Origin of the sequence: Fluviirhizobium alvei, from assembly GCF_030551875.1 — a bacterium.
Taxonomy (GTDB): Bacteria; Pseudomonadota; Alphaproteobacteria; order Rhizobiales; family Rhizobiaceae; genus Rhizobium_E; species Rhizobium_E alvei.
This window is the reverse complement of the sequence record NZ_JAUOZU010000010.1, coordinates 56,452-113,359: the sequence shown is the minus strand read 5'-3', so window position 1 is coordinate 113,359 and position 56,908 is coordinate 56,452. Positions and strand designations below refer to the sequence as shown.

Genomic DNA, 56,908 nt, shown 5'->3' with positions numbered 1-56,908 from the left:
TTTGCCGAGCAGAAAGCCCTGCAACTGGTCACAGCCTGCGGCGGCCAGGAACAAGGCCTCATCGATGTTTTCAACGCCTTCGGCCACGACCTGCATGCCAAGTCCGGCGCCGAGTTCGACGATCGAGCGGATGATGACCGGTGCACTGTCGGATTGGCCGAGATTGCTGACGAAGCTGCGATCGACCTTGATCGTATCGAAGGGAAAGCGGCTGAGATAGGAGAGCGAGGAATAGCCGGTGCCGAAATCATCAAGGGCGATCGAGAAGCCGGCCGCCTTGAGGCGGGCGAGGGTTCTTTCTGCGCCCTGATCGTCGTCGATCAGCACGCTCTCGGTGATTTCGAGCTCGATACGGCTCGGATCGACAGCGTGACGACCCACGATTTCCGCCAGCTTTTCGACGAAACCATCGCGGCGGAATTGCAGAGGCGAGACATTGATGCTGACATGCTTGTCCTCCAGCCCGCGCTGTATGATCCGGCAGGCTTCGGCAATGACCCATTCACCGATCGCGATGATCTTGCCGGATGCTTCGGCGACCGGAATGAAATCGGCGGGACTGACCATGCCGCGCTCCGGGCTGATCCAGCGCAGAAGGGCTTCGTAGCCGAGAATGTTCGCCGTGCGCGAATCGATCCTAGGCTGGAGGTAGAGCTCGAATTCTTCGTTCTCGATCGCATTTCCGAGCGCCGTTTCAAGCTCGCGCCTCTTTTCCACGAGCGCATCCATGCCGGGTCTGTAGATAGCCCAGCGATTGCGGCCGCTGTTCTTGGAGTGGTAGAGCGCGATATCGGCGAGCGCGAACAGCGTTTCACCGTCATCGGCATGGTCAGGACACCGAGCCATGCCGATCGATACGGAGCAGGGGATCTTTTCACCTGAAGGTGTGGTGACCGGTGAACGGAATTCGCTGACAAGACGATGTCCGAAATCCGATAACTGGCTTTCGAAATCGGTGTTGCTGAGGATCACGGCGAATTCGTCGCCACCAAGGCGCGCGACCAGTGCCCTGGGTCCGGCAAGGGCCTTCAGGCGCGCTGCGGTTTCCCGGATGACGGCATCGCCTGCCTGATGGCCATGGATGTCGTTGATATCCTTGAAACGGTCGAGATCGACCAGAACCAGGCTCGAATGGCCGCCGGCGGCAGCAATGGTCGAGCGAATTTCAAGTTCGGCATTGAAGAGCGCCCGGTTTGGCAGGCCGGTGAGCGGATCGTGCTGTGCAAGATGGCGAATGCGTCGCTCGGCTTCCTTGCGCTCCCGGAGATCGATCAGGCAGACAACACGGGCCGCCGCGTTGCGATAGGTGATGTCACGCCCGCGAACCTCGACGGGAATCTGATCGCCATTCGCGCTGACAGCCAGGGTTTCGAGCGCAGTGTCCTCTGTCGAAAGAAGCGCCTCGCGGACTTTCTCGCGCTCCGAAGGCTCGATCAGGTCGAGCACATCGATCCCGATAAGCCTGTCGATGGGTTGGCCGAACAATTGCGCCATCTGAAGGTTGGCATCGATGATGGTGCCTTCGCGATGGATGAAGATCGCTTCGAATGTGGCGTTCGCCAGCGCGGCGACACGCTCCTCTTCCTCGCGGTCGCGCTTGAAATTCTCCATTTCGTGGCGAACGCGTTCCTGCTCCTGGATATCGTCCATCAGCCGGTTAAAGAGCGCTGTCAGCTTTTCGGCGTCGCCACCGGTCTCCACTGGCAGCCGCCGGCTGAGATCGGCCTTGCCGGTCAGGAGGTCGCTGAAAGCATCTTCGACATGGCCGACGCCAAGGCGGGTATCATGTTCGGCAATGTTGAGGCCAATTTCCTCATCGGCGCTGGAAACGCGGATCTTGCCTGTCTTGGCAAGGATCCAGAAGAAGGCATAAGCGAGGGTGAAGGACCAAACGAAGTTGAGGGCCGAACCGCCGAGCTGGACTGCAAACTGAGAGAGACGATCGCCTGTGGGGAGATTTTCCACCGGCGCCAGAACAGCCAGCAAAAGGGTGCCAGCGACGCCGCCGAAAGCATGAACGCCGATTGCACCGACCGCATCGTCGATCTTCCATCGGCGCTCGATCCAGTCGATGGCCCAGAGCGAGATACCGGCGCCGGCAGCGCCGATGATCATCGCGCCCATGGGATTGAGGACCTGGCATCCGGCCGTGACGGCAACAAGACCGCCCAGCATGCCGGTGAAGGGTTTTTCAGGAAGGATCACACCATTCTTGTGCCCGATCAGATAACCGACGCAGGCGCCCACGCCTCCGGCCAAGACGGTATTGAGAATGATGTGGGCGATTTCCGGTGTCGCATGCAGCGTTGAACCACCGTTGAAGCCGATCCAGCCGAAAAAGAGGATCAGCGCACCTGTGGTGGACAGAACAGGCGAGTGGCCGTTGATACGAACCGGTTTGCCCTCGGCATTGAACCGACCCGACCGGGCGCCGATCACAAGGCAGGCGGCAAGCGAAATCCAGCCGCCAGTCGCATGGACGACGGTTGATCCGGCAAAATCGACGAAACCGGCATTGGCGAGAAAGGCGCCGGTATTGGGAGCGAGCGCATTGCCCCAGGCCCAATGAACGAAGATGGGGTAGATGAGCCCGGAGAGAACCAGCGATCCCGCAACATAGGCGGACAGCTTCATCCGCTCGGCAACGGCGCCCGAAACGATTGTCGCGGCCGTACCGCAGAACATGACCTGAAAGACGAAGAAACCCTGCTCCCAATCGGTAAGGTTGGAAAGCAGGAGGAAATTCAGATTGAAGCCGACGGGCAGCCAGGAGGAACTGCCGAAGGCAATCATGAAGCCGATCGATGCAAAGGCGATAATACCAAAAACGAAATCCAGCAGGTTCTTCTGCGCGACATTGATGGAGTTTTTCGACCGCACCATGCCCGCTTCGAGTAGGAGGAAGCCGACCTGCATCATCATAACAAGGCTGGCCGTCATCATCAGCCAGGACAGGTCAAGGTCCTGTTTCAGGGCATAGGTCTTGCCGTCGGTGGCAAAAGCGGTCGATACCGATGCCAGAAAAGCCAGTAAGAAGCCGGAAACCGCGATCGTGCTCAAACGTGCAATGATTGATCTACGCATCAAATGCCCCACAATTTACCCTTTGTGGTACGGCATGAGATTTAATTAAATATTTAACCGACGACACGAAATGTCGTGTATCTAATTGATAATACGAAGTAAATTCGGAAACGCTGGCGCAAAAGCGTGCATTTGATGTTTTTTTGCGCAGATTGCGCCAGCGTTCCTATCAAGCGTTTTCGAAGCCCTGCAACACGCCGACGGCATTGACGCCGATTTCGGCCACGGCATAACCGCCTTCCTGCACGAACAAGGTCGGCAGGCCCAGCTTGCGGATCCGCTCGCCGATTTTGGGGAAATCCTCGGTCTTGAGCTTGAACTTGGAGATCGGGTCCTTTTCGAACGTATCGACGCCGAGCGAAACGATCACAACGTCCGGACCGTAGTCGACAAGCTTGCGGCAGCCATCTTCGAGAGCCGCAGACCAGCTTTCCCACGTGGTTCCCCAGCGCATCGGATAGTTGAGGTTGAAGCCTTCCCCTTCACCCTCGCCCTTTTCGTCGGCATGGCCGAGGAAATAAGGATATTCCTGCATCGGATCGGCGTGGAAATTGATGACCTGGACATCCTTGCGGCGGTAGAAGATTTCCTGGGTGCCGTTGCCATGATGATAGTCGACATCGAGGATTGCAATCCGAGAAGCGCCCTGATCGAGGAACCATTGGGCAGCAACGGCGGCATTGTTGATATAGCAATAGCCGCCCATGAAACCGGCGCCGGCATGATGCCCGGGCGGGCGGCAGAGAGCATAGGCGGTGCGTTCGCCGCCCTTGACCAGATTGGCTGCCGTCAGCGCTACGTCGTGGGACGATTTCACCGCATCCCAAGTGCCCTCGACGAAGCCGATGCCGGCATCGAAGGAATAGTAACCGAGGGCGCCATCAATGAATTCCGGCACCACATCGCCGCGCAATCCGCGGGTGGGCCAGGTGAATGGCAGGGCGGTTCCGTCGCGCCCAGCTTCCTTCCAGCGTGGATAGACGGTTGGCAGGAAATCGAGATAGTCCTGACGGTGGACGCGGCTCGCCGAGGAGAGATCGTATTCGTCCGGACCAATGATCGGGCCGAGCCCGACATCGATGATACGATCGTGGATATATTGCGCCCGCGACGGCTTTTCGAACGCCGGAACGATCGCGCCTGCGACAAGTTCAAGCTGGTTGGAATGGCCGAGATGGCGGGGTGAGAAGACGGTCTTCATGATGGTTTAGGTCCGTGATGGCGTCTGAAACGGGAATGCCCCGCCGCTCGGAAGAGCAGCGGGGCATCAGAATGGTCCGGTTACTTCTGCAGTTCGGTCCAGATCTTGGAGTAGATTTCCTGGATTGCCGGTTCGCACAGACGCATGAACTCGGCTTTCGACTTCATGTCTTCCGGAACGTTGAGTTCGGGAGCACCCTTCATGTCGGCCGGCATGAAGGCGTCAGAGCCGGCAATGCCATTGGCATAACGGGCGAAGGCCGAGATCATCGCAGCGTTTTCAGGATCCATGATGAAGTTCTGGAACAGCTTGGCGTTCTCGACATTCTTGGCTTCCTTCAGGACAACAACGTTGTCCGACCAGTAGGTGAAGCCTTCCTTCGGATAGCCGTAATGGATCGAAGCCTTCTGCAGGCGCTGGCGCAGGGCTGAGCCGTTCCAGTCGGACGTTGCCGAAATATCGCCGGCGACCATCTTGTCGAGCGAGGCATAATCCATCGAGATCCAGTTCGGCTTGGCGGCAACGAGAAGGTCGCGGGCCTTCTTCAAAACGGCCTTGTCATTGGTGCACCAGTCACCGCCGACATATTTGATCGCGGCATAGATGACATCGTTCATTTCCGGAACGACGTTGACCTTGCCCTTCAGCTCGTCAGGGGTTTCGAAAATGATGCCCCAGGTATTGATATCACCCTTGTAGACGTCGGTATTGACCGAAACGCCGACCGTGCCCCACTGCCACGGAACCGAATATTTGCGGCCCGGATCGAAATCGGGATTGGCCCATTCCGGCATCAGGTTCTTGGCATTCTCCATCTGGCCCGGATTGGTTTCTTGGATCAGGCCTTCGGCAATCCAGATCGGCAGGTGGCTCTGGCTCGGCATGGCGATATCGAAGCCCGATCCGCCCTGGCGGACCTTGGCGAGCGCGGTATCGTTGGAGTCATAGTCGGTGATCGTGACCTTGACGTTGTATTTCTGTTCGAACTTCTTGATCAGCTCGGGGTTGGTATAGTTGCCCCAGTTGTAGATATGCAGTTCGCCATCGGCATGTGCGAAGCTGACGGACGCCAGCAGCATACCCGCGACTGCGAGGATTTTCCTGCCCTGTTTCATCGTACGGTTCCCTTTCCTTGTTTTAGGCCTGTTTTCTGTTGATGAAGAAAAAGATTGTGACGGCGGCGATGCTGAGAAGCAGGAACACCGCCGAGATCGCGTTCACTTCCGGCGTGATCGCGCGGCGGATCTGACCCAGCATATAGGTCGGCAGCGTATCCTGTCCGCCGGACTTGACGAATTCGGTGATGACGACGTCATCGAGCGAAATCACGAAGGCCAGCATAAAGCCCGCGATGATGCCCGGCCACAGAAGCGGCAACGTGACATGCCGGAAGGCTTTCCATGGCGTGGCATAAAGATCGGCGGCCGCGCGTTCCAGCGTCAGATCCATGTTCTCGAGTCGGGCCCGGATGGGCAGATAGGCAAAAGGAATACAGAAAGCCGTATGCGCCGTGATGAGATAACCGAGCCCCGTATAACCGGTCCAGATCTTCACCCGCGAGAAAAAGATCAGGAGTGCTACGGCAGTCACGATTTCCGGCACCATCAACGGCAGGTTGATGAAGGCATATTTGGCGGTCAGGCCGCGATAGCCTTCGGTTCTCGTGGTGGCAATAGCCGCAAGTGTTGCGACGATGGTCGCGACCACTGCGGCAACGGCTGCGATCTGCAACGAGCGGATCGAAGCATCGATCACTTCGCCGTTCTGGGCCGCTTTCTGGAACCAGCGCCAAGACAGACCCTGCCAGTTCGAAAGATTGTCGCCGGCATTGAAGGCGAAGACGACGAGAACGACGATCGGCAGATAAAGCGCGAAGAAGGTGAAGATCGCAATTGTGGTAAAACCGGTCTGGCGGCGGATGTCGAATGATCTAGCCATGGGCTTTCCCCGCCGAGCCGGAATTACGGATATAGGCGATGAGGGCTATCATCACGATCGCCATCATGGTGATCGAAAGCGACGCACCGAGCGGCCAGTTGCGGCCCTGGCCGAACTGCAGTTCGATGAGATTTCCGAGCATCATGTTCTTGCCGCCACCCAGCATGTTGGGGGTGACATAGGCGCCGAGCGACGGGATGAAGACCAGGATGGAGCCAGCAATGATGCCCGGCTTGACCAGCGGAATAACGATCTTGGTCAGAACCTTGAACGGCGTCGCATAGAGATCGTAGCCGGCTTCGATGAGGCGGAAATCGATCTTTTCCATGCTGGCATAAAGCGGCAGCACCATTAGCGGTAGATAGACATAGATCATGCCCACAAGAATGGCGCCATCCGTAAACAGCATCTGCATCGGGGATGCGATGAGGCCGAGCTTCATGGCAACCGTGTTGATCAGACCACCCGAGCGGATGACTTCGAGAACGGCGAAAGTGCGGATCAGAAGGTTGGTCCAGAACGGAATCGTGATCAGGAACAGCCAGAGCTCGCGGGTTTTCGCCGGTCTTGTGGCAATGAAATAGGCGGTTGGAAATCCGAAGATCAGCGTCGCCACCGTTGTCACCAACGACAACTTCACCGATCTCAGGAAGATGTTGAGATGGGCTTCGGCGATCGACAGCGTGTCATCGAAGATGTCGCGCTCGAGGATCACGCTGGTCCAGGCGTCGGTGGAAAATTTCCATTCGACATCGCCATAGGGCCCCGGCGTCAGAAAGGAATAGACGACCACGATCAGCAGCGGGCCGGTGGCGGCCAGCAGGATGATCACGAGAGCCGGCATCGAGAGCAGCCAGCGGTTCATGATATCCCGGCGGCGTTCCCGTTCGATCAGATTGTTCTGGGTGCTCATGTCAGCCCCTCAGGATCCGGATCGCAGCCGGCGCGAAGGCGACCGAAGTTTGATCGCCGACGGAATAGCTGCCGACTTCGTCCGGCCTGTTCTGCTGGCGCACGGTAAAGAGCGTGCCGTCCGAAAGGCTGACGTTGAAATAGGTGTCGGTGCCGAAATAGATGATGTCCTTGAGCGTACCCGTGAGGGCGGCTTCGGCACTTCCGACCGGAACCAGACGTGCATGTTCCGGGCGAAGCAGCACCGTTACCTCTTCGCCCACGATGAGGTCCGCCGAGGCCGGTACGGCTAGATTGGCAGCGCAATCCAGGGCAACGGAAGCGGTGTCGCTGCCGAGGCCGCTCACCTTGCCCTTGAGGAAGTTGGTTTCCCCGATGAAATCGGCGACGAAACGGTTGGCCGGTCGGTCATAGATTTCGCGCGGTCCACCGACCTGCAGGATCTTGCCCGCCGACATGACCGCGATCCGGTCCGACATCGTCAGCGCTTCTTCCTGGTCGTGCGTCACGAAGACGAAGGTAATGCCGGTTTCCGCCTGAAGCCGCTTCAATTCGATCTGCATTTCCTTGCGGAGTTTGTAATCGAGCGCCGAGAGCGGCTCATCGAGCAGCAGCACTTTCGGATGTGGCGCCAGTGCGCGAGCGAGGGCCACGCGCTGCTGCTGGCCACCGGAAAGCTGGCTCGTTGCCCGCTTGGCGAATTTTTCCATCCGCACCAGCTTCAGCATTTCAGCGACACGAGCCTCGACTTCGGAGGCCGGGCGCCCGAGCATCTTCAGCCCGAAGCCGATATTGTCGGCCACCGTCATATGCGGGAAAAGCGCATAATTCTGGAAAACGGTGTTCACCGGCCGTTTGAAGGGCGGCATGATGGCAATGTTTTCGCCATGCAAAAGCAAATCGCCGGCCGCGGGAAATTCGAAACCGGCGATCAATCTGAGGAGGGTTGTCTTGCCGCAACCAGATGGGCCCAGCAGAGTGAAAAATTCGTTCTGTCGAATGGCAAGGTTGGCTTCATCGACGGCGGTGACGGCAAATTCGCCATAACCGTAGGTTTTCGTAATTCCGCGAATCTCGATCGCGTTCAATCCAGTCATTTAAACACGCTTGTTTTTGTTTCAGTTCCCTGTGGCCTAAGATGACCACAGGGGATGGAAATTGACAACGGGGATTCCGAATTTCCGTTCAATATTTTTCATCAAGAAGAAAATGTTACAAATCCGCCGCAGATAACGAGGTCAGGCCGGATGCGGTCGATCTCGCCCGGGTCAGTCGCTTCGATGTCCGCGCTCAACATCGTGACATCGGCGAAAAAGCCGGGCTTGAGGCGTCCCTTGCGATCTTCCGCAAACTCCGAATAGGCGCCTTCCGCCGTATAGGCTTCGATCGCTTCATGCAGCGTGTAGCTTTGGTCCGGATCCGTTTCGGCCCATTTCTTGCGCGTCACAGCCGCCTGAATGCCGAGGATCGGATCGATGGGCGAGACAGGCCAGTCCGAGGCGAACGGGATACGGGTGCCGGCATTCTTGAGCGTCCGCCAGGCATAAGCGTAGGGCCAGCGCTCGCGACCGATCATTGACACGGTCGGCTCAAGCGGCATGCCCATGGCGCCGGGCGGGTGCGGGGGCTGCATCGAGGCGATGGCGCCCAGTGTCTTGAAGCGGCCGATATCGTCGGGGTGGATGACTTCCACATGTTCGACGCGATGACGGCTGTCACGCTTTCCGTTGGCTTTCTCAGCCGCCTCATAGCCGTCGAGGACCGCGCGGACGGCGCCGTCACCGATCGCGTGAACGGCGATCTGCAAGCCGCGGCGGTCGATTTCGATGGCGGCCGCCTTCATCGCCTCGGGGGTGAAGAGGCTTTCGCCGCCCGTCGATTCCGGATTGTTGGCATAGGGCTCGACCATGATCGCGGTCCAGCTCTCGAGCACGCCGTCATAGAACATCTTCACCATGCCCGAGGTGAGATAGTCGCTCTTGTAGGTCTCGGCCATCATGGAGGCGCGATCAAGGATCGAGAGCGGCATGAAGTTCTTGAGATGGAAGGGAATCTTGACACGGACCGGCAGGCGGCCGTCGCGCTTCTCGATCTCGGACAGAAGTTGCAGCTGGTAATGATTGCCGTCCATGCAGATGATGGAGGTGAAGCCGTGGCGGGCACAATAGTCCATGCCGCGGCGCATGACGGCTATATCCTTTTCGAACTCTTCCGGCGAGGGGAACGGATCCGGCTCTCCACCCATCAGTCCGAGCCGATAGCGATCGAAACCCGATGCGGATTGAATGGGGCCGAAAGCTTCCATCTCGCGCAGTTCGCCATTGGCAAGTCCATCATCGCCCATGACGATCTCGTTGCCCGGCCCAAGTTCGCGGCCATGCAGAATGCCGGCCAGCTCCAGTGCCTTGGTGTTGGCCCATGCTGTGTGGTGGTCATAGGCGAACATCACGAACGGGCGGTCCGGAAGGATGGCATCGAGATGGTGGCGGGTCATACGCTCATCTTCGCCAAGGATCGTATATTCGGCGCCCTGGGCGTAGAGCAGGATTTCATCGGGATTGGCGGCTGCGTAGTCGATCACGGCTTCCTTCAAAGCCGCAAAGCCCTTGACACCGGTCAGATGCAGATGGTCGAGCTCGGCCGCACCCGAGAAGAGATGCATGTGGTTTTCGGAGAGGCCCGGGATAACGGTCTTTCCTTCCGCATCGATGACACGGGTCTCAGGCCCGGCAAGGCCTGCCAGTTCTTTCGCATTTCCAAGAGCGGCAATGCGACCATCCTTAAGAAGGATGGCTTCGGCGCGCGGCCGGTCGGGATCCATGGTGAGGATGTTTGCGTTGGTGATGAGAATGGGAGCGGGGGTGGCCATGAAATGACTCCGGTAGAAAATCATGAGGGATTGCCGACGCCCGCCGGGAATATAGACGGGCGGGCGCAGGCGGTCTGATTCAAATGCGCGCCAGATAGGTGCGGTAATCGAAATCGGTCACGGTTCGCAGGAAAGTCAGGGCTTCCTTGCGCTTCGTATCGGCAAAGAGTTTCTGGTACTGGCGGCCGAAGATATCGCCGATGAAATCGGAAGCGGCAAAGGCTTCGACCGCGGTCAGGAAATCATGCGTGAGCCTTTCCGGGTTTTCCGGGCCCGACGAAGGGGTGGTTTCCGGGCCGGGATCGAGGGTCTCTTCGAGGCCAAGCAGCATACCGCCCAGAATGGCGATCAGCAGGAAATAGGGGTTGGCATCAGCGCCGGCAACGCGATGTTCGACGCGGGCGCCGGGACCGTCCTTTTCCGGAATGCGGATGGCGGTGCCGCGATTGCCATAGCCCCAATCGACATGAATGGGCGCAAAGGATGCCGGCTGGAAGCGGCGGTAGGAATTGGCGTAGGGAGCAAAGACGAGCTGGGCTTCGCGCATCGTCTTGAGCATGCCGGCCGTGACCGATTTCAACAATGTCGGCTCGCCGCCCTTGGCATCGAGAACGTTGTTGCCGTTCTTGTCGATGAGACTTGCATGAACATGCATGCCGGATCCGGCCTGATCGGAATAGGGCTTCGCCATGCAGGTCGAAATCAGGCCGAAGCGACGGGCAGCCTGCTCGACGGCGCGCTTGAGATAGGTGCAATCATCGGCCGCAGCCAGCGCATCGGCCTTATGGTTGAGGTTAATCTCGAACTGGCCGGCACCGAATTCCGACGTGGTGGCATCGGCGGGCAAATTCATGGCCGCGGCAAAACCGCGCACGGTCTGCAGATAATCTTCCATCCTGTCGGAGGCATCCATCTCGTAGAGCTGGAAGCCATTCGGCCGGCCCATCGAAGTGAGCGGCGCCGGCGGCATCGGAATGCCGGTCTCGCGACTCTTGCCGTCCATGACGTAGAATTCGAGTTCGGTGGCGACGACTGGGGTCAGTCCGAGGCGATCGAAACGTTCGAGAAGTGCTTTCAGCATGCCGCGCGGATCGCAGAAATGCCGGGTACCGTCGAGATTGTGCATGGTGGCGAGCACCTGGCTAGAGCCGGAAGGTGCCCAGGGCATGGCGACGAGCGTATTGCGGTCCGGCATCACCGCGCCATCCGGATCACCTAGCGTCAGCGAGATCCCGGTGAGATCGTCATTGTCATCGCCCCAGATGTCGAGCGACTGGGTGGAGGCCGGCAGACGTACCGCGCCTTTCCAGATCTTGCTTTCCGCATCGGGAGGAATCTGCTTGCCGCGCAGGCGGCCATTCATGTCGACGAGCAGGATTTCGATGCGGGGCGGCAGGGCGAATGCGCTGGTCGCGGCTGCCGTGTTTTGTTCAAGCATGATTGGAAAAACTCTTCAAAATGGAGCCAAAATGGGACTGACACGCAATTTTGCCGCCGGTCCCTTGCCAAAATCGTTCGGCAAGGTCATTTTCGTAGCCGAATTCACGCCGCCTTTCAATCAGGCAGAAAAGGGACGACGACGCGCAAGCCTGTGCGCGAAGGAGGTCTGCGTCCCGCATTTCCAGGAGTGTATATGAAATGACGACCAACACAGCTGCGCTTTCGAACATCGGTGCGCTCGACGCCGCCCATCATCTTCATCCGTTCACGCATATGGACAAGCTGAACGAGGGCGGAACGCGTATCATCCAGCGTGGCGAGGGGTCGCTCATCTTCGATAACCAGGGCAAGAAGTATCTCGATGCTTTTGCCGGCCTCTGGTGCGTCAATGTCGGCTACGGCCGCAAGTCGATTGCCGATGCCGTTTACCAGCAGATGAATGAACTGCCCTACTACAACACCTTCTTCAGTTCGACGACAACGCCGACAACCCTTCTCGCACAGAAGGTGACGGCGCATGCCGGCGCGAAGATGAACCATGTTTTCTTTACTAATTCGGGCTCTGAAGCGACCGATACCTGGTTCCGCATGGCGCGCGTCTATTGGGCCGCCAAGGGCATGCCCTCGAAGAAGCAGGTCATTGCCCGCCGCAACGGCTATCATGGTTCGACGGTCGCAGGCGCGAGCCTGGGCGGCATGAAATACATGCATGAACATGGCGCGCTGCCGATCGAAGGCATCCACCATATCGGCCAGCCCTACTGGTATGTCGAGGGTGGTGATCTCACCCCGGCCGAATTCGGGCTCAAGGTCGCCCAGGAACTCGAAGCCAAGATCGAGGAACTGGGCGAAGACAATGTCGCAGCCTTCGTCGCCGAACCGATCCAGGGTGCCGGTGGTGTCATCGTGCCGCCGGAAAGCTACTGGCCGGAAATCGCCAAGATCTGCAAGGCGCGCAACATCCTTCTGGTTGCCGACGAAGTGATCTGCGGCTTCGGCCGTACCGGCAGCTGGTTCGGGCACCAGCATTTCGGCTTCGAACCGGATCTGGCACCGATCGCCAAAGGTCTGTCGTCCGGCTATCTGCCGATTGGCGGGGTGCTGGTCTCCGATCATGTTGCGGATGTGATCCGCAGCGTCGAATTCGCCCATGGCTACACCTATTCGGGGCACCCGGTTTGTGCTGCTGCAGCGATCGAAAACATCCGCATCATCGAAGAGGAAAAGCTGGTCGAACGGGTGCGAGACGATGTCGGTCCTTATCTCGCCAAGGCGCTTGCAAGCCTGCTCGATCACGACATGGTCGGCGATGTGCAGTCGGTCGGCCTGATGGCCGGTATCCAGATGGCGGCCGACAAGAAGACGCGCCAGCGGTTTGCCAAACCCGATGAAGTCGGCACCTGGGTGCGCAATCATTGCTGGTCGAACGGGCTGATCATGCGCGCCACCGGCGACCGCATGCTCGCTTCGCCGCCGCTCATCATCACCCATGAAGAAATCGACTTCCTGGTTGGCACGCTACGCAATGCGCTCGACGCGGCCTGGAAGGAGCTTCGCTGATCGAAATCCGGCGGCGGGCGCAGGCCCGTCGCCATCCTGCCTTTTCGGATCCTGCCATGAAATTCATCCATTTCACCGATGTGCATCTGGTTCCGGAAGGGGAGACGCTCTGGGGCATTGCGCCTTTGCCGCGGCTTGATGCCTGCCTTGCCGATATCGCGACCCATCATGCGGATGTGGCTTTCGTGGCGATTACCGGCGATCTTGCCGAGCGCGGCGACAAGGCGAGCTATGCTCTACTGGAGACGCGGCTGGCGGAATTTCCGTTCGAGACGCATCTGATCGTCGGCAATCATGACGATCGCGAAAACTTCCGTTCTGCAAGCCCCGAACGGCCCGTCGATGACGCGGGCTTTGTTCAGTTCGGCTTCGAGAGGGACGGCAAGGTGTTTCTGTTCCTCGACACGCTCAAGGGACCGCCGTCCTCGGCCGGCCTTTATGATGCGCCCCGGCGCGAATGGCTGAAAGGCGAACTCGAAAAGGCCGATGGCAAGCCGGTCTATCTCTTCATGCATCACCCGCCGTTTCCGATTGCCCATCCGCTGATGGATCTGATCATGCTCGATGAGCCGGAGGCGTTCGCAGCCCTGATTGCCGGCTATGACATTCGCCACATTTTCTTCGGGCATGGACATCGCGCGGTGTCAGGCGTCTGGCGCGGCATTTCCTATTCGGCCCTGCCGTCGCTCAATCACCAGCTGCCTTTGGTGGGCGGATCGGTTGAAACGGTATACAGTGTCGAGCCGCCAGCCTATGCCGTCGTTCATATCCTCGACGATCAGATCGTCATCCACAACGATTGCTTCCTCGACCGGCATCCGGCAGCGATGGCCAAGGATGCCGAGCGCGGCAACTGGTACTGATCCATTCCATCATGGGCGGTGCAGGAACCGGTTGAGGTCAGCGACCTTGCCGCAGCCGATCTGGGCCATGGTTCCCGAAAGCTCTTCCTTCAGGACGCTGATGAGATGCGATGGTCCGGCATCGCCGATCGATGCGGCATAGATGAAAGGCCGGCCGAGAAAGACGTAATCGGCGCCAAGCGCCAGCATGCGGGCGATATCGAGGCCGGAGCGGATGCCGCCATCGGCCATGATCAGCGCATCCGGGCCGAGCTTGGCACGGATTGCCGGCAGTTGCTGAGCCGCCGTCGGGGCCGCATCGAGCTGGCGGCCGCCATGGTTGGAGACGATGATGCCATCGGCGCCGGCCCCCAGATAGGCAGAAGCCTCTTCCGGATCGAGAACGCCCTTGACGACCAGCTTGCCTGGCCACTGGTCGCGAATGCGTTTCAGCCTTTCGAGCGTGATGTGCCCCGACAGGACCGAGCCCAGGAACTCGCCAAGGCCCGTGATCGACAGGCCCTTCGGCGCATAGGGTTCGAGATTTTCGAAATGCGGGATGCCGAAACGGGCGAGACGCAGGAGCCAGGCCGGTCGCAGCGCTGCGTCACTCACCGTCTTAACGCCGATCTGTGGCGGCACGGACAGACCATTTCGTATGTCACGATCACGCCGGGTCACGGCAGGGATGTCGACTGTGACGACCAGCACCGCATAACCCGCCTTGCGAGCCCGGGAAATCATGTCGGTTTCCATGGCCGGATCGTTGGGCGGATAGAGCTGGAACCAGCCATGCGCGCCGGCCAAGGGCTTCATGGTCTCGATCGACCGCGTGGCATGGGTCGAAAGCGCATAGACGATACCATGGGCTTTTGCCGCCGAAGCGATGATCGGTTCTGCACCCGGCCAGATCAACCCGTTCAATCCCATCGGCGCCACGCCGAAAGGCGCGGAGAGTTCTTGGCCAAACAGTCTGGTCGCGATATCGGGTGTCCCGGTTGCCGACAGATAGCGCGGCATGAGTTGGGTGCGACGAAGATCGGCTTCGTTGCGGGCGACATTGTCTTCCGGCCCGATGCCGCCGATCAGATATTGCCAGGCGAAATCCGGAATACGTTTGCTGGCCTTCGCCTTCATGTCGGCGATGGAGGGATATCGTCTGGCATAGTCTGGCATGTTGGGACCCTGTTGCTGCGCGATCGCGCGTGGTTACGATTAGCTCTCGGTCAATGAATATTGGCAAGTACGCTGGCTTCAAAAATTTGCACTAGCCAAGCTCGAAAATTAAATTATACATCTGTAGAATAAGGTGACAAGCCGACCAAGGGGACATTAATGATCAGCACCGGCATGTATCTCACAAAGCTTCTGGAAGCCTACGGCGTCGACACGGTTTTCGGCATTCCCGGTGTCCATACGGTCGAGCTTTATCGGGGACTTGCCGGAAGCGGCGTGCGTCATGTGACGCCGCGGCACGAGCAGGGCGCCGGGTTCATGGCGGATGGCTATGCGCGGGCCACGGGCAAGCCAGGCGTCTGTTTCATCATCACGGGTCCCGGCATGACCAACATCCTGACAGCCATGGCGCAAGCCTATGGCGATTCGGTGCCGATGCTGGTGATTTCGACCGTCAACAGCCATGGCCGCATGGGGTCCGGCGAGGGCTGGCTGCATGAGTTGCCCGATCAGCAGGCGCTGGTCAGCCAGGTATCGGCCTTCTCGCATACGGTCAACCGGCCGGAAGAACTGGCGGCGGTTGTCGCGCGGGCCTTTGCCATCTTCGAAGGCAGCAGGCCGCGTCCGGTCCATATCGAACTGCCGATCAATGTCATGCTCGCGGCGGCCGATCACCTGCCGGAGCCGGTGCGGGCGCCCAGACTTGCGCGGCCCGCCATCGCCGCCAGCGAAATCGCATCGGCAGCCAACCTCATCGAAACAGCGCGCCGTCCCGTCATTCTTTGTGGCGGTGGCGCCCGACAGGCCAGCATTGCGATCCGTACTCTAGCCGAACGGATCGACAGCCCTGTCGTCATGACCACCAATGCACGCGGCCTGCTGCCGCCGGATCATCCGCTTTCCGTGTCGATTTCGGCCAGCATGCCGGCGACGCGGACTCTGATTGCCGAGGCAGATGTGGTTCTGGCGCTCGGCACGGAACTCGGCCCGACCGACTACGACATGTATGAAGACGGTTTCTTTGGCATTCCCGGCAAGTTCATCCGGGTCGATATCGATCCGGGACAGATCATGCGCGGGGTTCTGCCGACGCTTGGAATAGTCGGCGATGCCGAGACGGCAGCCGTGATGCTGGCTGAGCGCCTGTCAGTGAAAGAGGCCGATGGAGCCGCGCGCGCGCGCGCCGCAAACGAAGCCGGGCTGCGCGAACTTTCAGGCGCCATGCAGGGCGATATCGAAATCCTAAACCGTTTGCGGCAGGCCCTGTCGGATACCGTTTTCGTGGGCGATTCCACCCAGCTCGTCTATGCCGGCAATCTCGGATTTGCTGCGGCTGGCCCCGGCAGCTGGTTCAATGCGGCAACCGGTTACGGAACTCTCGGCTATGGTTTGCCGGCAGCGATCGGCGCCAAGCTGGGTTGTCCGCAACGTCCGGTCATCGCGCTGGTCGGGGATGGCGGTCTGCAGTTTACGATCGCGGAACTCGGCTCGGCCATGGAAGCCCGGACGCCTCTCATCCTGCTGGTGTTCGACAACAAGGGCTACGGTGAGATCAAGTCCTACATGGTGTCGCAGAACATTCCACCGCTCGGCGTCGATCTCTACACGCCGGATCTGGCCTCTGTCGGCCGCGCTTTCGGCTGGAATGTCGAGAGCGTCAATACGCTCGATGGCTTGATCGGCGCGGCGCAGGCGTCGTCGACTGCTGTGCTTCCGACCATGATCGTTTTCGGTCAGGCGGTGCGGGATGAGGCGACCGTGGTCGCCTCGACCGCATGATCATTCTGTTGCCGGCCGGCGCCAGACGACGATGCGCGGGTTGAAGACCTGCACAATCTCGCCATGCTGGTTCAATGTCTGGCATTTGAGCGTCACCATGCCGCGGTCGGGTCTCGATCGCGAAGGCGCAATCTCCACCACCTCGCTCAAGACACGTAAGGTGTCCCCGGGGAAGGTGGCTTTGGGCCAGGAGATTTCGCCGCCGGCGCCGATGAGGCCTCGCGCGAACGGAACGCTTTCCACCATCAGGCGCATGCTGTTGGCCGCCGTGTGCCAGCCGCTGGCCGCCAGCCGGCCGAACAGGCTACCGGCAGCCTCCTCTTCATCCAGATGGAAGAACTGCGGGTCATAACGACCCGCAAATTCCTTGACCTCATCGAGTTCCATCCGCTGTTCGCGACTTTCGAAGCGCTGACCGATGGAAAGGTCCTCTAGATGAAGATGGCCTTTCGGCCAGGGTCTCTCGAACGTCATCGCCCGATCAGCCCGCCATGTCGTCGGGCGAAGTGCGGGCATATTCGTCCAGAACGATCTGTCGGATTGCCGTCTTGAGAAGCTTGCCGGTGGCAGTATGCGGCAGTTCGTCCACGACGATCACGTCATCCGGAATGCTCCACTTGGCAATCTTGCCCGTATAGAGATCGACCATGTCGTGGCGGGTGAAGCTGTGGCCCGGCTTCAGGACGACCACCAGCACCGGACGCTCGCTCCAGCGCGGGTCGGGCTTTGCCACAACGGCCGCTTCCTTGATGGCCGGATGTGCCTGGGCGATGTTTTCGAGTTCGATCGAGGAGATCCACTCGCCACCCGACTTTACGACATCCTTGGTGCGGTCGACGATCTGCACGAAGCCGTCGGTATCCATGGTCACGACGTCGCCGGTGTTGAACCAGCCCGGCTTCTCATGGGCGCTGCTTTCATCCATGTTGTAATAGCCTGCGGCGACCCAGGGGCCGCGCACCATCATGGCGCCGAAGGCCTTGCCATCACGCGGTATGGGATTGCCGTCCGCACCTTCGATGCGGAACTCCATGCCATAGACCGGACGGCCCTGCTTGGCTTCCAGCATCAGCTTTTCTTCCGTCGAAAGCGCCTCATGCTTGGGCAACAGCGTAGCTGCGAGGCCGACCGGGCTCGTTTCGGTCATGCCCCAGGCATGACGAACCTTGACGCCGAGGCGGTTGAAGCGGCTGATCATGATGGGCGGCGAAGCCGAACCGCCGATGGCGACGCGGTTGAGTGTCGTAAACGTCTTGCCATGGGCATCCATCCAGTCCAGCAGGCCGAGCCAGACGGTCGGAACACCGGCGGTAAAGGTCACGCCTTCGGCTTCGAACAGGGCATGCAGACTGGCACCATCGAGGTTGGGGCCGGGCATGACCAGCTTGGCGCCGGTCATCGGCGCGGCGAAGGGAATGCCCCAGGCATTGACGTGGAACATCGGCACGACCGGCACCACAGCATCCGATGCCGAAACGCAGAGGACGTCCGGCATCGCAATCGCCATGCCATGCAGCACGCTCGAACGGTGCGAATAGAGAACACCCTTGGGGTCGCCCGTGGTGCCCGATGTGTAGCACAGGCCGGACGCGGTATTCTCGTCGAATTCCGGCCAGTCGAATACGTCCGATTCACCGTCGATCAGGGTTTCGTAGCAGACGAGGTTGGGCAGGATTTCCGACTTCGGCATGTGGGCTGCGTCGGTCATGACGACGACGGCCTTCATGCCCTTGAGGTGATCGGCGAGCGCTTCCAGGATCGGCACGAAGCTCAGATCGGCGAAGATCGCCTTGTCGGCCGCATGTTCGATGATGAAGGCGATCTGCTCGCGGAAAAGGCGCGGATTGATCGTGTGGCACACGAAGCCCGAACCCGAGACGCCGTAATAGAGCTCCATATGACGATAGCCGTTCCAGGCCAGCGTACCGACGCGATCGCCGAATTCGAGGCCAAGACGGGAAAGCGCGTTGGCGAGCTTGCGGCTGCGGCGCGCCATATCCGCATAGGTGTAGCGGTGGATCGGCCCTTCGACCGTCTTCGACACGACTTCCGTCGTGCCGTGATAGGTTTCGGCATGCCGCAGGATCGAAGAGATCAGAAGCGGCGTATTCATCATCATACCAAGCATGTCATACCTCCCGGGAGACGTTTTCAGAAAAGATCGGCGTCGAGCGCCATGATCGAGCGGCTGCCGTTGGCGATCGAGGCCGCAAGGCCAATCGTCTGCGGCAACATCTTGTCGGCGAAGAATTGCGCGACCGCCTGCTTGCGGCGGGCAAGGGCATTGTCCTTGTCCTGCGTTGCCGCTGCCATGCGCGTCCACATCCAACCGAAGCTGACGAGCGCGAACAGGCGCAGGTAATCGGTCGCTGCCGAACCGGCGGCGGCAAGATCGGCGCGGGAAGCGAGGAGCGCCTTTGATGCGGTTTCGAGGCGCTCAAGCGCTTCGCCGGTCGCATTCGCAATCGTGGGAACTGTCGCCTTCGCCTGGTTGAGATCGGCGCGGACCATCGCGAAGAACCGTTCGGCAAGAGCGCCATCCTCCATCGTCAGCTTGCGACCGACGAGATCCATCGCCTGAACACCGTTGGTGCCTTCGTAGATCTGGGTGATGCGCGCATCGCGGACGAACTGTTCCATGCCCCATTCGCGGATGAAGCCATGACCACCGAACACCTGCTGGGAAATGACCGCAGTCTCGAAACCGAAATCGGTGAAGGCAGCCTTGACGACCGGGGTCATGAGCGCGACCATTCCGTCGGCCTTGCGGCGTTCCTCGGCATCGGGATGCCGGCTCGCCAGATCCATCTGCATGGCCGTCCAGATGGCGAGGGCGCGGGCGCCATCGATGAAGGAACGACCGGTCAGCAGCATCTTGCGCACATCGGGATGTTCGATGATCGGAACCGGACCTCGGCTGCCATCGGCCGAACGACCCTGCAGGCGCTCGCGGGCATAGTGGGCGGCTTTCTGGTTGGCGGCTTCGGCGATGCCAAGGCCCTGGATGCCGACAAAAAGGCGTTCGGCATTCATCATCGTGAACATGGCATTGAGGCCACGGCCGGGTTCGCCGACAATCCAGCCGACGGCGCCGTCATAGTTCATCACACAGGTCGGCTGCGCATGAATGCCCATCTTGTGTTCCAGCGAGCCGACCGACATGCCGTTGCGGGCACCGAGGCTGCCATCCTCGTTGACGAGGAATTTCGGCACCAGGAACAGGCTGATGCCCTTCACGCCCTTCGGGGCATCCGGCAGGCGTGCCAGCACGAGATGGATGATGTTGCCGCCGAAATCCTGATCACCGGAGGAGATGAAGATCTTGTTGCCCTTGATCTTGAAGCTGCCGTCGCCGACCGGTTCGGCGCGGGTGGTCAGAAGACCGAGATCGGTCCCGGCTGACGATTCGGTCAGGGCCATGGCACCGGTCCATTCGCCTGAAATCATCTTGGGCAGATAGGTTGCCTTGAGTTCCTCGCTGGCGTGATGCTCGATCGCCTCGACGGCGCCGCGCGTGAGGCCGGGAAAGAGACCGAAGGACAGGTTTGCCGAGGAGAGCATCTCGTCGAGCAGGATCTGCATGACGCGCGGCAGGCCCTGGCCGCCGAATTCGACATTTCCGGACAGGCCACCCCAACCGGCCTCGACGAAGGCCTTGTAGGCCTCGGCAAAACCCTTGGGCGTCGAGACCACGCCATTTTCGAGCCTCGATCCTTCTTCATCACCGGACCGGTTGATCGGCTCCAGAATACCGGCGCAGAACTTTCCGCCTTCTTCCAGCACGGAAATGGCGAGCTCGGCATTCACCTCTTCGTGGCCGGGCAGCGCCTGCATGAGATCATCGAATCCGAGCACATCGTTGAGCAGAAAGGCGATGTCGTCGATCGGGGGCGTATAGGTTGCCATCTTGTCTTTCCTCGGTTGCGAGCGTCGTCCGGTCCGTAGGAGCGGACCGGCCTGCGATATCAGTTGCGAAGCGGCTTGCCGGTCGCCAGCATGTGCTGCACGCGGGCGATGGTGGCGGGTTCCGCAAAGAGTGAAATGAAGGCCTGCCTTTCGAGCGCGAGAAGATCGTCCTCGGTCAGTGGGCGCAGCGGATCGGCCGATGGCCCACCTGTCAGAAGGGTGGCGAGAACTTTGCCGACCACGAGGTCATGGACCGTTGCACGTCCGGCAAGCGCTTCACTTTCGATAATGTTGATGATTGCAGCGGCGCCAGAGGGACCCGGCAGGGCAACGACCGGTGGCTCCTGCGGAACGTAGCCTTCGACCAGCGACAGTGCCCTGGCCTTCGCATCGGCCAGCAAACGGTCGCGGTTCATGGTGATCCCGTCGGTCGGGCGGAGGAAGCCGAGCTTGCGCGCCTCGAAGGCGCTGCCCGAGACCTTTGCCGGAGCGATGAGGTTGAACGCTGCCATCGCAGGGGCGACCGGTCCACGAACCGGACCTTTGGCGGCGTAGGACCGGACCAGCATCTCCTTACAGCCACCCCAGCCGGGAACGACGCCGATGCGGGTTTCCACAAGGCCGGTCGTCAGTTCGGCATGAGCCTGGATCGCATCGCAATGGAGCAGAATTTCGCACCCGCCGCCGAAAGCAAGGCCGGAAGGTGCGCCCACCACCGGGAAAGGAGCATATTTCAGCGCCTTGAACGTGTTGTGTCCGAGGTCGATGAAGGATCCGAGCGCTTCTGCGCCGCCTTGCTCGACGGTTTCAAGGAAAACGCGCAGATCGGCGCCCGCACTATAGACCGGCGAGTCCGAGCCGATCACCAGAGCCTTGAAGCCGGTTTTGACATCCTCGATCGCCTTGCCGATAGCCTCGAGCAGTTCCTTCGAGAAGGTGTTCATCTTGGTGCGGAACTCGAGGCAGGCAACGCCGTCGCCCAAATCCCAGAGCGCTGCCGGACCGTAATCGGCAACCGGTTGGGTCGCAAGCTTCAGGTCGGCAATGGTGATAACACCTTCGCCGCGGGCAACCGGCCGGAAGCTGCCATCGGGCAGCAGGCAATTCAGGCGACCATCGATCGTCGCATAGAAGCCGCCTTTTTCGGTCGCCAGCGTCAGATAGGCGGGAACAGCCTTACCCTTAGCTGCGAGCCGTTCGGCAAGCCAGGCGGCGCCGAGCCGATCGACCAGTTCGAACGGACCCTGCTTCCAGCCATATCCGGTGCGCATGGCATCATCGATGGCGTCGGGACCATCGGCGATTTCCGGTACCAGCGAGGCTGCGTAGGCAAGCGTGATTTCCATCACGGCGGCTGCGTATTGGCCGCCGCGTCCCGCATGTTCCATCAGCGCCCTGGCATCGCCGCGGCTTTCTATGAGGCTTTCGGACTGGACGGCCTTCATGGGGCGGTAGTCACCAGTCACCAGATCGGTAATCTCGCGGCTCTTGCGGTCCGCCGACAGTTTGACGAAGCCCGCGCCGCTTTTACGGCCGATCCGGTTTTCGGCGATCATGCGGCTGATCAGCGACGGCTCGGCTTCAAAGGCATGGACGGCGTCCGTTTTGGGCAGAGCGTTCTGCAGGCTGCGGATGATGGTCGGCATCAGATCGATGCCGACAAGATCGAGCAGGCCGAAAATGCCGGTCGAAGGAATGCCGAACGGCTTGCCGATCACGGCATCGGCTTCCTCGACGTCGAGACCGAGGCGGATTGCCTCGTTCTGGGCGACAACCATCCAGAAACTGCCGATGCGGTTGGCGATAAAGCCGGGCGTATCCTTGCAGGCGACGACGCATTTGCCGAGCGTACGATCCCCGAAATCGGAGATCGCGGCGGTGATGCCCGGGCGCGTCTTCGGCCCCGAAACGACTTCGAGAAGGCGCATGATGCGGGGCGGGTTGAAGAAATGGGTGATCAGGAAATCAGCCGCAAAGGCATCCGGCAACCCGCCGACGAGGGCAGATAGCGGAATGGTCGAGGTGTTCGACGAGACGACCGAGCCCTCTTTTCGCACGCCATCGATGGCGCGATAGAGCGATTGTTTGATCTCGAGCTTTTCGGCCACCGCCTCGATGATCCAGTCGGCATCGGCGAGAAGGGCAAGATCATCGGCGGTCGAGCCGGTGCGGATGCGCTTGGCGAAACCCGCGTCCATGAAGCCATTGGCCTTGAGCTGGCGCTCGACGCCGGCATCGGCGAATTTTTTCTCCATGTCGAGCAGCACGACGTCAAGTCCGGCATTGGCGAGATGGGCAGCGATGCCCGAGCCCATGACGCCGGCGCCGATGACGCCGGCTTTTCTGATCGCAATCGACATCATGCGGCCTCCACGACCATGGCGATGCCCTGACCGCCGCCAATGCACTGGGTGGCAAGGCCGTAGCGGCCGCCGTCCCGCTTGAGCAGGCTCGACGCCTTGCCGACGAGGCGGGCACCGGTGGCGCCGAGCGGATGGCCGAGCGCAATCGCACCGCCATCGCGGTTGAGGCTTGCCGGATCGATTTCGAGGTCGCGGCAGCAGGCGAGAACCTGGGCGGCGAACGCTTCGTTCATCTCGATGACGTCAAGATCGGCAGCGGAGATCCCGGCACGCTTGAGCGCCTTGCGGGTGGCTTCGACCGGGCCGATGCCCATGATTTCCGGTGCGCAGCCGGCAATGGCATAGCCGGCGATGCGGGCGAGGGGCTTCAGGTCATGCCGCTTCACGAAGGCTTCCGAGCAGACGAGCGTCATCGAGGCGCCGTCGGTCAGCGGTGAGGAATTGCCGGCCGTGACGCTGCCGTCGGCCTTGAAGGCTGTCTTGAGGCCGGCGAGCTTGGCCGGATCGGTTTCGCGCGGGCAGCCATCGGTCGTGACATCGCCGATCGGCGCGATTTCCTGCGCCAGGCGGCCATCGGCTCTGGCGGCAAGGGCTTTTTCCTGGCTCGCCAGCGAAAAGGCGTCCTGTTCCTCGCGGCTCAGCGAATAGCGATCGGCGAGATTTTCCGCCGTCAGGCCCATATTGAGGAAGGCGATGCGCTGGGCGTCGCTCCAGGCCGGATTGGGCATCGGGTTGAAGCCCATCATCGGCACCCGGCTCATGTTTTCAACGCCGCCGGCGATGAAGGCATCACCGGCGCCCATGGCAATTGCGCCTGCGGCCATCTGGATCGCCTGCATCGAGGAGCCGCACCAGCGATTGACGGTAGAGCCGCCGACCGATTGCGGCAGGCCGGCATTGAGACCGACGCAGCGGGCGATATTGAGCCCCTGTTCACCTTCCGGGAAAGCGCAGCCGAGGTTGATATCCTCGATTTCGGATGCATCGAAGCCAGCGCGGGCCATCAGCGCCTTGAGCACGCCGGTGGCAAGATCATCCGGACGGACGCCGGCCAGGGCGCCGCGATAGGCCGGAGCAAAGGGGCTGCGCAGGTAATCGACGATGTAAGCAGCAGACATGGGGCTCTCCTGGTTCGAATTCGGTTACATGTTGGGGTAATTGGGTCCGCCGCCGCCTTCGGGTGGCACCCAGGTTATGTTCTGGGCCGGATCCTTGATGTCACAGGTCTTGCAGTGAACGCAGTTCTGCGCGTTGATCACGAAGCGGGGATTGTTTCCATCCTCGTCGCGGACCACTTCGTAGACGCCGGCCGGACAGAAGAGCCGCGCCGGTTCGCCATAGAGCGGCAGGTTTTTCGCGATCGGAATGCTGGGATCGGCAAGACGAAGGTGAACCGGCTGGTCTTCCTCATGATAGGTGTTCGACAAGAACACCGAGGACAGCCGGTCGAAAGTCAGGATCCCGTCTGGCTTGGGATATCGGATCGGGGTGACTTCCGAAATGGGTTTGAGGCTCTGATAGTCGGGCTTCTTGTGCTTCAGCGTACCGAAGGGCGACAGGCCCGTCAGGGTCTGCAGCCACATGTCGATGCCGCCCAGACCGACGCCGACCATGGTTCCGAACCGCGACCACAGCGGCTTGACGTTGCGCACCGGCTTGAGGTCGCGCCCGATGGGCGAATTCTTCCAACCATCATCGTAGCCTGCAACCGTATCGTTGGCTCGACCATCAATCAGGGCGGCATGAATGGCGTCCGCAGCCTGGATGCCGGAATGAATGGCGTTATGACTGCCCTTGATGCGCGGCACATTCATGAAACCTGCAGCGCAACCGGTTAGAACGCCACCGGGGAAGGCGAGTTTCGGCACCGACTGCCAGCCGCCTTCGGTAAGCGCCCGGGCGCCATAAGCAAGCCGCTTGCCACCTTCGAACGTGTCGCGGATGGCCGGATGGGTCTTAAAGCGCTGGAATTCATCGAAGGGCGACAGTGTCGGATTACGATAATCAAGATGCAGGACGAAGCCGACCGTCACCAGATGATCGTCGAAATGGTAAAGGAACGAGCCGCCGCCCGTCTTGATATCCAGCGGCCAGCCGAACGAATGCTGCACCAGCCCCTTGCGGAACCTGTCGGGCTTGACCTGCCAGAGCTCTTTGATGCCGATGCCGAACTTTTGCGGCGAGCGGCCTTCCGTCAGGTCGAAACGGGCGAGCAGTTGCTTGGTGAGGCTGCCGCGGGCGCCCTCGGAAAAGATCGTGTATTTGGCGCGCAGTTCCATACCCGGGGTGAAATCTGCCTTGGGCTCGCCATCGCGGCCGATACCCATGTCGCCGGTGGCAATGCCGGCGACGGCGCCTGTTTCGTCATAGAGGATCTCGGTAGCAGAAAAGCCGGGATAGATCTCGACGCCGAGCGCTTCGGCGCGGGCGGCCAGATAGCGGACGACGGTGCCAAGCGAGCCGATGAAATTGCCGTGATTGTTCATCAGCGGCGGCATCAGCATGTTCGGCAGGCGGATCGAACCTGCCGGGCCCAGGAAATAGAAACGATCGTCGGAAACTTCCGTCGTCAGAGGGCGATCGGCATCCTCGCGCCAGTCCGGCAACAGGCGGTCGAGGCCAGAAGGATCGATGACGGCGCCAGAGAGAATATGCGCGCCGGCTTCCGAGCCCTTTTCGACGACGACAACAGAAATGTCGGATCCGGCTTCGAGCGCGCATTGCTTGAGGCGGATGGCGCTTGCAAGCCCCGCTGGCCCCGCGCCGACAATAACCACATCGAATTCCATCGATTCACGGTTTTGCTCGCTCATCCTGTCCTCCTCTGACGGACGGGTATGTACCAAACGATTGTTACAATTTGCAAGCCCAATCTTTACCGGTACCGCCAAGCCGGTGTAAGGCATTGGTCGTATGTGGCAGGGCCGAGCGCCCGAACCGACATGCGGGATGACCGGGGGGACCATGACGGACAATCATGACAAGGAAATGGGGCAGTCGCCGAACGGACGTTTCGGGATCGCCCTCGCCGCGAGCGATCTCAGCGAGCGCCATCGCGATATCCTTGAAGCAGCGGCGGCGCTGTTTGCCGAACGTGGCTATGCCGCGACCTCAGTGAGGGATATCGGCGAGAAGGTTGGTCTTCTTGGGGGCTCTCTCTATCACTACATCAAATCCAAGGAAGCTCTGTTCGTTCGCATTCACGATGTTGCGCTGCAGGTGGCGGGCGACAGGATCCAGACAGCGATTTCGGGCCTGACCGATCCTTGGGAACGGCTGGAGGCAGCCTGCGGGACCATGCTGGAAATCCAGCTCGATCCGAACTCGCTGACCATGCCGCTGATGAATGATTTTGCCTCAACACCGGCCGAAATCCGGGATCGGCTGGTTGCCAAGCGCGATACGTTCGAACTGATCTTTCGCGATCTGATCGATGATCTGCCGCTGCCGGCATCGTTTGATCGTGGCGTCTATCGTCTGCTTTTGCTGACGCTGCTCAACAATGTCAGCAGCTGGTACAAGGAAGGGCGCATGGGGCCGCGCGACATTGCCCGGCAGATCGTCGGGATCTTCCGCCACGGGGGCTGAAACGCCGATCCGTTTTCAGGGCGCCGGGAATGGTTCCGCCAGTCGCGTATCATGGCCGTGATCGGCCTGATCGTGGTGGGCGACAAGCATCTCGACAACCCACATCATCGCGTCATCGCCGGAATTGATGGCATTCCACTGGATCACCTCGCGGATTGGCGGGATCTCGGTCGGCACTTCAACCAGCCGCAGGGGAAGATTCTGCGCCGCCAATTGACCATGGCGCGCGTGCAGGGTCGCGATACGACGGGTTCCTGCCACGAAATAGGGCAGCGTCGCATGGTTTGAGGTGGTGATGTCGATGGTCCGGCTCTGGCCGAACCGTCCGACAAACCAGTCTTCGAAGGCCGGTTGGCGGCCATTGGAGAAGCGCACCGTCACATGCGGGAAGCCCAGATACTGATCGAACGTCAGCCGGTCGCCGATCTCCCGGTTTTCCGCCGCTGCGATACAGACATAACTGTCCTCGAACAGTAGTCGGGTCGGATGTTCGGGTGACAGGTAGAAATCCGGCATGATCAGGAGATCGGCCTCGCCGCGGTCCATCGCCTCGAGCGGGGACAGGCTCACCGGCAGGATCTCGAAGCGCATGGAAGGTGCGATCTTGCCGATCGCCCGCAGACCATGGCGCAGTGAGACCATCGAAACATAATCCGATGCCATGATGCGAAATCGTCGTGTCGATGTTTCCGGATCGAAATCCGCATCGCTCAGCACCTTGCCTTCGATCTGCAGCAGGATGGAGCGGATCACGGGAGCAAGTTCGAGCGCGCGCGGCGTAGGAACGAGGTTTCGTCCGACCTGGACGAGAAGATCGTCGCGAAAATGCTCCCTCAGACGAACGAGCGCGCTTGAGGCAGCCGACTGGCTGAGATTGAGGCGCTCCCCGGCTCTGATCGTATTTCTCTCCGCCAAAAGCGCGTCGAGTGCCACCAAAAGGTTCAGGTCCAGTCCGTGAAAGCGCATGCGATCCTCCAATGGAGATAATCTACCCGAAATGCAAATAGGTGCAACCTGAACAATTCGTTTTTCGGGATGGCGGCTCAAGGCTAAACAAAAGTCAATTGTGCAGGAGGGTGCACAAGCCAGGAGGACCATCATGACCATGACCAATACGGCCGGCGCGCCAGCGGTGCGCGCGGGCAATTTCCAGGGAACCTTGCTCGCCCTGCTTTCGCTCGTTTCTGTGGCTGCCGCTCTTTTGCTGGCGCCGGTGCTGCCCTCGATGGTGGCGCATTTCTCCGCCGATCCGGCAGCCGAACAAAAGGGCCTGATGGCGCTCGCCATCCCCGCACTCGCCGTTGCCATTTCGGCTCCTCTCTGGGGTCGCATCGTCGATGCGATCGGCCGCAAGCGCCTGTTGGTCCTTTCGCTCGCCTGTTACGGGTTGATCGGCGTGGCGCCGGCATTTCTCGAAGACCTTGGCATCATCATCGGTTTCCGGATTGCCCTGGGCATCGCCGAAGCCGCCGTCATGACTGCGAGCACCACGCTCATCGGTGATTATTTCCGTGGCGCCGAACGGGAGAAATGGCTGGTCTTCCAGACTGCGGCAGCCTCTGTTGCCGGTATCTTCTTCCTCGCGCTCGGCGGCATTATCGGTGATGGTGACTGGCGCCATGCGTTTTACGTCTATCTTCTGGCGCTTGTGGCCGTGCCGCTCTGCATCATCTTCCTCGATGAGCCTTCCGTTCATGCCCAGGATGAAGAGCCGAGCCGTGGCTTCCCGTGGCGCCGGGTCAGCGGGCTCTATATCGCTGCGCTGATGGCAAGCATCATGTTCTTTCTGTTGCCGATCCAGGTTCCGTTCCTGCTGACTGCGATCGGCTACAGCGCGCCGATGATCATCGGCCTGACCAATGCCGCCGGTGCAATCGCTGTTCCACTTGGCGCCGGATTGTTTCGCATGCGTTCGTCCAAGCCATTCTGGCAGAACATGTTCCTCGCCTTCCTGTTGATGGCGATCGGCTTTGGCATCGTATCGCAGACGACCAATTACGCGCTCCTGCTCGCCGGTATCGTCGTCGGAAGCCTCGGTGCGGGTGTTGCGCTGCCGCTGATGCTGACGGCCATCATGGAACGCCTGCCATTCGACCAGCGCGGTCGCGGCACCGGGGGCTTCCAGACCGCCTTCTTCCTCGGCAATTTCGTGAGCCCGATCATCGTCATCGCTCTGACGGCGGCCGGCGCCGGCCTGTCGGGAAGTATCGGAATCATAGGCATCGTGGCTCTTATTCTGGCTCTTGCAGCCATCGGACTGCGGTTCCAGTCACGCTGAGGAAATGGTTATGACTGTAGTGAAGAATGTATTGGTGGTTGGCGGCGGTATCGGCGGCCTGTCCGCAGCGGTCGCTCTCAAGCAGAAGGGTATCGACGCGGAAATCGTCGAACTGAACGAGCGCTGGCAGGTCTATCATGTCGGGATCATCGTTCAGGGCAACTTCCTCGTCGCCATGGATGCGCTCGGCGTAGCCGACAAGTCGATCGAAGCGGGCTTTCCTTACGAGGGAATCCACCACTGCGATATCGATGGCAACCGCCGCTACAGCCAGCCGCCGATCAAGGTCGGCAGCGCCAAATACGCCGCCAATCTCGGTCTCACCCGGCCGGCGCTGCACAAGATCCTGACGGACGCTGTTCGCACCCAAAACATTCCTGTGCGCCTCGGCGTGACCGTGAAGGACATGGTGGAGGGACCCGATGGCGTTGCCGTGACGTTCACCGATGGTACGAGCGGGCGTTACGATCTCGTCATTGGTGCCGATGGCGTCAAGTCGCAGATGCGCCGGCGCCTGTTCGGCGAGGACTACAAACCCGCGTTCACGGGTCAGGGCGTGTGGCGCTACAACATTCCACGCCCGGCGGATTTCGTTGACATGGAACTCTTCCGCGGCAAGCCGGGTGCGACCGCAGGCCTGGTGCCGCTCGACGAGAACTCGATGTATATCTTCTACGTTGCTGGAGAACCCGGCAATCCGCGCTTTCAGCCTGAGACGCTTGCCGACGAATTGCGCAACCGTCTTGAAGGTTACGGCGGCCTGATGGCGAAAGTTCGCGAACAGATCATCGACCCGGCACTGGTCGTCTATCGTCCGCTCGAAACCCTGCTGATGCCTGATCCCTGGTATCGTGGTCGCGCGATCCTGATTGGCGATGCCGCCCATTCGACCACGCCGCATATGGGGCAGGGTGCTGCATTGGCCGTCGAGGATTCGGTCGTCCTGGCAGACGAGCTCTCAAAGGCGAGTTCGGTTGAAAGCGCGCTTGCAGCCTTCATGCGGCGCCGTTTCGACCGGGTGAAGACCGTTGTCGACAATTCGATCCTTCTCGGCGAGGGCGAAATGAACCCGGAAATGAAAGTCAACGTGCCGGAAGTTTACGGCCGTGCCTTTGCCGTGCTGGCCCAGCCGGCATGAGACCTGCATGACAAGGACAGAAGATGTTTTTCTATTTCCCCAATAACTATGTCTGGAATCTCTCGGTCAACATTGCCATGATCATGGGCGCCGAGATTGGCGAGATCGATGAGATGTGCAAGCCGCTGGTCGAGATTTCGACCCGTGGCGACGACGAGGGGACGCAGGCCTTCCTCGCAGCCTGGAATGCCATGGCTGACAAGCTGGTCGCCCAAGCCGACGAAGACATGCGGCTGAACCGCAGGTTCAGCGCCGCCCGCAAGCACAAGCGCGCCTCAATCTATTACATGATCGCCGAGCGCATGCAGGCCCATGGTTTTGCGCCGCGATTGCAGACCTATCGCAAGATGCTCGACAGTTTCTCGAAATTTGTCGAATTGAATGGCGAGAACTGCCAGAGAGTGGAAATTCCCTACGATGGCGGGGTGATCTCCGGCTATCTCACGCTCGCGCCGGCAACGGCTGATGGGCCGGCGCCAATTCTCGTGCATGTCAACGGTCTCGATAGCTGCAAGGAGATGCTTTACCTTCCGGGTGCGCCCGAAGGTCTTGCACGCCGTGGCGTCTCGTCGCTCTGCATCGACCAACCCGGCACCGGTGAAGCGCTGCGCCTGCACGACATGAAGGCCGTTTACAACAGCGAACGCTGGGCTTCGAAGGTGGTCGACTGGCTTGAGGCGCGCGACGATGTCGATCCGTCGCGGATCGGTCTCTGGGGCATTTCGCTCGGCGGCTATTATTGCCCGCGCGCCGTGGCAATGGAACCGCGCTTCGCGCTCGGCGTCGTGTTCGGCGCCAACCACAACTGGGCCGAGGTCCAGGAAAAGCGGTTGCGTCGCGAAGGGGATCGGCCGGTGCCGCACTATTGGGAGCATGTGCGCTGGGTTTTCGGCGGCGAGACGATCGATGAATTCATGTCGATTGCATCGAACATGCACCTTAACGGCATTCTCGACCGCGTGCGCGTGCCGTTCCTGGTGACGCACGGCATCAATGACCGCCAGATCAGCCTCGACTACGCCCACCAGACCTATGACCAGCTGGTCAACAGCCCGAAAAAGGAACTGAAGATCTTCGATCGCGAAACCGGCTGCATCGAACATGCCGGCGCCGATACCCAGACCTACGGTACCGACTATATCAACGACTGGGTGGCCGAGACCTTTGCCGAAATCAAGGCGGGGAGATATCCGCGATGAATTCGGGCTCCGAAGCGCAGGCCATCCCCTTTTCGATCGGCAGCTTTTCGATCTCCGGCAGCCCCTCCTTTCCGGCTCTCGTCTTCGATGACGGCGCCGCTGTGCCGCTGGCGTCCGTGCTGCCTCTGGCGGGCAAAAAGGGGATCCGGCTGACGGGAACCGACAGCGTGCATGGCCTGCTTGCGGACTGGGACTGGAATTTCGCCTGCCTGTCCGAACTGGTCCGCTGCCTGGCTGAGGATGATGATGCCCGCGGTCATCGCGGCGGCTTCATGCCTGAGGAATTTCTCAAGGCGGGCAAGCTGCTCACCGGTCCGCGTCAGGTTTTCCGCCGCTCTTCGACGGATGGTCGCGTCTCGTCTCTGCCGCATGTGGTGATCGGCCTGCCTGCCGATCCATTCTTCATGCCGGAGGATATGCGCGACAGCCGGCCCGTCTTTTCGCTTGGCCTCGTGATCGGTCGCATGATGCGGAATGTCGACGAGACCGAGGCGATGGGCGGAATCGCCGGCTATTGTCTCGCGACCGAGATCGCCAGCGAGAATGCGGACGAGACGTTCGACCGGCTCGGCATTCCCGGAACGTTGCCGCTCGGACCGCTGCTCGTTCCACGGGCGTTCGTATCCGATGCAGCGTCCCTCGAATACCAGCTCGGCCTCAACGGGCCGCCGCTTGAACGCGGACGGTTGGGCGACCTCGTCCAGGGCATCCCCGCGCTCGTCGCCTCGCTCTCCCGCCGCACGCTGCTTTTGCCGGGCGACGTGCTGGTTCTTGGCGGCAAAAGCGATTTGATGTGTCAGCCGCTTCAGGATGGCGACATTGTCGAGGCTGTTGCGACCGGTCTCGGCCGGCAGATGATCAACATTCAATGCAAGGAAGGATAGGAACATGGCCATCATTGGTATCGAGTCCCTGATCTATGGCGTTCCGGATCTCGCTGAATCGACCCGGTTTTTCGAGGATTTCGGTCTTGTGCTCGCAGAAAGCGACGAGACATACTCGCATTTCCAGCTCGATGAAGGATCACATGTGGTACTGCGCAAGGTCGATGATCCAAGCTTGCCCAAGTCGGTCCTGCGCGATTACGGCGTCAAGGAAGTGATCTGGGGTGTCGACAAGGCGGAGAACCTCGAAAAGCTGGTCGCTTCGCTTGCCGTGGATCGGGAAGTCCGCCGCGATGCTGACGGGACAGCCCATTTCATGACCGATTGCGGTCTGGCCATGGGGCTGCGCCTCTACGAACGCAAGAAGGTGGTCTATGCGCCCGATCCGCTGAATGCGCCGGGTAATGTTCATCGTCTCAACAATTCCCGCAAATGGAAGACGCGGGCGCGCCCGAAGACGATCACCCATGTGGTCTTTGCGGTCGAGGATTTCGTCAAGAGTTTCCGTTTCATGGAGGAACGGCTGAATTTCCGTCTCTCCGAACATCAGCTGGGTTTCGGCATTTACATGCGCTGCGATGGCGCCAATGACCATCACAGCCTGTTCTTCCTCGATCAGAATGCTGCCGGTGCACCGGGCTATCCGGTCTTCCACCATGCCAATTTCGGCGTCGAGGATATCGACGAGATGATGATCGGTGGCAATTACATGACCCGCAAGGGCTGGACCTACGGCTTCCTCGGCACCGGGCGTCACCGTATCGCATCGGCACTCTTCTGCTACATCAAGTGCCCGGCAGGCGGAGAAGCGGAATATGGCGCCGATTCCGATTACCTCGATGATGGTTATGTGCCGCGCGAGTGGAATGCCCTCTTCGGAACCCAGATCTGGATGACCAATCCGCCGGCTTTCATCGCCAATAATCCGCCCGAATGGATTGTGCGGTATATGCCCGAAGGATTCCCGGCCCATATCCGTTCGAAAGCAGATCTGCCGCCACCGCCACCACGCGGCCCGGCACCCGCTGGAAATGCAAACGCATGAGCCGGCGGTTTATCGATATCTCCGTGACACTGAAGGCCGGGATCGCCTCCGATCCGCCCGGCCTGACCCCGAAGATCACCTATCTCGATCATGATTTCGGGGCCAGGGAATTCGAGCAGATGGCCGGCGTGCCGGTTTCGGAGCAGCTCGAGGGCAAGGGCTGTGCCTCCGAACGCTGCGAGATCACGACCCATGTCGGGACCCATCTCGATGCGCCTTGGCACTATCATCCGACGATGAACAATGGCGAACGCGCCTGGACCATCGACGAGGTACCGCTGGAATGGTGCTATGGCCGCGGCGTCAAGCTTGATTTCCGCGACAAGCCGGATGGCTATGTCTGTACGGCCGCAGATGTGGAGGCGGAACTGGCCCGTATCGGTCATGACCTGCAGCCCTTCGATATCGTGCTGGTCAACACGGCGGCCGGCGCCCGTTATGGCGAGCCGGATTTCGTCGGTCGTGGTTGCGGCATGGGGCGCGAGGCCACGCTGTACCTCACCAGCCGGGGCGTCCGCGTGACCGGGATTGATGCCTGGAGCTGGGATGCGCCCTTTGCCTATACGGCCAAGAAGATCCGCGAGACCGGCGACTATTCGCTGTTCTGGGAAGGGCACAAGGCCGGGGCCGAGCAGGCCTATTGCCATATCGAGAAGCTCAGCAATCTCGAGGCGCTTCCTGCAACCGGCTTCATGGTGAGCTGCTTTCCGGTCAAGATCGAGGGGGCTTCTGCAGGTTGGTGCCGGGCGGTCGCAATCATCGAGGATTGAGGCCGTTAGCCATTTGACAAAATTCAGGCTCCGGTCGGCAGGCCGGAGCCTTTTCCTTGGCGCTGAACCGTGGCATGAAACGGAAAATTCACTATGCCTTTGAGCTCAGTGCACAATGTCGACAGATACGAATGACTTGATCGCCGCCATCTATGCGGCGACTTTGTCTCCAAACGATTTTGCCAAGGTTCTGCATGATCTCGACACGATGCTGTTCGATGGCGAAGTCGCGTCCGATGCGGTGTTGAGCGAAGCGACCCTCTCTCATATCGGTGTCGCACGGAGCATTCAGGAGCGGATCGGCCGCACGACCACGGAAGAGCAACGGCTCGCCGCAATCGTTGAATCGGTCCCGAACCCGACCTATATCCTGTCCCGCTCCGAAGTCATGTTGGCCGGTAACAACGTTGCCCGACGCAAGTACGGAGCTTTGCCGGCAGTCCTGAGTGATCTCATCACACACAAGGATGTCCTGCGACAGCTGCGCGACTATTTTCGCCGCGGCGAAGTGGGCCAGCCATTGGCGATCGCGGGCCAGATCGCTTCACTGCAGACCAGCCAGACGAGCGTTCTCGTGAACCGGATCGATCCGTCCATGGCGGGCGGAGATCCAGATCTGTTCCTGCTGTCGATTGTCGATTTTGGATTTGATGGACGTGTGACCGAGCTGTTTAGGATCGCGCACGGGCTTACGCCTGCCGAAACGCAGGTCGCGGTCTTGCTCGCCAGTGGATTGCGACTGGCAGACATTGCCTCTGAACGCGGCGTTTCTGTCGAAACCGTCCGAACCCAGATCAAAACCATCAAGAACAAGACGTCCGTCCGGGATCTGCCCGGCTTGGTGCGACTGTTGTGTGGCTTCACGGCGACCCTTGTCGCACAGGCCGGCCAGAATGGCGGTTCAGGACAGGTTTTTTACAAGGTTCGCCGGCAAGTCACGCTCCCGGACGGGCGCAGGCTCGACTATCTTGAACAGGGCGCACCTGACGGTCGTCCAGTGCTTCTGTTTCACAATCTTCCTTATGGTGCGGAATTGTCAGAAGCCGCGCTCCAGCAGGCACAACTCGATGGTTTCCGCTTCATCGCGCCCTATCGCCCGGGGATGGGCCTGACGGATCCAGCACCGAAATCATCTCCGGAAATGTTGCTTGATCTTGCTGCAGCGGACTGTGCGGAATTGTTGCGGCATCTCGGGATCGCCAATACCATCGTGATGAGCCATGCGGCTGGTTCAGCCTTTGCGCTGCGCTTTGCCAGTCGGGATCCGGACAAGGTCAGCCGCATGATTGCGGTTTCGCATGTGCCGATCTGGCGTCCACACTGGATCGCTGACATGCCGCAGCGGCAACGTTTCGTAACCCGTCTTGCCCGCCATTTTCCGCAGGTGCTTCCCGTCGTCGCCTGGGCCATGATTACCTGCATGGAAAGCCGGCAGGTCAACGAGTTCGTTCGTTACAATTGCCGCGACGGCAAGTCAGACGCGAAGGCCGTCGAAAGCCAGGAAACGATTGACCTGATTGCGAAGGGTTCGATCTATGCGTTGCATAAGAGCGTTGCTTCCTTTTCGCTCGAATGCCTGATCGCCCAGACGGATTTCGTTGCCGAGGCGCGCGCCTGCCGCCACAAGTTCCATATCCTGCATGGCGAGGATGACCAGATCATCAGGCTCTACAAAAGCCAGACCTTCGTGGATGAGGTGCCCGGCACCACGATCGAGACCGTGCCGGATGCGGGCCAGTTGCTTTTCTTCAGCCATTGGCCGCGGCTGTTTTCCGCACTCAAGACGCCGCCGATGTCATCCACGGCGTTCGCGCGTCTCAGCGCCCTGGTCTGAAGGCTGATCTAGGGCTTTCCGTTTCAGCGCGCACTGGTGGCCTTTGCGACATTCAGGAGCCTGAGACGCCCGACATGGCCGGTGCCATCCTGAATATCGGCTGTGATGGCTTCCTTGAGTGCGACCGCATCGCGACGCTTGATCGCCTCGATCGCTTCCCCATGACGGTCGACCTGATAGCTCTGGTCGAGATGAGCGACCGCTTCGCGCATGAAGGGGCCCATTCGCAGCCAGACGGATTCGATCAGCGGCAACAACACGAAGGACGGCCGTACATCATACATGCAGCGGTGGAAGGCGAAATTGCGTTCGATTCCGAGTTCGATATTGCCGTCCTCGTAGGCTTCGTCGATCTTGTTGTCGAGCGTCACCAGTTGCTCGATCCGGATATAGTCGATGAAATGCATCGCCCGCTCGGCGGCCACCGTTTCCAGTGCAATCCGGGTGGCGATCAGTTCATCGAACCGGTCCGGGCCGATGTCGGGGACGCGAACGCGCCGATTGTCGAGATATTCGAGCGCACCATCGGCGATCAGCTGATCGAGGGCTCCCCGTACAGGCATGGTGCTGACGCCGAGGCTTTCGGACAGGCCCGAGATCGTAACGGGCTGACCCGGCGGAAAACGGCCGGACATGATGGCGCGGCTCAATGACCGATAGACCCACTTCTTGGTGGATTCGCCCTTCAGCTTGGCTTCGCTGCTGACCGAAATCTGTTTCGCGTCCATCGGGTTCGTCCGTTTCCTCTGCCCAGCGCATCTTCGAAATTCGCCTTAGCACAGCAAATGTCGATTTGCAGTGATTTCGGTGATTTACAAATTTGATCATATCTATTATGAATATGATCAAATTATGGGTCCGAAGCCAATTCGGGCATTGGGGGTACAAATGCACTGCTTCATGAAGGTCGACGAAGGACCGCTAGCCAAAGGCTGAAGCATGCCCATGCCGCAACACAGTCGGCATATCCCAACCCAATTCTTGAACATTCAGGGAAGCCCCGACGTCCTTGCGTCGGCATGGCTGTCCCAAATGATGGTGACCTATGATTGATGAACAGGAAGCGCGCGATTTTCTGGAGCGGAATCCGGATGTCGAGGTGCTGGAAGCTTTCGTGATTGATGTGAACGGTGTTCCGCGCGGCAAGTGGATCCCGCGCGAACGTGCCGTCGAAGTGCTGGTCAAAGGCATGGCGATGCCGCGTTCGGTCTGCGCGCTCGATATCTGGGGTCGTGACGTCAACGATGCCGGTCTTGCCGAAGGGACGGGCGATCCGGACGGGATCTGCCGGGCGGTTCCCGGCACCCTCGCCCGTGTCGGCTGGCTGAAGCGTCCGACGGCCCAGGTGATGCTCAGCATGCAGAATGCGGCGGGCGAGCCTTTCTATGCCGATCCTCGTCAGGTGCTGGCCAATGTCCTGTCTCGTTTCGAGCGCATGAAGCTCCGGCCTGTCGTGGCAACCGAGCTCGAATTCTACCTCATTGACCCGGTGCGTTCGGCGCTTGATCCAGTCCGCCCGCCCAACACGCGGGAAGGGCGGTGGCATACCGGGCAGACCCAGGTTCTTTCGATTTCCGAACTGCAGGATTTCGAAGATGTGTTCAGCGAAATCGCTGCGGTTTGCCGCGCTCAGGGCGTGCCGGCTGATACGACACTGCGTGAAAACGGACCCGGCCAGTATGAAATCAACCTCAACCATCTGCCCGATGCGATGCGCGCGGCCGACAATGCGGTGCTGCTCAAGCGGATCGTCAAGGGTGTGGCGCGCAAGAATGGGCTCGATGCGACCTTCATGGCAAAGCCTTACGGCACCCAGGCCGGCAGCGGCATGCATGTCCATTTCTCGATGATCGATTCTACTGGGCAGAATATCTATGCCGACGAAAATGGTCCCACCGATGCGTTGATGCATTCCGTCGGCGGTTTGCTGCGATACATGCAGGAAAGCACGGCCATTTTTGCGCCGCATGCCAATTCCTTCCGTCGCCTGACGCCGAGCGAGCATGCGCCGACCTATGCATCCTGGGGCATCGACAACCGTTCGGCCGCTGTCCGGGTGATCAAGGCAGGACGCTCGGCGACCCGTATCGAACATCGCGTGGCCGGTGCCGACACCAACCCCTATCTCGTTCTCGCGATGATCCTGCAGGCGGCCTATATGGGCATGGTCGAGAAGTTGCAGCCGGGCGGGCCGATCACCGGCGATGACCATCCTTCCGATATGGAGCCGCTGGAACGCAGCTGGCACGCAGCGGTGCAGAATTTCGCCGAATCCGGCTTTGCCTTTGCAGCCGTCGGTCCGGAGTTCCGCCAACTCTATACAGCCTGCAAACGCCAGGAACTGCAGGAATTCGCTCTCAGAGTCACCGACGTCGAATATGACGCTTACATCAGGACGGCTTGAACATGAACGTTGCAGCAAATCACGAAAACCCCGGTCATATCGCTTCCTGGTATGCCGCCACTGCCAACGACAAACGGATCCGGCCAGAACTGGAAGGAGCTCTCGAAGCCGATATCTGCATCATCGGTGCCGGGTTCACAGGCATCTCGGCCGCACTCGAACTGGCCGAGAAAGGCTTCAGCGTCGTCGTGCTTGAGAGCGAACGGATCGGCTTCGGCGCGTCCGGGCGCAATGGCGGCCAGATCGTCAATGGCTACAGCCGAGACTTCGAAACGATCGAGCGCCGCTTCGGTCCGGAAACCGCCCGCAAGCTCGCCCTTATGTCTCGCGAAGGCGGTGACATTATCCGGGAACGGGCGCGCAAACATGCGATCGATTGCGATGTGCGCGACGGTGGCTTCTTTGCCGCCTTTACGCCCAAGCAGATGCGCGAGTTCGAAACCGTCAAGGCGAGCTGCGAAAGCTACGGCATTTCCGGCATGGAAATGGTCAGCAAGTCGGATCTCGGTCGCTATGTCAGCAGCCAGCGCTATGTCGGCGGCATGATCGATACGCGCGGCGGCCATATCCATCCGCTCAACCTCGTTCTGGGCGAGGCCCGTGCAGCCGAAGCGCTCGGCGCGCGCATTTTCGAAAAGTCCCGCGCGGTTGCCGTCGATCTCAGCGGCAAGCGCCCGCTGGTGAAGACCGCGCGTGGACGCGTGGAGTCCCGTTATCTGCTGGTATGCGGTAATGCCTATCTCGGCAATCTGCTGCCAAAGATCACCGAGCGGATGATGCCGGTCTCAAGTCAGGTGATGGTCACCGAAAAACTCGATCCGGCGATGCTCGATCGCATGTTGCCGGCCGATTACTGCGTCGAGGATGCTAACTATGTGCTCGACTATTATCGGCGCACGGCTGACAATCGGCTCCTCTATGGCGGCGGGATCGGTTATGGCGGTCAGGATCCGGCCGATCTGACTGGGATTATCCGGCCAAACATGATCAAGACCTTCCCGGAACTGGCCAACACCAAGATCGACTATGCCTGGAGCGGAAATTTCGCCCTGACGCTGACCCGTATTCCGCATGTCGGTCGTCTCACCGATACGGCCTATTTCTCGCATGGCGACAGCGGGCATGGTGTGACGACAACCCATCTGCTCGGCAAGATTCTCGGGGAAGCCGTGGCCGGCCATGCCGAACGGTTTGATGTCTGGGCTTCGTTGCCGAGCCTGCCGTTCCCGGGTGGCAGAGCCTTCCGCGTGCCGCTGACGGCTCTCGGCGCCTGGTGGTACGGTCTGCGCGACCGCCTCGGCGTCTGATATCCGTCAGATCCTGCTCCGCCGCTTCAGAGCGGCGGGGTGCGTGGTGGCGCGGTCCGACGCGAACCAGTGGCCTCGAAGGCTGCGGCAAGGGCGAGAAGCGCGGTGTCGTCATAGGCGCGGCCCGCAAAGGTCAAGCCCACCGGCATGCCGATATCGGCCATTGTCCCCATTGGTACGGTGACCGTCGGAATTCCAAGATGGCGGATGGCGAGATTGCCATTGGCGACCCAGACCCCGTTCCGCCAGCCTTGATCGGCGGAAGCCGGATTGACATCCATGTCGGCTGGCCCGACATCGGCCACGGCCGGGAAAATCACGGCATCAAGTCCGCGCCCTTCCATCCATTGTTCGAGATCGATCCTGCGTGTGTCCTCAAGTCCACGCACGCCTGCTTCCATATGCGGGATCGCGGTAAAGGAAGCGTAGGGATGTTCTCGCACCTGGTCCGGATAGTTCGGCAGAAAGTCATCGAAGCCCGTATAGCGGTCGGGCAAAGCGCCTTGCGGATGCGGAAAGATCAGGCTTCCATCGACCTTGGCAAGCGTTGACAGCGCCGGATCGCCATTGGCGGCCAGAAAGTCGTCCCAGGCCCAGGCGGATAGATCGAGAAGTTCCTTGTGAAGGAATTCCGGGCTGACCAGACCGCGCGTCAGGATCGACGGCGCGCCGGGACGGTCGGATTCGTAATTGCTGACGGCCGGGAAATCGACCTCGACGATGATTGCGCCCGCTGCCTCCAGGTCGGATCGCGCCTGTTGCCAGAGAGTAAGGACGGAGGCGCGGGTTTCGATCGGCTTGCCTGTCGCGCCGCCAATGCCGCCGGTCGGGTTCGTACCGGCTTGTGGATCGGCATTGATATACATGCGCGGCACGCCCAGACGTTTTCCGGCGAGCTTCGCGCGTGCTTCGACCATGTTCTTTGCGGCCAGCGCAGGATAGGTCTCCGGTCTCACTTCGGATGCTTTCGGCAGGCCCACCCATGGCTGGGCGCGCCAGAAGTCGCCGCGCGTGTCCGGGTCATCGGCGACGATGATGTCGAGCACTTCCAGCATGTCCGCCAAGCTGCGCGTATGCGGTACGACAACATCCATGGTGGGCACAAGCGGCCAGTTGCCGCGTACCGAAATGACACCACGCGATGGTGTGTAGGCGCAGAGCGCATTGTAGGAGGCGGGTGCCCGCCCGCTCGACCAGGTTTCCTCGCCAAGCCCGAAAGCGCCGAATGAGGCGGCCGTGGCGGTTCCCGATCCATTGGACGAGCCGGATCCAAAGGCGCTTGTCAGCCACTCGGCATTGTAAGGGCTTTCCGCGCGACCATAGACGCCGCGCTGCATGCCGCCATTAGCCATGGGTGGCATGTTGGTCAGGCCAAGACAGATGGCTCCTGCCAGACGCAGCCGCTCGATGGTGAAGGCGTCGCGCTGGGCGACGAGATGTTCGAAGGCGGGGCTGCCAGCAGCAGCGGTGAGGCCACGCACCAGATAGCTGTCCTTGGCCGTATAGGGTATGCCATCGAGCGGCGAGAGGATCGCGCCGCGCATGCGCCGGTCGTCGGATGCCTTCGCTTCGGCGAGCGCATCCGGATTCATCACCACCATGGCGTTGAGCGCCGTTGCCGTGCCGGGGACATCATAGGCCGCGATGCGTGCCAGATAGGCCTCGACAAGTTCGACGCTTGTCACTGTACCCGCCTCGAGTGCCGCGCGCAGTTCGGCTATCGATTTTTCAACGACATCGAAGCCGGGCATGATCAGCCTGCCTGTCTGACGGAGGGCTGTTGCTGGGTGATGCAGTGAATGCCGCCACCACGGGCAAAGATCGGCCGGGAATCGATCGTCACGACCTTCCGACCCGGATAGGCCGCTTCGAGCACGTTGCGCGCGGCTGCATCGGTCTTCTCATCGCCGAAGCCACAGGCAATCACTCCGCCATTGACGGTGAGATGATTGACATAGGAATAATCGACGAAGCCATCCTCATCGCGTATTTCCGTCGGTGCATCGAGATCCAGGATCGTCCAGCGCCGGCCTGCGGCATCGGTGGTGGTCTCGAGGAGTGCGCGAATGTCGCGCATGACCTGATGGTCCGGATGATCGGGATTGGGCTGGCGATGAAGCAGCAGCACCCCCGGAGAAGCGATCGTCGCAACGATATCGACATGGCCCGATGTGCCGAAATGTTCGTAATCGCGGGTCAGTCCCCGCGGCAGCCAGATCACCTTCGTGGCGCCAAGTGTGCGTTGCAGCTCAGCCTCGACGCGCTGTCGGTCTGCATAGGGGTTTCGACGCGGATCGAGCTGAACCGTTTCGGTAACAAGCACCGTGCCTTCGCCATCGACATGGATGCCGCCGCCCTCGTTGACGAGCACGCTCGACACCAGTTCGGCTCCGCTGTGGGCGGCGATGAAGCGGGCGATTTCGGCCGACTGTTTCCATTCGGCCCAGCCGTGGTCGCCCCAGCCATTGAAGATCCAGTCGACTGCGCCAAGCAAGCCGGGCCGGCTGTCGTCGACGACGAAAGTCGGGCCGAAATCGCGCATCCAGAATTCATCGAGCGGCGCCTCGACCTGCTCGATGTGGCTGCCGAGCATGCGGCGCGCGCGTTCGCGTTCAGATGGATCGACGACCATGGTGACGGGTTCGAATTCCGCGATCGCATGCGCCACATCCGTCCAGGCCTGATAGCCGGTCTGCTGCCAGGCTTCGCCTTCGCCGAGTGTCTCTCCCGCTCTGGGGAATGCCATCCAGGTACGATCATGCGGGGCAGTCTCGGAGGGCATGCGCCAGCTCATTGCGGCTTTCCTTTTAAACGCGGTGGCTACCGGCTGGATATCCAGCCGGTATGGTTTTGCTTCACTTGGTCAATTCTGTCCAGATGCGGGTGTAGATTTGCTGGACATCGGCCGGGCAGGTCACCTGGAAATGGGCCGCTGACTTGAGTTCGGCCGGGATATTCATTTCCGGCGCATTCGGCAGGTCCTTGTCCATGAACTTGTCCGAGCCCTTGATGGCATTGCCATAGCGCGTGTAGTTGGAGATCAATGCCGCATTTTCCGGTTCCATGATGAAGTTCAGGAAAAGCTTGGCATTTTCGACATTCTTGGCATCGGCCAGAATGGCGACATTGTCCTGCCACAGCGAGAAACCTTCCTTCGGATAGCCATAGGCGAAGCCCGGATTCTCACCGCGGATGCGCATGGCGGCGCCCGACCAGAAGACCGAGGCATTCAGGTCTTCCTTGATGAATTTCTCGAAGCTCGCATAGTCGATCGAGGCCCAGGATGGCTTGGCCGCCATCAGTTTGTCGCGCGCGGCCTTCAGAATTGCCTTGTCGGTGGTGCAGGGTTCTCCGCCGACCGAGCCGATCGCCATATCGATGACATCGTTCATCGAGGGAACGACATTGATCTTGCCCTTCAGTTCTTCCGGCGGATCGAGGAAGATGGCGGAGGTATTGAGATCGCCTTTGTAAACCTTGGTGTTGACCATGACGCCGGTCGTGCCCCAGACCCACGGTACAGTATAGTGGCGGCCCGAATCCCAGGCAACATCGACCCATTCGGGATCGACATTCTTGAAGTTCGACATCTGATTGGGCTCGCTCTTCATGAGCAGGCCCTTTTCGATATAGATCGGCACGACGGAGGCCGAAGGCACCACGATATCGAAGCCATGACCGCCGGCCTCGATCTTGGCCATCGCCTGTTCGTTGGAGTCATACTCAGTGAGCGTGACCTTCACGTCATACTTCTGTTCGAACTTCTTGATCATGTCCGGCGGCGTGTAGAGGCCGAAATTGAAGATGTTGAGCTGGCCGGCGGCAAGCGCGGGCAGGGCGGTCGCCATCAGAATGGCGGTGGTTGTGGCAAGTCGGGATGCGTATTTCATGGCTTTCTCCTCTGAAAGTTCAGTTTTTCTTGCGTGTTGCCACCCATGACCCCGCCACGATCAGCACGCTGATCAGAAGAAGAAGCGAAGAAATGGCGTAGATCTCGGAGGTGAGGTTTCGGCGGAGTTCACCCATCAGATAGGTCGGCAGCGTTTCCTGACCTGGCGATTTCAGGAAGTCGCTCATCACGAGGTCATCGAGCGAGACGACGAAGGCCAGCATGAAGCCCGCCATGATGCCGGGTGCCAGAAGCGGCAGCGTCACGCGCCGGAACGTGTAGAAACGGCTGGCATAGAGATCGGCGGCGGCTGTCTCGAGGCTCAGATCCATACCTTCGAGGCGCGCGCGGATCGGCAGGTAGGCAAAGGGAATGCAGAAGGTCGTATGGGCCGCAATCAGAAAGCCGAGCCCGGTATAGCCGGTCGCTTCCTTGATCTGGCCGATGATGATCAGGAGCGCGATGGCCAGCACGATTTCCGGCACCATCAGCGGCTGGTTGAGGATGATGTGGATGATGCCTTCACCCTTGAGCCCTTCGCCGCGCGTCGTTGCCAGCGCCGCCATGGTTGCCAGCAACGTGGCAATCACAGAAGCCGTCGTTGCCAGAATGAAGGAATTGACGGCTGCATCGAGAAAAGCTTCGTTCTGAAACGCTGCGGCATACCATTTCAGCGACAGGCCTTCCCAGTTGCCGATCACCTTGCCCTCATTGAACGAATAGGCGACGAGGATCACCATCGGAATATAGAGAATGATGAAGCAGGTGATGGCGAGCAGTGCCGCGCCCGGCAGCCGTTTGACGTCGAAACCGCGCTCAACCATGGTTGCGCTCCTTCTTGCCCGACGTGATTTTCGTGTACCAGATCAGCGCCACCAGCACGAGCAGGGTGAGCGTTATGGCGAGGGCAGCGCCCAGCGGCCAGTTGCGGCCCTGGCCGAACTGCATTTCAATGAGGTTTCCCAGCATCATCGACTTGCCGCCACCCATGATGCGCGGCGTCACATAGGCGCCGAGGGAGGGGACGAAGACGAGGATGGAGCCCGCAATGATGCCCGGCCGAACCAGCGGCAGGATCACCCGACGGAGGCAATAGAGGCGCGAGGCATAGAGATCGTAGCTCGCTTCAGCGAGCCGGAAATCGAACTTCTCGATGGCTGCATAGACCGGCAGCACCATCAGCGGCAGGAACACATAGGCCATGCCGAGCAACACGGCGAAATTGGTAAACATCATCTGCAGCGGCTCATCGATGATGCCGAGAGCGAGAAGAATGCGGTTGAACACACCTTCCGAGCGGATCATCTCCTGGACGGCGATGGTGCGAACCAGAAGGTTGGTCCAGAAGGGTATGGTGATGAGAAACAGCCAGAAGCCGCGCTGCCCTGCCGGACGGGTCGCGATGAACCAGGCCGTTGGCAGGCCGAAGATCAGGGTCAAAAGCGTGGTCGCCAGTGACAGGCCGATCGAGCGCATCAGGATTGTCAGATGCGCGTCCGAGACTGTGACCGTATCGTCGAAGATATCGCGCTCAAACAGGACCGAGAACCAGCCGTCGGTCGAGAAAATCCACTTCACATTGCCGAAATCGCCCGGCGTCAGAAAGGAATAGGCGAGGACCACACCGAGCGGCAGGATCGAAAACAGCATGATGACGGTAACGGAGGGGAGCGCCAGCAGCCAGCGGCGCCAGGTTTCGGCAGCATTCATGCCTCAATCTCCGTATCCGCAATGATCCGGAGTGCTTCGGTTGGCAGTGCGATGTTAATCGTCGCGCCCTCGGCGAAGGTGCGGTTGCCATGGAGCGCATTCTGAATACGGGCGACCAGTTCGGTCCCGTCAGTCAGCGTCAGGTAGACATGGGTGTCGGTGCCGAAGAAGACGAGCTGCTTGACCTTCGCCGTCACGTTGATCGCTTCAGGCAAATGCGATGACAGCGCTACATGTTCGGGGCGGATCATCAATGTGAGGGCGCCGTCGGTTGCGCCCGGAAGGTGGGTCCGGCTCCCGCCGAGGATAACTGAACCGCCCGAAGACTGAACGGTCAGAAAGTTGGATTCGCCGATGAAGCCCGCAACAAAGCGGTTGGCCGGCCGGTCATAGAGCTCGCGCGGGGTGGCGATCTGCTGCACCCGGCCACCGCTCATCACCGCGATCCGGTCCGACATGGTGAGCGCTTCTTCCTGATCATGGGTAACGAAGATGAAGGTGAGGCCGGTTTCTCGCTGGAGGCGCTTGAGTTCGATCTGCATATCCTTGCGCAGCTTCATGTCGAGCGCTGAAAGCGGCTCGTCGAGCAGCAGGATGCGCGGCTTGGCCACCAGCGCACGGGCCAGTGCCACGCGCTGTTGCTGGCCGCCTGACAGTTCCGAACTTTTGCGATCCTTGAGATGGCCGAGTTGTACCAGCTTCAGCATGGCATCGACGGCGGGCGCGATCTCGGTGCGTGGCCTTCCCTGGGCTTCCAGTGCGAAGGCGACATTCTGGCCGACTGTCATATGCGGGAACAGCGCATAATTCTGGAACACGGTGTTGACCGGGCGCTGGTTCGGCGGCATCCGGGCAATATCTTTGCCGTCGAGAACAAGGGCGCCGCCGCTTGGGCTGGAGAATCCTGCTATAAGCCTGAGCAATGTGGTCTTGCCGCAGCCGGACGGGCCGAGGAGGGTGAAGAACTCGCCTTCCCCGATGGTGAAGTTGACCTCATGCAGCGCGGTCACCGCGCCGTTACCGTAACCGAAACGCTTGGATAGTTCACGAATGTCGAGCATCTGCCTCTTGTCCCCAAAGGTCTGCGATATGAGTATTGACAAAATATCTTTAGTCAATAAAAAATTTAATCGACATAAATATTTTGCAGTGAAAAGCTAATGTCCGAAACTTTGAGCGACGAAAATCAGGCCGAGCAGGGCCTCCGGAGCCGCAAGAAGGCCAAGCGACGTGACGAGATCATCGGCGCGGCACGGACACTTTTCGCACGGCAGGGCATTGATGCCACCACCATGGCCGACATTGCCGCCGCCGCCGGCATCTCGGCGCCGACGGTGTTCAACTATTTCGGTTCCAAGGACGGCATACTGATCGCACTGATCAGCGAGGGGACGACTAAGGCGCGCGAAGATGATCGCGATCTTCTCTGGCAGGATGGGCTCGATCTCGGATCAATGCTTGTTGCCCTGTTCGTCCGGGTTTCGGGCCGCACGCTGGAAATCGCGGGCAAGCGGGTCTGGCGTTACGCGGAATCGGCCGCCATCCGCCATCCAGAGACCGAGCTGGCCGCGGAGTATCACAGCGTATCGCGGGCGTTGGTGGGTGTGCTGGTCGAGTTTCTCGCGACCATCGATCTGCGTCTGAGGGCCGGCGGCGAGGCTTCGACCGAATATCTCGGCCAGTTGCTGCACGATGTGTGGATGCCCTGTTTCATCAATCTCATAACGGACGAGGAGCAGACCCTCTCGGAACACGAGGCGATCTTGAACCAGCGACTTTTGCCGCTGGTCCAGTTGCTGTTCGACGATGGCTGTCTCTCGTCTCCCATCCGCAAAGGACCGAATGCATGACTGCCTCGCTGATCTTCCTCAATGCCCGCGTGCTGACCATGGATGAGGCGGCGCCGCGGGCGCAGGCCGTCGCCATCGGCGACAATCGCATCCTTGCCGTGGGTGACAGGGAGGCGGCGATGGCTCATGCAGATGAGTATACACGGATTGTCGATTGTAACGGCGCCACTCTGATGCCCGGCTTCGTCGAAAGCCATCTGCATCTCTTTTCAGGAGCCTATGGACAGACGCTACTGCAATTGGGCGATATCAAGGGCTATGATGCCATGAAGGCTGCCGTCGAGGCCTTTGCCGCTGCCAAGCCTGACGAAGGACTTCTTTTTGCCCAGGGTGCTGACTACGAGATTCTCGGCAAGGGAACGCGGCTCGACCGCCATGCGCTCGACAGCATGTGCCCCGACAGACCGCTGGCCGTCATGGCCTATGACTTCCACACGCTGTTTGCAAATACGGCCGCGCTGAAGGCTGCGGGCCTTCTCAATGGCCGCGAGCTGCCGGTGGGCAATGAAGTGGTGATGGGCTCCGATGGTCTTGCCACCGGCGAATTGCGTGAAAAGTTCGCGCTGTTGCCGGTGCTGGAACTGCGGACATCCGGCGGCCGCGAAATGTTCGGCATGTCCGGCCTCGAACCACCCGTGACGCCGACGCCTGCCGAATGGCGCGAAGATATGGAAACGTTGAAGTCCGGCATGCGCTTTGCCGCCTCCAAGGGCATTACCGCGATGCACAATATGGATGGCAACCGCCACCTCATGGAACTGCTGCGCGACGTGGAGAAGGAAGGCGGCTTGCTGGCCCGCATTTCCGTGCCCTTCCATCTGACGCGCGAAATGGACCTCTCCGAACTCGACCGTGCTTCGGCAATGACTTCAGATTTCACCGGTGACACGCTCACCTGCGGTCGGGTCAAGATTTTCATCGACGGTGTGATCGAAAGCGGTACCGCTTCCATGCTCGATGACTATTCCGACCGGCCGGGCCTGAAGGGCGATCCGATCTTCGATGCCGAAAGCTTTCGCCGGGCAGCGATTGAAGTGGATCGGCGCGGCCTGCAGATTGCGGTCCATGCGATCGGTGACGCCGCTGTTCGCATTGCGCTCGATGGTTACGAGGCCGCCCAAAAGGCCAACGGCAAGCGTGACAGCCGCCACCGGATCGAGCATATCGAAATGATCGATCCCGCCGACATTCCGCGCCTGGCCGAACTCGGCGTGATCGCCTCCGTGCAGCCGCTGCATGCGCCCGTGGGCGAAACGCCGACCAGCCGCAGCATCGGTGAGGCACGGGCACCCTACGCCTATGCCTGGCGGATGCTGGCCGAGGCCGGCGCCACGGTCGCCTTCTCGTCGGATTGGCCGATCGTGCCGATCGATCCGCTTCTCGGTATCCAGACGGCCCTGACGCGCCAGCCGCATCTGCCAGGCCTGCCCGACCAGCGGCTGCCGCTCGATCAGGTTCTGGCCGCCTTCACCCGCAATGGTGCCTATGCCGGCCACATGGAAGACAGAACCGGCAGCCTGCGCCCCGGCATGTTCGCCGATCTGGTGCTGCTAACGGACGATATTGAAGCCACGCCCGCAGAGCAAATCGCCGGTCTCGGCATCCGCATGACCGTCTGCAACGGAAGGATTACCCATGAAGCGTGACGATCTCGAACTCGACATGACCGCGCTGGGGGCGAGCCAGACGATCGGCACGCCCGGCATCCGCAAGGCCATCGTCATTCGCGCCGATATCGGCCCGGCGCTGGAATTTGCCACCACGCAGGGAACTGTGCGGGCAATGTTCCCGATTGTCGGCGGCGAGGCGAGGGGCATCGGCTGGTCGGCGAAGATATTGCCGGGCGGTGCCGATTTCGCCAACCGCCTGCCTGATGGTTCCTATGCGATCGAAGCGCGCTATTGTCTCGAAATGGACGATGGCACACCGGTTATGGTGACCAATGCCGGCAAAATGGTGCTGCAGGCCGACGACAGCTACTTCGGCCGCACGCGCGCTGTTCTGGAGGTGCCGGACGGACCGCACCGCGCGCTCGGCGATGCCGTTTTCTTCGGTACGGCGCTAGCCGAGGCCAACGATCCCGATCATGTCTATATCGAGCTCTGGGAAGCGCCGGTCTGATCCGGCTCCGACCATCTGGATGCAAAAAACAGGCGGTCGGGTATCAACCCGGGTAACGAGCCCATGGTGACCTCTTTTCGGATGGTCGCTGGTTGGACAATGAGAAACGGATGAGTCGGCGCTGAACGCGTTCCGGCTCTCTCCGCATGTTTCCATGTTGCCACGCTGGATCCGCCCGCCAGTATCCGAAGCCGAAATCTCTCAGCCGATGCCAGAAAAAGGAAAAATCCCCGTTAGGGGATTTCTCAACATATTCAAGAAGAAGGATGGTGGGCGTGACAAGGATCGAACTTGTGACCCCTACGATGTCAACGTAGTGCTCTCCCGCTGAGCTACACGCCCATCCGATGGCGGCGCATAGACCAAAAAACCGTGCGCCGGTCAATAGACATTTTTGCGCTTCGGCTTCTTTTTTGTCCGCGCCGCCGCGCAGGCACTGGAAATCCAGGCTCAGGCCGCCAGCATTTTGTTTACTTCATCCACGAGATCGCGGAGATGGAACGGCTTGGAAAGCACCTTGGCATCCTTCGGCGCGTTCGAATCGGGGTTCAGGGCAACAGCCGCAAAGCCGGTGATGAACATGACCTTTAGATCCGGGTCGAGTTCGGTGGCGCGACGGGCCAGTTCGATGCCGTCCATTTCCGGCATGACGATATCGGTCAGCAGAAGCGAGAAGGGTTCCTCGCGCAGCCGGTCGTAGGCGCTGGCGCCATTGTCGTAGGAAATGACACGGTAGCCGGCCTTTTCAAGGGCCTTCACCAGGAAGCGGCGCATGTCGTTATCGTCTTCTGCGAGAAGAATCTTCTGGCTCATTGTCTGTCTTCACCCATTTCGTGTCCGTAGCAAACGGAATTCGGCTTGGAGCCTAGCGGCTGCGGGGTAAAAATCCGGTGAACAGGCGCGAGGATCAACTGAAAAAGTGACCGCGGAACCGGATTTCCCATGGGCGCCAGTATGGACTTGGTCCGCCCCTGCTGGCAACATGCCAAATCAGAACAGAATGTTTGGAATTCAGAAAGGGCAGAATGATCTGGGATTTCCGGGAGGGGGAACTATTCGAAATCTGGGAGCCGGCTGAACAGCGCCTGCCTTTCGTTTTCAATTCCCCGCACAGCGGCCGGACCTATCCCCGGTGTTTCGTCGAGAATTCGCGGCTGGACCAGTTCGCGATCCGGCGATCGGAAGATCACTTTGTCGATGAATTGTTCGGCTGCGGTGTCGATCTTGGCGCGCCGATGCTGACGGCGCGGTTTCCGCGGGCCTATGTCGATGTCAATCGCGAACCCTATGAACTCGATCCCAAGATGTTCGATGGCCGGTTGCCGCCCTACGCCAATACCGGCTCCGTGCGGGTTGCCGGTGGGCTTGGAACGATTCCCCGTATTGTTGCCGAGAACATGGAAATTTACAGGCATCGGCTGCCGGTCGATGAGGCACTGTCGCGGATCGAGATGATCTACAAGCCCTATCACAATGCGCTCCGCAAACTGATTGCGCGCACCCATACGCGGTTTGAACGTGCCATCCTGATTGATTGCCATTCGATGCCGGGCAATATTCGCCTGTCGGGAAGCGGCATCCGCCCCGATTTCATCATTGGCGATCGCTATGGAACATCCGCATCCGGCGAACTGTCGCGTCTGGCGCTGCGTTTGCTTGAGGATCAGGGTTTTTCGGTGGTCCGCAACAAGCCTTACGCCGGCGGCTTCATCACCGAACATTATGGCCGCCCGGCCCGTGGCCTTCATGCCCTGCAGATCGAGATCAATCGCGCCCTCTATATCGATGAGGCGACACTGAAGAAGAAGCCCGAATTTGCGCTGATCGCCAAGATGTTGCGCCGGTTTTTCGAGGATTTTACGTCGGAAGCGACATCCTCGGCCTGCGATCTGTCGCTTGCGGCAGAGTGAAATCCCAGACCTTGCTCCAAAAAAGAACCGCGCCTTCAAGCGCGGTCAAGTCTAGGGAGGAAACACCCAAGGAGGGCATTTACAGCCGGTGAAGACTGTAGATAAACGCTACTGCTGCACTGCAAAAAAGTCAACATGATTGACATAATCAGCGGAACTTTTTTTGCCTCTCCGGAAAATTCCCCGCCCCTTCCGCCAAAGGCTTGATTTTTTGTCCATTCCGGGTCTTTGGAATGGCTTTAGGACCAACGAGGACCATGATGCTCCCTGACCGCGCTTTCTTCGATCGTCTCGCTGATGCCGCAAAGGCCGAGACCCTGCCGCGTTTCCGTTCCGGACTGGATGTGACGGACAAGGGTGGCCAGTACTATGATCCTGTCACAGAGGGCGATCAGGCTGCCGAGGCGGCCATCTGCGCGCTGATCGAGGCGCATTTCCCCGATCACGGTATTCTCGGTGAAGAACATGGCTCGAAGGGGCTTGATCGCGATTATGTCTGGGTCATCGATCCGATCGACGGAACCCGCGCCTTCATTTCCGGCGTTCCCGTCTGGGGCACGCTGATCGGCCTCTATCACAAGGGGCGCGCCATCATGGGCCTGATCGACCAGCCCTTTACCGGCGAACGCTATTTCGCAGACGGAACGAAATCGACCTATCGCGGTCCCGGCGGCGAGCGCATCCTCAAGACCAGCGGCTGCAAGGAACTCGCCAAGGCGAAGATGTTCACGACATCGCCGCATCTGTTCGAAGGTCAGGATGAAGTGCGCTATCGCACCGTTGAAAAGGCTTCGCGGCTGTTTCGCTACGGAACCGATTGCTATGCCTATGCGCTGCTCGCGGCAGGCCATGTCGATCTCGTGGTCGAATGCGCCCTGAAGCCCTATGATGTCGGCGGCATCATTCCGGTAATCGAGCAGGCCGGCGGTGTGATGACCAGCTGGGACGGCGGTCGACCCGAGATGGGCGGTTATATCATTGCGGCCGCTACGCCGGAACTGCATGCGGAAGTGTCTGCGATCCTCAGATCCTGATCGCGACCGCCCTGTCAGTCACCCGAAAAGATCATCGGGTCTGAATCCGAACCCGGCAGGAAGGCGGCGATGGCCGCAAGCGCCTGGTTGCGGAAGAGATCACGCTCCTGAAGGAGTTCGTGCTCGGCACCCTGGATGGTGACGAGCTTTCCGGCCCGGAACTTCTGTGACAGTTCCTCGAAATGGCGATAGGGCACGATCCGGTCGCCACTGGGCGCTAGGATCAGGCATGGGATGCGGATCTTCTTGAGATGGTCGAGCGTCTGCACCTCTTCGATCGTGCGCAGCATTGTGCGGATCCAGCGGGCCGTCGGCGGGCCGAGTGCCAGTGAGGGCCAGGTCCGGGCAAGTGTCTCGTTGCGGGCGAACCGCTGCGGATCGCTGGTCAAAACGTTGTTCTCGAAGGTGCGATAGGGCCTGTCTTTGCTGAATTGAACCCAGCCGAAGCCGGTCCAGGTTGCCAGGCCGGAGAGGAACTTCATCAGGCCGACCGACGCGCCGAGGCCGGTTGCTCCGACAAAGGGTGCGCAAAGCACCATCCGTTCGATGCGGTTTTCGAGGTGCGGTGCCGATTTGAGCGCGATCAGCGAGCCCATCGAATGGGCCAGCACAAAGAACGGCAGCTTGGCATCCGGCAGCACGATCTTCTCCAGGAATGCGTCGAGATCGCGCTCGAAATCCCGAATGTTGCGCGCATGTCCGCGCCGGTGGTTCTTCAGGTGCCGGTGCGATCGACCCTGTCCTCGCCAGTCGAATGTGGCGACCCAGAGCCCCTGCCGGGTCAGATCGCGAATGGTTTCGAAATATTTCTCGATCGATTCATTGCGTCCGTGCAGGAGTACGATTGTTCCGCGCGGCACGGATGCATCGCACCGGAACACGGCATAGCGGAGCTTTGCGCCGTCATGGGACTCGAAAAAACCGGAAAAATGATTGTCCGGAATCGGATTGTCTGGCGTGGCATGCAGTATGTCGGTCATGCTTGCAATCATCGGGCCCGGTTGGTGGAGGCGGGATCTTTCAGGTTCTGATCGACACGACTTAGCACGATTCGAAGGCGGTTCGGAATTTCGGAAAGATGGCAGGAATGACTGTCGAGGGGCATGACCGTCATTCCTGCCAAAAAATAGCCGGTGCGGAAGGGACATGCGCGCCGGCTCGGGAGGGGACCTCCCAATGGTGCCAATATGCGACAGGGTGCCTGAACCATTGCCGAATTCGACGTTCATCCTGCATTCATCTGATTTCGCAGGGCGATCCCTTGAAAAAGACTTTCGACCTTACCAACTGAATTGCACGAGGCGCCGAGATCGGGCCTCGCCAGGGAAGCCGGGCCTGATGGTCAGGACGGCGCATCCCGCCAAACCGCAAACGTTGCTCTGAAGGAGGACACCATGCGTCACGTCGATTTTTCTCCCCTTTACCGTTCCACTGTTGGTTTCGACCGTCTTTTCACGATGCTCGACACGCTCGGCCAGCCCGAACAGCCCGCCTATCCGCCCTACAACATCGAGCGGACCGGCGAGAACAGCTATCGGATTTCCATGGCCGTGGCTGGCTTTGATGAAGCCGAGCTCGCGATCGAACTCAACCAGCATGTGCTGACGGTCAAGGGTGCCAAGGGCGAAGAGCCCAATGCCGGTGAAGTGCTCTATCGCGGCATCGCCAAGCGCGCCTTCGAACGTCGCTTCCAGCTTGCCGACCATGTGGAAGTGCGCGCCGCCCATCTTAAGAACGGCCTCCTGCATATCGATCTCGTGCGCGAGATTCCCGAAGCGATGAAACCGCGCCGTATCGAGATCGTCGCCGCCCAGAAGGCGGAAGCGCCCAAAGCGATCGAAGCCCAGCTGATCAACTGATCGCGGCCCCTCGGAATGTTCCTGTCATGCCCTCCCGTACCTCCGGGAGGGCTTTTTCATGAAAGGCGCATCAACCGGTCGAGGGAAAGTGCGCCACCGCCTTTTGCCACGAGCGGCAGAAGCACGCCGATCCACAACAGGCGCTGATCAAGGATGACGGCATCCGGAAACCGGTCGAATAGGTTCCCGATCGTTGCGGCATCCACCTGATGGAAAAGCACGTCGACCAGGCTCTGGACCAGGATGAAGCCGATCATGCCGACGCTGGCCAGACGGGTGAAGAGGCCGAGAACGATCAGGATTGGCAGAACCGCCTCCGCATAGGTTCCGAGATAGACGATCAGGCCATAGGGGAAGATGGAAATGGCCGTGACATCACCGCCGGCTGCCTCCACCGCCTGCGGCACGATCTGGTAGTAGGCGCCGGGTTGGATGCTGAACAGGCCGCCGAGCCCCGGCCCGACCTTGGTCATGAACGAGTTCAGGTAATAGGGCAGCAGCACAGCCAGGAAAATCAACCGCAGTGCGATGCCGAGCGCCCAGCGGTCGGCCTGATGTTCGAGGGTGCCAAAGACAACGTCATGCAGCGACCGAACAGTTTTCATCATCTGTCTTGCTCCTCATGGAGGATGAAGGATTGGAAGCAACCGGCCTCGAATGCCATTTGCAACAGCCCAGCCAGAGGTAGGGCCGGGTCGATTGCCATCGCACGGCTGCTGGCTTCGCCAAGGGGCGCTCCGTCTGCAAGCGCGCCGAATAGGCAAGCTGCCGCTCGATCGAGATGCCGGATCTCGACGTCGCAGTCCGGTCGCGTAATGAGCACCCATTCGGGGACAGAAGGGTCAAACCCATCAAGAGGGCTGCGGCTGCGATCGCGGGAAACGATGCTGACCGCGCTGAAGCGGAATTCGGCAATGCGCAAGGCCGGGTGCGGCGCAAATCGCAGCCTGGGCAGAAGATCGGCCGGAATCCCGCCGAGGGCAGCAGGATCAAGGGGGGCCGCATCCGCTTCATGATAACAGTCGAGCCAGAGCCTTTCGAGACGCGCGACATCGGCAAGATAGGGCAGGTCTGATGCCGGGGCGAAGTCTGCAATGAAGTCGGCAAACGTCGCGCCATAGGTGAAGAGCAACGGTGAGGTGGGCGGGTGCGCTCGCAGATAGAGCGCCGCCATGCCGCCAAAGAAGGTCTCGCCAACGAGGTTACGCACGGTGGGAAAGATGGCGCCCAGGGCCTCAATCAGGCTCGCCGTCACATTGTTGCGATAGACGGCGTAACGTCGGTGCATCGGGCCGCCAGACGGGCTGCGAAGCCCGACCGGGAGCGTGGCTTCCGGATCGACAAGCCCGGTGGCAAATGCAGCCTGACCGGTTTTACAGGATAAAGGATCAGCCATGGCGCATCCCGATCTGGCTTTGTGCTGCGAGGTGATCAAGCCAGGCATCGGCGCGTTGGGCCTCCTTGCGCAGGATCGACCAGTCGGGAACATCATTGTCCCATTCGATCAGCGTTGGCAGAGGGCCGGTTCGCCGGATGACGAACGCGAACATCTCCCAGACCGGGTCGGCGACGGGTCGATCATGGCTGTCGATCAACAGGGGCGCGCCGTCATCATCCAGATCTTCGGCATGACCGGCCAGATGGATCTCCTCGACCAGATGCAGCGGGAATTCGGTGAGATAGCGATAGGGATCGTAACCGTTATTGGTAGCGGAGGCCTGGACATTGTTGACATCAAGCAGCAGCCCGCAGCCGGTGCGCGCTGAAATCTCGGTAATGAAGGTGGTTTCGCTCAGGTCCGAGGCTTCGAAAGCGACATAGGTCGAAGGGTTTTCGATTAGGATGCGGCGGCCAAGCCGTTCCTGGACCTGGTCGACATGCCGAACGACCTGCGCAAGCGTGCGCTGGTTGTAAGGCACGGGCAGGAGATCATTGTAGAAAACGGTCTCATGCGTCGACCAGGCAAGATGTTCGGACACAAGCGCCGGTTCATAGAGGTCGACGACCTGGGCGAGGCGGTTCAGATGTTCGGGATCGAACCCCTGTTCGGAACCGATCGAGAGGCCGACGCCGTGGACGGATAGCGGAAACTCGCGCCGCATCGCGGAGAGAAGGCGGTGCGGGTGCCCACCGGCGCCCATATAGTTTTCCGCATGCACTTCCAGAAAACCGATTCGGAATTCATCGGCAAGGATGGCTTCCGCATGTTGCGGCTTGAAGCCGGCGCCGGCACGTGGGCCAGGCGCAAGATCGGGAAAACGGCCCGCGCTGAAACCGGGGCCTTTGGTGACAGGGGAACTCATGGCGCACCTCCTTGAAAAAAGGCGCCCCGGCCGGGGCACCCTCTATCCGTACCTTTGGTCGGATCAGGCCGGGACGTCGCGGGTCAGGGCGTCAAGCGAGCCCTGTCGATCGCCGGGCAGCATCATGGTCGTGCAGGTGCCCTTGGGAACAAATTTCCAGGAATTGCCCTGGTAATCGACCTTGGAGGTGCCGGCGCAGGTGGTGCCCGGACCAGCCGCGCAATCGTTCTTGCCAGCCATGGCGACGCCGAAGCACTTTTCGGTTTCGGCGGCGGCGGCCTGTCCGGGGGCGAGAAGGGCGGTTCCCGACAGGGCAAGGGCAAGCGCGCCAAACAGGGCGGATGAAGCTGTGTTTTTGGTTTCCATGATCGTTCTCCTCAGAGGTAAAGCCGCCGTCGGGCGGACCGGTTGTTTCCGGTGAGGAGAAGGTGACCGATAGGCCATTCAATAGGAAATCAAGTTGCCGCCATAAATCTTGCGGGATCGGTGATGCGCCGTGACAATGAGTCACGCTCGCGTGAGATGCCGTGAATTTTCGCGCAAAACTAGAGTGCCATCGAAAAGTTCACGATATCCTCGGGGCGGGTCGCATAACTGGTGATGAAGCGGCGGATCTTCTCACCGGGTTGGACGAGATGCTCCATGCCGATAGGCGTATCCCAATCGTAGAAGCGGGCGCCGGCTGCGCGGAGCCGTTCAGCCAGATCATCCGGCA

The 56,908-nt window shown here is 60.3% G+C and carries 49 protein-coding genes and 1 tRNA gene (2 of these 50 running past the window's edge); 19 read left to right on the top strand and 31 right to left on the bottom strand.

All coding sequences use genetic code 11. The annotated features are described in order from the left end of the window. The 8 genes from amt to Q4481_RS15345 all read right to left on the bottom strand — a co-directional run. Window positions 1-3,084, bottom strand: the 5' portion of a protein-coding gene (gene amt, locus Q4481_RS15380; RefSeq protein WP_304377273.1) for an ammonium transporter. Its footprint begins 171 nt before the window's first position; only the first 3,084 of its 3,255 coding nucleotides appear in the window; it begins with the start codon at window positions 3,082-3,084; its stop codon lies beyond the left edge, outside the window. 169 nt (window positions 3,085-3,253) lie between these two features. Continuing rightward, window positions 3,254-4,285: a histone deacetylase family protein gene (locus Q4481_RS15375; protein WP_304377272.1), complete on the bottom strand. Its 1,032-nt coding sequence runs from the start codon at window positions 4,283-4,285 to the stop codon at window positions 3,254-3,256. A gap of 80 nt (window positions 4,286-4,365) precedes the next feature. Next, window positions 4,366-5,400, bottom strand: coding sequence for an ABC transporter substrate-binding protein (locus Q4481_RS15370; protein WP_377353149.1), 1,035 nt, complete (start codon window positions 5,398-5,400; stop codon window positions 4,366-4,368). A 22-nt stretch (window positions 5,401-5,422) separates the two neighbouring features. Next, window positions 5,423-6,223 (bottom strand): ABC transporter permease, encoded by an 801-nt coding sequence (locus Q4481_RS15365; RefSeq protein ID WP_304377271.1) that lies wholly within the window; start codon window positions 6,221-6,223, stop codon window positions 5,423-5,425. Next, the gene (locus Q4481_RS15360) at window positions 6,216-7,136 is read right to left on the bottom strand and encodes an ABC transporter permease (RefSeq protein ID WP_304377270.1); all 921 of its coding nucleotides are present in this window, start codon (window positions 7,134-7,136) and stop codon (window positions 6,216-6,218) included. The genes Q4481_RS15365 and Q4481_RS15360 overlap by 8 nt, the downstream gene beginning before the upstream one ends. A gap of 1 nt (window position 7,137) precedes the next feature. Continuing rightward, entirely contained in the window at window positions 7,138-8,232 is a 1,095-nt protein-coding gene (locus Q4481_RS15355) for an ABC transporter ATP-binding protein (protein ID WP_304377269.1), read from the bottom strand. Window positions 8,233-8,333: 101 nt separating this feature from the next. Then, complete coding sequence (locus Q4481_RS15350; protein ID WP_304377268.1) at window positions 8,334-10,004, bottom strand: amidohydrolase; 1,671 nt, start codon at window positions 10,002-10,004, stop codon at window positions 8,334-8,336. Window positions 10,005-10,083: 79 nt separating this feature from the next. Next, window positions 10,084-11,442, bottom strand: a complete 1,359-nt coding sequence (locus Q4481_RS15345; protein WP_304377267.1) for a glutamine synthetase family protein — start codon at window positions 11,440-11,442, stop codon at window positions 10,084-10,086. A gap of 200 nt (window positions 11,443-11,642) precedes the next feature. Between Q4481_RS15345 and Q4481_RS15340 the strand changes: the two genes are divergently transcribed. Both Q4481_RS15340 and Q4481_RS15335 read left to right on the top strand, forming a co-directional pair. Continuing rightward, window positions 11,643-13,004 carry an aspartate aminotransferase family protein gene (locus Q4481_RS15340; RefSeq protein WP_304377266.1) on the top strand — a complete coding sequence of 454 codons (1,362 nt, stop codon included), beginning with the start codon at window positions 11,643-11,645 and terminating at the stop codon, window positions 13,002-13,004. 56 nt (window positions 13,005-13,060) lie between these two features. Further along, on the top strand, window positions 13,061-13,867 hold the full coding sequence (locus Q4481_RS15335) for a phosphodiesterase (protein ID WP_304377265.1): 807 nt from the start codon (window positions 13,061-13,063) through the stop codon (window positions 13,865-13,867). Between the two features lie 9 nt (window positions 13,868-13,876). Here Q4481_RS15335 and Q4481_RS15330 read toward each other — a convergent pair whose 3' ends face one another. Beyond that, the gene (locus Q4481_RS15330; protein ID WP_304377264.1) at window positions 13,877-15,022 is read right to left on the bottom strand and encodes an alpha-hydroxy acid oxidase; all 1,146 of its coding nucleotides are present in this window, start codon (window positions 15,020-15,022) and stop codon (window positions 13,877-13,879) included. Between the two features lie 159 nt (window positions 15,023-15,181). Here Q4481_RS15330 and Q4481_RS15325 point away from each other — a divergent pair, with 159 nt between their 5' ends. Then, the gene (locus Q4481_RS15325) at window positions 15,182-16,801 is read left to right on the top strand and encodes a 5-guanidino-2-oxopentanoate decarboxylase (RefSeq protein WP_304377263.1); all 1,620 of its coding nucleotides are present in this window, start codon (window positions 15,182-15,184) and stop codon (window positions 16,799-16,801) included. On the opposite strand, the gene Q4481_RS15320 is transcribed toward Q4481_RS15325, so the two are convergent. From Q4481_RS15320 to Q4481_RS15295, 6 genes are read right to left on the bottom strand one after another with little or no spacing between them, the layout of a single operon-like run. After that, window positions 16,802-17,275, bottom strand: coding sequence for a MaoC family dehydratase (locus Q4481_RS15320; RefSeq protein ID WP_304377262.1), 474 nt, complete (start codon window positions 17,273-17,275; stop codon window positions 16,802-16,804). It lies immediately after the preceding gene. Between the two features lie 7 nt (window positions 17,276-17,282). Beyond that, window positions 17,283-18,929, bottom strand: a complete 1,647-nt coding sequence (locus tag Q4481_RS15315) for a 3-(methylthio)propionyl-CoA ligase (protein WP_304377261.1) — start codon at window positions 18,927-18,929, stop codon at window positions 17,283-17,285. Window positions 18,930-18,952: 23 nt separating this feature from the next. Continuing rightward, the gene (locus Q4481_RS15310; protein WP_304377260.1) at window positions 18,953-20,707 is read right to left on the bottom strand and encodes an acyl-CoA dehydrogenase C-terminal domain-containing protein; all 1,755 of its coding nucleotides are present in this window, start codon (window positions 20,705-20,707) and stop codon (window positions 18,953-18,955) included. Between the two features lie 59 nt (window positions 20,708-20,766). Beyond that, on the bottom strand, window positions 20,767-23,067 hold the full coding sequence (locus tag Q4481_RS15305) for a 3-hydroxyacyl-CoA dehydrogenase/enoyl-CoA hydratase family protein (RefSeq protein ID WP_304377369.1): 2,301 nt from the start codon (window positions 23,065-23,067) through the stop codon (window positions 20,767-20,769). Next, entirely contained in the window at window positions 23,067-24,188 is a 1,122-nt protein-coding gene (locus Q4481_RS15300) for a thiolase family protein (protein ID WP_304377259.1), read from the bottom strand. Before Q4481_RS15300 ends, Q4481_RS15305 begins: the two co-directional genes overlap by 1 nt. A 24-nt stretch (window positions 24,189-24,212) precedes the next feature. After that, the gene (locus Q4481_RS15295) at window positions 24,213-25,883 is read right to left on the bottom strand and encodes an electron transfer flavoprotein-ubiquinone oxidoreductase (protein ID WP_304377258.1); all 1,671 of its coding nucleotides are present in this window, start codon (window positions 25,881-25,883) and stop codon (window positions 24,213-24,215) included. A gap of 151 nt (window positions 25,884-26,034) precedes the next feature. Between Q4481_RS15295 and Q4481_RS15290 the strand changes: the two genes are divergently transcribed. Then, window positions 26,035-26,658 (top strand): TetR/AcrR family transcriptional regulator, encoded by a 624-nt coding sequence (locus tag Q4481_RS15290; RefSeq protein ID WP_304377257.1) that lies wholly within the window; start codon window positions 26,035-26,037, stop codon window positions 26,656-26,658. A 15-nt stretch (window positions 26,659-26,673) separates the two neighbouring features. On the opposite strand, the gene Q4481_RS15285 is transcribed toward Q4481_RS15290, so the two are convergent. Beyond that, window positions 26,674-27,624: a LysR family transcriptional regulator gene (locus Q4481_RS15285; RefSeq protein WP_304377256.1), complete on the bottom strand. Its 951-nt coding sequence runs from the start codon at window positions 27,622-27,624 to the stop codon at window positions 26,674-26,676. A 133-nt stretch (window positions 27,625-27,757) separates the two neighbouring features. Here Q4481_RS15285 and Q4481_RS15280 point away from each other — a divergent pair, with 133 nt between their 5' ends. The 7 genes from Q4481_RS15280 to Q4481_RS15250 all read left to right on the top strand — a co-directional run bounded on the left by Q4481_RS15280 (window position 27,758) and on the right by Q4481_RS15250 (window position 35,806). Next, window positions 27,758-28,936: an MFS transporter gene (locus tag Q4481_RS15280; RefSeq protein WP_304377255.1), complete on the top strand. Its 1,179-nt coding sequence runs from the start codon at window positions 27,758-27,760 to the stop codon at window positions 28,934-28,936. A 10-nt stretch (window positions 28,937-28,946) separates the two neighbouring features. Further along, window positions 28,947-30,074 (top strand): FAD-dependent oxidoreductase, encoded by a 1,128-nt coding sequence (locus tag Q4481_RS15275; protein WP_304377254.1) that lies wholly within the window; start codon window positions 28,947-28,949, stop codon window positions 30,072-30,074. Window positions 30,075-30,097: 23 nt separating this feature from the next. After that, a complete protein-coding gene (locus tag Q4481_RS15270) occupies window positions 30,098-31,273 on the top strand; it encodes an alpha/beta hydrolase family protein (RefSeq protein WP_304377253.1) in 1,176 nt (391 codons plus the stop codon). Then, window positions 31,270-32,157 carry a fumarylacetoacetate hydrolase family protein gene (locus Q4481_RS15265; protein WP_304377252.1) on the top strand — a complete coding sequence of 296 codons (888 nt, stop codon included), beginning with the start codon at window positions 31,270-31,272 and terminating at the stop codon, window positions 32,155-32,157. The genes Q4481_RS15270 and Q4481_RS15265 overlap by 4 nt, the downstream gene beginning before the upstream one ends. Window positions 32,158-32,161: 4 nt before the next feature. Beyond that, a complete protein-coding gene (locus Q4481_RS15260; RefSeq protein WP_304377251.1) occupies window positions 32,162-33,202 on the top strand; it encodes a VOC family protein in 1,041 nt (346 codons plus the stop codon). After that, window positions 33,199-33,972 carry a cyclase family protein gene (locus Q4481_RS15255; RefSeq protein ID WP_304377250.1) on the top strand — a complete coding sequence of 258 codons (774 nt, stop codon included), beginning with the start codon at window positions 33,199-33,201 and terminating at the stop codon, window positions 33,970-33,972. The genes Q4481_RS15260 and Q4481_RS15255 overlap by 4 nt, the downstream gene beginning before the upstream one ends. Window positions 33,973-34,087: 115 nt before the next feature. Next, window positions 34,088-35,806 (top strand): bifunctional helix-turn-helix transcriptional regulator/alpha/beta hydrolase, encoded by a 1,719-nt coding sequence (locus Q4481_RS15250; RefSeq protein ID WP_304377249.1) that lies wholly within the window; start codon window positions 34,088-34,090, stop codon window positions 35,804-35,806. A 23-nt stretch (window positions 35,807-35,829) separates the two neighbouring features. On the opposite strand, the gene Q4481_RS15245 is transcribed toward Q4481_RS15250, so the two are convergent. Further along, window positions 35,830-36,534, bottom strand: coding sequence for a GntR family transcriptional regulator (locus Q4481_RS15245; RefSeq protein ID WP_304377248.1), 705 nt, complete (start codon window positions 36,532-36,534; stop codon window positions 35,830-35,832). Window positions 36,535-36,851: 317 nt separating this feature from the next. Here Q4481_RS15245 and Q4481_RS15240 point away from each other — a divergent pair, with 317 nt between their 5' ends. After that, complete coding sequence (locus Q4481_RS15240; protein WP_304377247.1) at window positions 36,852-38,210, top strand: glutamine synthetase family protein; 1,359 nt, start codon at window positions 36,852-36,854, stop codon at window positions 38,208-38,210. Between the two features lie 2 nt (window positions 38,211-38,212). Next, window positions 38,213-39,517 (top strand): NAD(P)/FAD-dependent oxidoreductase, encoded by a 1,305-nt coding sequence (locus Q4481_RS15235; protein ID WP_304377246.1) that lies wholly within the window; start codon window positions 38,213-38,215, stop codon window positions 39,515-39,517. Window positions 39,518-39,543: 26 nt separating this feature from the next. Here Q4481_RS15235 and Q4481_RS15230 read toward each other — a convergent pair whose 3' ends face one another. From Q4481_RS15230 to Q4481_RS15205, 6 genes are all read right to left on the bottom strand, one after another. Continuing rightward, window positions 39,544-41,268: an amidase gene (locus Q4481_RS15230; RefSeq protein ID WP_304377245.1), complete on the bottom strand. Its 1,725-nt coding sequence runs from the start codon at window positions 41,266-41,268 to the stop codon at window positions 39,544-39,546. Window positions 41,269-41,270: 2 nt separating this feature from the next. Further along, window positions 41,271-42,311, bottom strand: a complete 1,041-nt coding sequence (locus tag Q4481_RS15225) for an agmatine deiminase family protein (RefSeq protein WP_304377244.1) — start codon at window positions 42,309-42,311, stop codon at window positions 41,271-41,273. Window positions 42,312-42,372: 61 nt separating this feature from the next. Further along, window positions 42,373-43,407 (bottom strand): extracellular solute-binding protein, encoded by a 1,035-nt coding sequence (locus Q4481_RS15220; protein WP_304377243.1) that lies wholly within the window; start codon window positions 43,405-43,407, stop codon window positions 42,373-42,375. A gap of 19 nt (window positions 43,408-43,426) precedes the next feature. Next, on the bottom strand, window positions 43,427-44,230 hold the full coding sequence (locus tag Q4481_RS15215) for an ABC transporter permease (RefSeq protein ID WP_304377242.1): 804 nt from the start codon (window positions 44,228-44,230) through the stop codon (window positions 43,427-43,429). Further along, window positions 44,223-45,116: an ABC transporter permease gene (locus Q4481_RS15210; RefSeq protein WP_304377241.1), complete on the bottom strand. Its 894-nt coding sequence runs from the start codon at window positions 45,114-45,116 to the stop codon at window positions 44,223-44,225. Before Q4481_RS15210 ends, Q4481_RS15215 begins: the two co-directional genes overlap by 8 nt. Further along, window positions 45,113-46,177, bottom strand: a complete 1,065-nt coding sequence (locus Q4481_RS15205) for an ABC transporter ATP-binding protein (RefSeq protein WP_304377240.1) — start codon at window positions 46,175-46,177, stop codon at window positions 45,113-45,115. The genes Q4481_RS15210 and Q4481_RS15205 overlap by 4 nt, the downstream gene beginning before the upstream one ends. A 99-nt stretch (window positions 46,178-46,276) precedes the next feature. On the opposite strand from Q4481_RS15205, the gene Q4481_RS15200 reads away from it, so the two are divergent. From Q4481_RS15200 to Q4481_RS15190, 3 genes are read left to right on the top strand one after another with little or no spacing between them, the layout of a single operon-like run. After that, on the top strand, window positions 46,277-46,966 hold the full coding sequence (locus tag Q4481_RS15200; protein ID WP_304377239.1) for a TetR/AcrR family transcriptional regulator: 690 nt from the start codon (window positions 46,277-46,279) through the stop codon (window positions 46,964-46,966). Beyond that, complete coding sequence (locus Q4481_RS15195; RefSeq protein WP_304377238.1) at window positions 46,963-48,612, top strand: amidohydrolase; 1,650 nt, start codon at window positions 46,963-46,965, stop codon at window positions 48,610-48,612. The genes Q4481_RS15200 and Q4481_RS15195 overlap by 4 nt, the downstream gene beginning before the upstream one ends. Next, window positions 48,602-49,087, top strand: a complete 486-nt coding sequence (locus Q4481_RS15190) for a DUF3237 family protein (RefSeq protein ID WP_304377237.1) — start codon at window positions 48,602-48,604, stop codon at window positions 49,085-49,087. Before Q4481_RS15195 ends, Q4481_RS15190 begins: the two co-directional genes overlap by 11 nt. Window positions 49,088-49,354: 267 nt before the next feature. Here Q4481_RS15190 and Q4481_RS15185 read toward each other — a convergent pair. Continuing rightward, window positions 49,355-49,429 (bottom strand) — tRNA-Val (locus Q4481_RS15185). 108 nt (window positions 49,430-49,537) lie between these two features. After that, entirely contained in the window at window positions 49,538-49,900 is a 363-nt protein-coding gene (gene cpdR1 / locus Q4481_RS15180; protein ID WP_201657372.1) for a response regulator CpdR1, read from the bottom strand. 212 nt (window positions 49,901-50,112) lie between these two features. Here cpdR1 and Q4481_RS15175 point away from each other — a divergent pair, with 212 nt between their 5' ends. Continuing rightward, on the top strand, window positions 50,113-50,997 hold the full coding sequence (locus Q4481_RS15175; protein WP_377353136.1) for an N-formylglutamate amidohydrolase: 885 nt from the start codon (window positions 50,113-50,115) through the stop codon (window positions 50,995-50,997). Window positions 50,998-51,257: 260 nt separating this feature from the next. Then, entirely contained in the window at window positions 51,258-52,031 is a 774-nt protein-coding gene (gene hisN, locus Q4481_RS15170; RefSeq protein ID WP_304377367.1) for a histidinol-phosphatase, read from the top strand. Window positions 52,032-52,045: 14 nt separating this feature from the next. Here the strand turns inward: hisN and Q4481_RS15165 are convergent, their stop codons facing one another. Next, window positions 52,046-53,011 carry an alpha/beta fold hydrolase gene (locus Q4481_RS15165; protein WP_304377236.1) on the bottom strand — a complete coding sequence of 322 codons (966 nt, stop codon included), beginning with the start codon at window positions 53,009-53,011 and terminating at the stop codon, window positions 52,046-52,048. Window positions 53,012-53,425: 414 nt separating this feature from the next. On the opposite strand from Q4481_RS15165, the gene Q4481_RS15160 reads away from it, so the two are divergent. Then, window positions 53,426-53,890 carry an Hsp20 family protein gene (locus Q4481_RS15160; RefSeq protein ID WP_304377235.1) on the top strand — a complete coding sequence of 155 codons (465 nt, stop codon included), beginning with the start codon at window positions 53,426-53,428 and terminating at the stop codon, window positions 53,888-53,890. Window positions 53,891-53,946: 56 nt separating this feature from the next. On the opposite strand, the gene Q4481_RS15155 is transcribed toward Q4481_RS15160, so the two are convergent. From Q4481_RS15155 to Q4481_RS15135, 5 genes are all read right to left on the bottom strand, one after another. Further along, complete coding sequence (locus Q4481_RS15155) at window positions 53,947-54,498, bottom strand: DoxX family protein (protein ID WP_304377234.1); 552 nt, start codon at window positions 54,496-54,498, stop codon at window positions 53,947-53,949. Beyond that, window positions 54,495-55,325: an HvfC/BufC N-terminal domain-containing protein gene (locus tag Q4481_RS15150; protein ID WP_304377233.1), complete on the bottom strand. Its 831-nt coding sequence runs from the start codon at window positions 55,323-55,325 to the stop codon at window positions 54,495-54,497. Before Q4481_RS15150 ends, Q4481_RS15155 begins: the two co-directional genes overlap by 4 nt. After that, window positions 55,279-56,193, bottom strand: coding sequence for an MNIO family bufferin maturase (gene bufB / locus Q4481_RS15145; protein WP_304377232.1), 915 nt, complete (start codon window positions 56,191-56,193; stop codon window positions 55,279-55,281). Before bufB ends, Q4481_RS15150 begins: the two co-directional genes overlap by 47 nt. Before the next feature lie 63 nt (window positions 56,194-56,256). After that, on the bottom strand, window positions 56,257-56,559 hold the full coding sequence (locus tag Q4481_RS15140) for a BufA1 family periplasmic bufferin-type metallophore (protein ID WP_304377231.1): 303 nt from the start codon (window positions 56,557-56,559) through the stop codon (window positions 56,257-56,259). 179 nt (window positions 56,560-56,738) lie between these two features. Further along, window positions 56,739-56,908 carry the 3' end of a threonine aldolase family protein gene (locus tag Q4481_RS15135; RefSeq protein WP_304377230.1) on the bottom strand. 886 nt of this gene lie beyond the right edge of the window, so only the last 170 of its 1,056 coding nucleotides appear in the window; the start codon falls outside the window, past its right edge; its stop codon occupies window positions 56,739-56,741.

Excerpts from the sequence above, each read along its gene's own strand:
- Q4481_RS15375 (WP_304377272.1), bottom strand. The coding sequence starts at position 4,285 with ATGAAGACCGTCTTCTCACCCCGCCATCTCGGCCATTCCAACCAGCTT.
- Q4481_RS15370 (WP_377353149.1), bottom strand. The coding sequence starts at position 5,400 with ATGAAACAGGGCAGGAAAATCCTCGCAGTCGCGGGTATGCTGCTGGCG.
- Q4481_RS15365 (WP_304377271.1), bottom strand. The coding sequence starts at position 6,223 with ATGGCTAGATCATTCGACATCCGCCGCCAGACCGGTTTTACCACAATT.
- Q4481_RS15360 (WP_304377270.1), bottom strand. The coding sequence starts at position 7,136 with ATGAGCACCCAGAACAATCTGATCGAACGGGAACGCCGCCGGGATATC.
- Q4481_RS15355 (WP_304377269.1), bottom strand. The coding sequence starts at position 8,232 with ATGACTGGATTGAACGCGATCGAGATTCGCGGAATTACGAAAACCTAC.
- Q4481_RS15350 (WP_304377268.1), bottom strand. The coding sequence starts at position 10,004 with ATGGCCACCCCCGCTCCCATTCTCATCACCAACGCAAACATCCTCACC.
- Q4481_RS15345 (WP_304377267.1), bottom strand. The coding sequence starts at position 11,442 with ATGCTTGAACAAAACACGGCAGCCGCGACCAGCGCATTCGCCCTGCCG.
- Q4481_RS15340 (WP_304377266.1), top strand. The coding sequence starts at position 11,643 with ATGACGACCAACACAGCTGCGCTTTCGAACATCGGTGCGCTCGACGCC.
- Q4481_RS15335 (WP_304377265.1), top strand. The coding sequence starts at position 13,061 with ATGAAATTCATCCATTTCACCGATGTGCATCTGGTTCCGGAAGGGGAG.
- Q4481_RS15330 (WP_304377264.1), bottom strand. The coding sequence starts at position 15,022 with ATGCCAGACTATGCCAGACGATATCCCTCCATCGCCGACATGAAGGCG.
- Q4481_RS15325 (WP_304377263.1), top strand. The coding sequence starts at position 15,182 with ATGATCAGCACCGGCATGTATCTCACAAAGCTTCTGGAAGCCTACGGC.
- Q4481_RS15320 (WP_304377262.1), bottom strand. The coding sequence starts at position 17,275 with ATGACGTTCGAGAGACCCTGGCCGAAAGGCCATCTTCATCTAGAGGAC.
- Q4481_RS15315 (WP_304377261.1), bottom strand. The coding sequence starts at position 18,929 with ATGCTTGGTATGATGATGAATACGCCGCTTCTGATCTCTTCGATCCTG.
- Q4481_RS15310 (WP_304377260.1), bottom strand. The coding sequence starts at position 20,707 with ATGGCAACCTATACGCCCCCGATCGACGACATCGCCTTTCTGCTCAAC.
- Q4481_RS15305 (WP_304377369.1), bottom strand. The coding sequence starts at position 23,067 with ATGTCGATTGCGATCAGAAAAGCCGGCGTCATCGGCGCCGGCGTCATG.
- Q4481_RS15300 (WP_304377259.1), bottom strand. The coding sequence starts at position 24,188 with ATGTCTGCTGCTTACATCGTCGATTACCTGCGCAGCCCCTTTGCTCCG.
- Q4481_RS15295 (WP_304377258.1), bottom strand. The coding sequence starts at position 25,883 with ATGAGCGAGCAAAACCGTGAATCGATGGAATTCGATGTGGTTATTGTC.
- Q4481_RS15290 (WP_304377257.1), top strand. The coding sequence starts at position 26,035 with ATGACGGACAATCATGACAAGGAAATGGGGCAGTCGCCGAACGGACGT.
- Q4481_RS15285 (WP_304377256.1), bottom strand. The coding sequence starts at position 27,624 with ATGCGCTTTCACGGACTGGACCTGAACCTTTTGGTGGCACTCGACGCG.
- Q4481_RS15280 (WP_304377255.1), top strand. The coding sequence starts at position 27,758 with ATGACCATGACCAATACGGCCGGCGCGCCAGCGGTGCGCGCGGGCAAT.
- Q4481_RS15275 (WP_304377254.1), top strand. The coding sequence starts at position 28,947 with ATGACTGTAGTGAAGAATGTATTGGTGGTTGGCGGCGGTATCGGCGGC.
- Q4481_RS15270 (WP_304377253.1), top strand. The coding sequence starts at position 30,098 with ATGTTTTTCTATTTCCCCAATAACTATGTCTGGAATCTCTCGGTCAAC.
- Q4481_RS15265 (WP_304377252.1), top strand. The coding sequence starts at position 31,270 with ATGAATTCGGGCTCCGAAGCGCAGGCCATCCCCTTTTCGATCGGCAGC.
- Q4481_RS15260 (WP_304377251.1), top strand. The coding sequence starts at position 32,162 with ATGGCCATCATTGGTATCGAGTCCCTGATCTATGGCGTTCCGGATCTC.
- Q4481_RS15255 (WP_304377250.1), top strand. The coding sequence starts at position 33,199 with ATGAGCCGGCGGTTTATCGATATCTCCGTGACACTGAAGGCCGGGATC.
- Q4481_RS15250 (WP_304377249.1), top strand. The coding sequence starts at position 34,088 with ATGTCGACAGATACGAATGACTTGATCGCCGCCATCTATGCGGCGACT.
- Q4481_RS15245 (WP_304377248.1), bottom strand. The coding sequence starts at position 36,534 with ATGGACGCGAAACAGATTTCGGTCAGCAGCGAAGCCAAGCTGAAGGGC.
- Q4481_RS15240 (WP_304377247.1), top strand. The coding sequence starts at position 36,852 with ATGATTGATGAACAGGAAGCGCGCGATTTTCTGGAGCGGAATCCGGAT.
- Q4481_RS15235 (WP_304377246.1), top strand. The coding sequence starts at position 38,213 with ATGAACGTTGCAGCAAATCACGAAAACCCCGGTCATATCGCTTCCTGG.
- Q4481_RS15230 (WP_304377245.1), bottom strand. The coding sequence starts at position 41,268 with ATGCCCGGCTTCGATGTCGTTGAAAAATCGATAGCCGAACTGCGCGCG.
- Q4481_RS15225 (WP_304377244.1), bottom strand. The coding sequence starts at position 42,311 with ATGAGCTGGCGCATGCCCTCCGAGACTGCCCCGCATGATCGTACCTGG.
- Q4481_RS15220 (WP_304377243.1), bottom strand. The coding sequence starts at position 43,407 with ATGAAATACGCATCCCGACTTGCCACAACCACCGCCATTCTGATGGCG.
- Q4481_RS15215 (WP_304377242.1), bottom strand. The coding sequence starts at position 44,230 with ATGGTTGAGCGCGGTTTCGACGTCAAACGGCTGCCGGGCGCGGCACTG.
- Q4481_RS15210 (WP_304377241.1), bottom strand. The coding sequence starts at position 45,116 with ATGAATGCTGCCGAAACCTGGCGCCGCTGGCTGCTGGCGCTCCCCTCC.
- Q4481_RS15205 (WP_304377240.1), bottom strand. The coding sequence starts at position 46,177 with ATGCTCGACATTCGTGAACTATCCAAGCGTTTCGGTTACGGTAACGGC.
- Q4481_RS15200 (WP_304377239.1), top strand. The coding sequence starts at position 46,277 with ATGTCCGAAACTTTGAGCGACGAAAATCAGGCCGAGCAGGGCCTCCGG.
- Q4481_RS15195 (WP_304377238.1), top strand. The coding sequence starts at position 46,963 with ATGACTGCCTCGCTGATCTTCCTCAATGCCCGCGTGCTGACCATGGAT.
- Q4481_RS15190 (WP_304377237.1), top strand. The coding sequence starts at position 48,602 with ATGAAGCGTGACGATCTCGAACTCGACATGACCGCGCTGGGGGCGAGC.
- cpdR1 (WP_201657372.1), bottom strand. The coding sequence starts at position 49,900 with ATGAGCCAGAAGATTCTTCTCGCAGAAGACGATAACGACATGCGCCGC.
- Q4481_RS15175 (WP_377353136.1), top strand. The coding sequence starts at position 50,113 with ATGATCTGGGATTTCCGGGAGGGGGAACTATTCGAAATCTGGGAGCCG.
- hisN (WP_304377367.1), top strand. The coding sequence starts at position 51,258 with ATGCTCCCTGACCGCGCTTTCTTCGATCGTCTCGCTGATGCCGCAAAG.
- Q4481_RS15165 (WP_304377236.1), bottom strand. The coding sequence starts at position 53,011 with ATGACCGACATACTGCATGCCACGCCAGACAATCCGATTCCGGACAAT.
- Q4481_RS15160 (WP_304377235.1), top strand. The coding sequence starts at position 53,426 with ATGCGTCACGTCGATTTTTCTCCCCTTTACCGTTCCACTGTTGGTTTC.
- Q4481_RS15155 (WP_304377234.1), bottom strand. The coding sequence starts at position 54,498 with ATGATGAAAACTGTTCGGTCGCTGCATGACGTTGTCTTTGGCACCCTC.
- bufB (WP_304377232.1), bottom strand. The coding sequence starts at position 56,193 with ATGAGTTCCCCTGTCACCAAAGGCCCCGGTTTCAGCGCGGGCCGTTTT.
- Q4481_RS15140 (WP_304377231.1), bottom strand. The coding sequence starts at position 56,559 with ATGGAAACCAAAAACACAGCTTCATCCGCCCTGTTTGGCGCGCTTGCC.